This window comes from Shewanella abyssi (genome assembly GCF_023284025.1).
GTDB classification, from domain to species: Bacteria; Pseudomonadota; Gammaproteobacteria; order Enterobacterales; family Shewanellaceae; genus Shewanella; species Shewanella abyssi.
Genome location: NZ_JAKIKR010000010.1, coordinates 57,672 through 107,408, shown reverse-complemented (window position 1 = coordinate 107,408; position 49,737 = coordinate 57,672). Strand labels below are relative to the sequence as shown.

The following is a 49,737-nucleotide window of genomic DNA, read 5'->3' as shown; positions in this document are numbered from 1 at the left end:
CTGCCCGTCGCCGTAGACTTAATCGAAATAATATAGTCACCACGACTCAAATCGAAGTTACATAAGTAATTGTAAAAATTGGTAATATAGTATCAGTAGTCATATTGTCTCTATATTTGAGACAATAAAACTCACAGTCGGCACTTAATGAGTCAATCAGTTACATCTTAAAATAGCCGCTCTATTTTCATGATGGTGTAATGGGTTTGAGTCATTATTTAGCGAGCGCAGGTGTTTTCCTCATGACGGCAGTAGCGCTGAATTCTGCGGCTGTGTCTGCTCGTGAGCAAGAACTGCTGCTGCACGCCGATATTAGAGAGTCAAAGCCAGTTCACGGCAAAATTGGTCTAGCGCTGAGTGGTGGTGGCGCGAAAGGGGCTGCGCATGTGGGCGTGCTGCGTTATCTAGAGTCGCAGCATATACGGGTCGATTATATTGCGGGTACCAGTATTGGTGCCTATGTTGGTGGGCTATACGCGCTGGGGTACAGTGTCGATGATATCGAGCGCATCATGCTTGAACTTGACTGGGTCAGTGGCTTCGATGATACGGTGCCGAGAACGGCGTTGAATTATCATGATAAACAAGATTTCGACCGCTTTAACTTACCCTTTGAGTTTGGCTCGCTAGACGGTGAAATTCTATTGCCGCAAGGTGTCTTACGCGGCCAGTCGATGGCAAACCTCTATATTTTCTCTGCCGGCATGGTGCCGCGGCAAGCTTCATTTGATGATTTAGCCATTCCCTTTAAGGCGATCAGTACTGACATTGCCACAGGGCAGGCTGTGGTGTTAGATTCAGGCAACCTGCTGGCGGCGATGCAGGCGTCGGCGTCCGTGCCGGGTATTTTGCAGCCGATAGAGATTGATGGCAAATACCTAACCGATGGCGGCATGGTAAGCAATATGCCAGCGGATACGGTACGCGAAATGGGCGCTGATATTGTTATTGCAATTGATATTGGTGCCGAGCTAGCACCGAAAGAGGAGTTGCAAGATAGTTTTGCGATACTGTCGCAACTATCCACCATGATGACACGGGCCAATGCGGTAGAACAGGTAGAGAATCTACAGCCGCAGGATATTCTCATTCGCCCTGATATCAGCTTGTTAGGCACCACCGATTTTAGCAGTATGCCACTGGGTTTTGAAAAAGGAGAACAGGCGGCACTCGCTCATGCTGATAGGCTTATTCCATTGCAAAGCAGCGCCGAGGAGTTTGCGCAATATCAAGCAAATCGACAGCGCTATAAGCAAGCGTTACTGACTTTTCAGCAGCGGCCTATCGATAGAGTTATTGTGGTTAATAATAGCCATGAGACGCCAGAGAAAATCAGTGCCGCGCTAGCCGTTAATGCCGGTGACAGCGTCAATACCCCCGAATTAGTCGATGCGATTGATCGTGTCTATGCGCTCAATAGCTTTGAGCGAGTCGAAGCTGAAATTGTGATGGACGAACAAGATCAAAAAACACTGCTGATCACCGCCAATGAAAAAAGTTGGGGGCCTAACTTTTTTGATATTGGTTTTTCATTGGAAGAGGACTTTACCGAAATATCCGATGTTAAGCTCGACCTTGCTTATACGATGAATAACGTTGGAGATAGCCAAGGACAGCTGCGTTTTGAGTTTACGTCTGGCAAAGAGAAGCGCCTGGCGACCGAGTACCGTTTGCAGCTCGACCCATTAGAGCACTATTATTGGAAAAATCGGTATCAATACTCACAAGATGAGCTGCTGTATTTTTGGGATAACCAGCGCAGTTTAAAAACGCTGACTAAATCGCATAATATTAGCTCATCAATAGGCATTAATCTGAGTAACGATATGATTATTGAACTAGGTATAGCCGCTGAATCGGGCAATATAGAAGGCCCATCAATGATTGACCTTGATATTGATTATAAGAGCTATTCTGGTTTCGTCATTGTTAGTTACGATAGCTTAGACAGTTATAGTTTTCCGAGCCGCGGCAGTCAGATCTATTTTAAGGGTGCCTATAACGACGATAAGCTGGACTCTTTTGTCTTGCCTATTGTCGGTGATGTATTTGGTGATACTGCACTTTTCAATTATGAGTTTTCCCTCAAACATGCCCGTAGCCTCAAGCAGCATACGCTGATCAGTAAGCTCAAAATTAGCGGTACCGATAGTGATGAGGTGAGCTTAATACACACTCATAAACTAGGGGGCTTTTTAAACCTGTCAGGCATGCATAAAAATGCGCTGGTGGGCTCACAGCTCGCGTATGGATCACTGGTGTATCAGTATCGTATTAACTGGCAAGGATTCGGTGGCATGAACAAACCACTTTACTTGGGCGTTTCTGCCGAAGCGGGTAATGTTTGGCAATATAAAGATCAGCGTGGGCTTGATGATTTGATTTACGCCAGCAGCATATTTATCGGCACTGAAACCGAGTTTGGTCCAGCCGTTCTCGGTTTTGGTATTGATGACTTGCAACATAAAACCCTTTACCTGACATTAGGTAGAACCTTTTAGCCGCTTAGTCTCAATGGCTAAACGAGTTTTTCTCCTAAAAAGTCGAGCAGCATGCGCACTTTAGGTGATAGGTGTCTATCGTGAGGAGTGGGGTAGAGCATCAAAATACCCAGCATCATCACCCTGGGCAAAACCTTTGAGCAGCTTAGTATCAATGGCTAAACGAGTTTTTCTCCTAAAAAGTCGAGCAGCATGCGCACTTTAGGAGATAGATGTCTATTGTGAAGAGTGGGGAGAGTGCCCAATCGCCTTGCTGCATAACAATAGCAAAACTCTTTTAATTGAAGAGTATTAGGCGCTAAGCTAGTCCTTCACTCAGAAAGTCGAGCAGCATGCGCACTTTAGGTGATAGGTGTCTATCGTGAAGAGTGGGGTAGAGTGTCCAATCACCTTGCTGCATAACAATAGCAAAACTCTTTTAATTGAAGAGTATTAGGCGCTAAGCTAGTCCTTCACTCAGAAAGTCGAGCAGTATGCGCACTTTAGGTGATAGATGTCTTTGTTGATGAGTGAGGTAGAGCATTAAAATATCCTGCAGCACCACTCTGGGCAAAACCTTTTAGCTGCTTAGTCTCAATGGCTAAACGAGTTTTTCTCCTAAAAAGTCGAGCAGCATGCGCACTTTAGGTGATAGATGTCTATTGTGCGGGTAGAGCGCCCAAATTCCTTCAACCGCTTGGCGGTTGTTTTCCAGTAGTGGCACTAGTTTTCCTGACTCAATAAATTCGCTAACGTAATAATCGGGTAGCTGGATGATGCCTAGCCCTTTTATAGCAGCATCGACCAAGGCGTGACCGCTATTACAGCTTAAGTTACCTTTGATGCGTACATTACGGGCTTTACCTTTTTCTTGAAAGCGCCAGTAGTCCATGGTGCCCACTAAACAGTTGTGTTGTTCAAGTTCAGACAATGAATGTGGTAAGCCGTAGGTGGACAGATAGCTGGGTGAGGCGCAGACATATTGCGTACGAGACCCTAAGCGTTTTGCCATCATGCTTGAGTCTTCTAGCTGACCTAAACGGATGGCGAGATCGTAGCCTTCATCAATCAGGTCTACTTTCAAATTGGTGAGGTTTATCTGTACTTCAAGCTCTGGGTATTGAGTTATAAAATCATTAATGAGTGGCGCAATCATGCCCTCGCCATAGGTTACCGGCGCGGTGATCTTGAGTAAGCCTCTAGGGGTGGTCTGTAAATTGGTGATGGCCCTTTCTGCTTCATCTAAACCATCTAAGACTTGGCGGCAGTGCTGATAATAGATGCGGCCAACTTCAGTTACCGATACCTTGCGGGTAGTACGGTGAAACAACTTAGCAGCAAGTCGTGTTTCCAGAGCACTCACTTGACGACTGACTTGAGCCGTCGATATGCCTAGGCGCGCGGCAGCCTTAGTAAAACTTTCGGCTTCTGCTACTGCAACAAACTCACTCACGCCTTCCCAATTGAACATATACGCTCTCTACTATTGTCACTCTTTAATGGCGTCAATTATTACCAACTCTAGCTGAAATGCAAAGTTATCTTACCTGTCCGTGGCAAATTATTACTGTGTGGTAAAAGAAATTTTCGCTTTAGTGGGATTATCATTCCCACCCCGCTGGGTATAATTCAACCAATCAAAGGGACGTGGTAATTCGCCCATGTTCTTCTAAACTTTAACTCTGCCACGTAACCAGCGTGCTAGATAAAGGAGCCCTTATGGCTGGTGGATGGGCCCGTGATGGCGCGGTGCAAGATCAGATTGATAATAGTGTCGCCGATGGCGTCGCTCAAATTCGTAGCGGATTATCACAGCAAGCCAGCTTACTATTTTGTGAGGAGTGCGGCAGCCCGATCCCTGAAGCGCGTCGAAAGGCGATTCAAGGGGTGCGCTATTGTGTTACTTGCCAAAGTGAGCTGGATGAACAAAGTAAAAAAGTCCCCCTGTTTAACAGGCGAGGCAGTAAAGACAGCCAGTTGCGCTAACGACAATAAGTGCACTGGCTAATCAGGTAATGGTAAAAGAGACCAAAGGATCACCATTATTACCATATGGTAAAAGTTAATTGCATAATGGTGGGATTATCATTTTATGAGTCCTCGCTATAATGCTCGCATAAACATTGCGGCACTCGTGTAGATAAGACCGTTTTTTAACGCTATATAAAGTAGGAATTACACATGACAGCACAGACTATTAAATCTAAAGCCGCAGTTGCTTGGGCAGTTGGCCAGCCACTGACAATGGAAATTGTCGACGTTATGCCGCCGCAAAAAGGCGAAGTTCGAGTCAAGATGATTGCTACGGGTGTTTGCCATACTGATGCATTCACACTCTCTGGCGATGATCCAGAAGGGATCTTCCCTTGTATTTTAGGTCACGAAGGTGGCGGTATCGTTGAGTCTATAGGCGAAGGCGTAACCAGTGTTCAAGTCGGCGACCATGTTATTCCTCTATACACGCCAGAGTGTGGCGAGTGTAAGTTCTGTAAGTCAGGTAAGACTAACTTATGCCAGAAAATCCGTGAAACTCAAGGTAAAGGCCTAATGCCAGACGGCACGACGCGTTTCTCTAAAGATGGTGTCGATATTTTCCACTACATGGGATGTTCAACCTTTTCTGAGTACACAGTATTACCTGAAATCTCACTTGCAAAAGTAAACCCTGAAGCGCCACTTGAAGAGGTGTGTCTATTGGGTTGTGGTGTTACAACCGGTATGGGCGCAGTAATGAATACTGCCAAGGTTGAAGAGGGCGCTACTGTTGCTATATTTGGTATGGGTGGTATTGGTCTATCAGCGGTTATTGGCGCACAAATGGCTAAAGCATCACGTATCATCGCTATCGATATTAACGAAAGCAAGTTTGACCTAGCCCGTCAACTGGGTGCGACTGATTGCATCAACCCAAAAGATTACGACAAGCCAATTCAAGATGTGATTGTAGAGCTGACTGATGGCGGCGTTGATTACTCATTTGAGTGTATCGGTAACGTCAACGTCATGCGCAGTGCACTTGAGTGTTGTCATAAAGGTTGGGGCGAATCAGTGGTTATTGGTGTGGCAGGTGCTGGTCAAGAGATCTCAACTCGTCCATTCCAGCTAGTGACTGGCCGTGTATGGAGAGGCAGCGCATTTGGTGGTGTTAAAGGCCGCTCTGAGCTACCTGAATACGTTGAGCGTTATATGGCGGGTGAGTTTAAGTTAAGTGACTTTATTACCCACACTATGGCACTTGAGCAAGTTAACGATGCATTTGACCTAATGCACGAAGGTAAGAGTATTCGTACTGTTATCCATTTCGATAAGTAAGTTAACACTGCCATTCGAAAGATAATTTAAACCAATTCAGTCGTTTTGCTATCACTTCCGCCCATGGCGGAAGTGATAATAAAGCGCGACAAGAGATGTAAGTATGACAATTGAAAATATTAGTGTGAATAAGAGTTTTGGTGGTTGGCACAAGCAATATACTCACCAATCAGAATCGTTAAACTGTGCCATGCGATTTGCTATTTATTTACCGCCTCAAGCGTCAAACGGCCAAAAAGTTCCCGTGCTGTATTGGTTGTCAGGTTTGACTTGTACTGACGAAAATTTCATGCAAAAAGCGGGTGTGCAAGCGTTAGCGGCTGAATTGGGAATTGCCATTGTGGCGCCAGACACTAGCCCACGTGGTGAAGGTGTGGCGGATGATGCTGGATATGACTTAGGTCAAGGTGCGGGATTCTATGTCAACGCGACTCAAGCACCTTGGAGTCGTCATTATCAAATGTATGACTATGTGGTCAGTGAACTGCCAAAGCTAATCGAGTCAATGTTCCCAGTGTCAGACAAGCGTTCAATCGCCGGTCACTCAATGGGTGGACATGGTGCCTTGGTTATCGCCATGCGTAATAGCGACGCTTATCAGTCTGTTTCTGCCTTTAGCCCGATCAGTAATCCGGTTAATTGTCCCTGGGGCAAAAAAGCACTGACCGCCTATCTTGGCCGCGACACTAATGCCTGGGCTGACTACGATGCGAGTCTACTCATGCGTAAAGCGACTAACTTTGTGCCGGCGTTAGTTGATCAAGGTGAAGGCGATAACTTTTTAGTTGAGCAACTTAAACCTGAAATGTTGCAGGCTGCGGCTAAAGTGAGCGGCTATCCGTTAACGCTTAATATGCATGAAGGTTATGATCATAGTTACTACTTTATCGCCAGCTTTATTGAGCAGCATATGCGTTTTCATGCCGCGCATTTAAGCGATTAGTTTAACGCTGCCATATTATGAAAATGCCGCTCTATAGCGGCATTTTTTATGGGCGGGAATCGCCTCTGCTGCTTCGGCCTCTGCATTGATGGGGTTCAGCTATTGTTGTTACCTGGGGTGGTGAAGAGCGCTAGTGCTATTGGGTCATTTTGTGGTTAACTCATCGACGAGACGAGTATTGGCACTCTGCTGTTTTCACGCTAGAGTTAAGCTAGCTCATATAATTGATAACAATGCTTAGGGAGATAACAATGAAGCTATGGAATATCCTAGTGCTCGGTTTTGCAATATTTTTAGCGGGTTGCGCATCATCAGAGGCCTCGAAGGAACGAGCTGCAATGTATACCTTTCCTGAATTAGAGCAGGTTAATTCTATCGATAACTTTAGAATGGATGGCTGGGAAAATGTCGATAAATATACGGTCATCGTTAACTCTAGACCGCGACAGAGTTACTTATTGGTATTGAGCGGTGGCTTGAATACTTTGAAGTTTGCCCAAGGGTTGTTGATTACTTCAACCTTGGGAAAGGTGGAGGTCGGCTTCGATTCAGTATCGACTCCGCAAGAGCCAATGCAGAAATCGCAGATAAAGCGTATCTACCGTTTAAAAGATAAGGCCGAGAAAGAGGCGATAAAACAGAAAATCATCGGCTTTGCTGACGTTGATGAAAAAGAAGCCGATAAGAGCAGCCCCGAATAAAACAGTTTGCTAACTCACCAAAAAAGCCCGCTCACTTATAAATAGTAAGCGGGCTTTTTTGTTACTGAATCTAGCCTTTAATCAGGTAAGCCCCTTTAGTGGTTAACGTGACAGTAATGGGCTCACTGGTTTTGTTTTTCCAGTACCAGCCGTGAGAGCCAGCAAAAGGCGTAGTAAGCGTGCCCTTTACTTGATCGGATGTGGTGATGGTAAAGCTTTCAAAAAAGCCGGTGGTATCACCTTGAGGTTCACCGTGAAAGTCAAAATACAATGGAGCACCATCGGTGCGCCATTCATACTCTAAATGCTGGTTTTCATTTATCAGCAGTTTGTATTCTAAGCCCTTGCCTGCTGCAATCACTATGTCGACCGTATCTTGGCGCAGTCCAGGTACCTCTACTCTAGCTTGCTTTATCTCTGCCACTGACGGCGCATCGGTTATCACAATGGAGTCAGTACTTTTCATGACATTGGTCGCGGCTTTAGCACTTGGAATAATCGCAGCTGTCGCTGCAGTGGCTATCTCTGTTAGCCCGAGTGATTTACCGATCCCTGTCGGGTCAATATTGTACTCGGCGGGTAAAATTGCCATGACCAATACCACAGCTGCTATGACGGTGGCGACGATGCTTGCTTTCAGTAAAGTGGCATTAGAGTGGACGGGTACGCTAATGGTGTTGCTTACGGTGTCAGTTGCTTGATTGTTAGTTTGGTTTTTCATTGTAGTTCCTAAAAGAGTAATTACGCATGCGTATTGAGCTGTATTTTGCCGTTGAACGCGGCTATCTCGTTAAGCGTTAACTGGTAAAGTAACCCGTGAGTTGGTAGCCAACTAACATCAAGCCACCACTCATTAACAGCGTGTTGGCAGTGGTTGCAAACTTAAGATAGCTCTGGTGTCTACGCCAAAAACTCATGACAATAAGTACCACGCCTAAGGCTAAGAACTGCCCAATTTCGACACCGACATTAAAGCCAATAATATTGGCTAATAACCCCTCTTGTGGCAGATTAAATTCTTGAATTTTAGTGGCAAGGCCAAAACCATGGAATAGGCCAAAGATCATCACTGCGACCTTGGTATTGGGCTGAAAACCAAACACCCGCTTAAATCCGCCTAAGTTATCAAAGCCTTTATAAACAATTGAAAACCCAATGATGGCATCGATAAGATAAGCATTGACCTGGATGTCAGAAAACACGCCGTACAACAAGGTAATGCTGTGGCCGATAGTGAAAAGGCTGACATATAGCAATACATCTTTGGTGCGGTATAGAAAGAAAATCACCCCAACTAAAAACAGCAGATGATCATATCCGGTGACCATGTGTTTAGCGCCGATATAGATAAAGGGCAGAATAGAAACCCCTTGGTTAGCGGCTAAAAACTGCCGAGTCCCCTCATCTACGCCGTGTGCAAACAGAGAGAAAGAGGCAAATAGCCCCAAAAAAATCACCACTAGCTTCGTGGTGGTAGCCATGGCTTTCGCCAAAGGTTGGCTCATTACAGATACTCCAATTATTTATTTTTGTTATACGCGGCGAGCACAGTCATTAATTAATGACTGATGCGCTATAACGTTTTAATGTGCGAACGGATCGCGTTATTGAAAAGTAATTAGCTGTGTGGCGGTGGGTTTGGTGGTGCGTATCTATGGTTGCTGAACAGTACATCTGCATCGCTTAGGGTGCCTGCTTGATAGAAGTCGCTATTAAAGCGCGATTCGAGTGGCAGGTGCGATGGTGTGTGTGAATGATTATTATGATCGTGCTCGCCATTGTCAGCCGTTAAGCTGCTATTGCGATCAACAATATCGGTAATCGATTCAGTAGTATTGAAAGCGGAAACATTATCGCTGCCATGATGGTGCGCCTTTGAGGCAAGGAGGCTTTCATGACTATGATGATGGCTCACACTGCTGCCCATAGGGTGCTTACCATTGGGATACTGCACTGAATAGGCTGAACTCATCACAAAAAACTGGCACACCATCAGCACTAGCATTACGACTAGTGTGGTTCTGGATTGGTGGTTAGCGGCTAGGGCTAACCTTACCTTGATGGTTTTGCTGCTCAGTTTGTTTAGTCTCAAAGATAATATAGCAAGCAAGATTAAATCAGATTGGAGCTCAAACCGCTAGTATTACCGGCGACAAAACAAATTAAGTGTGTCCATGCACTGATAGGACTAGTTAGGTTAGTGCAGCCATTATGGCTATAGACAGAGACTTGCAGAGGCAATAATACAATGTGAAAAAGGAGGGGTAACCTCCTTTTCACGTTCCATGGGTTAGTCGGCGCCATTGCTTTTCAGTGTGGCGAGCCTCTACCTCCTGCGGAGTAAGCCGTGTTAAGCGGGCTTAAATATACACTTTAAGCGTTTGATAATGATCAGTCGTGACATGGTAAATAGGCCGCTAACGGTTTTTTGATGTAGACGGAAAATCGTATCGTACAGGCGGCGTACTAGTCGGCCTTTTAACACTAATCTGTCGTTCAGCATGGTGCTGATGGCAAAGTTATGCCCAATGGCAACCACCATTCCGCCATCCTTGTAGACGAAAGGTTTTAGCGGTTTCCCCTCTAAATGCGCCACTAAGTTCTTTGCTAGGTGCACCGCTGCGCGGTTAGCGGCCTGGGCTTTTGGCGGTACTTGAGTGCCATCAGCTTGTGGGATCGCAGCGCAATCACCTAAGGAGAATATTGACGAGTCCGCAGTGGTTGCCAGTGTTTGCTCAACCATCAGCTGGTTAGCATTATTGCTCTGTAGACCACCGATGTTTTTAAGCCAGTCTGGTGCTTTAATTCCAGCAGCCCAAAACTGAACATCAGCAGCTAATACTTTGCCATCGCTGGTGGTCATGCGTGCAGCTTCGACGCTGGCGATACGGGTATTGAGTATGATGTTGACCTGATACTCTTCGAGTCGCTTTTGCGCTTGCTGTGACATTTTAAGCGGGCTGTTCGGTAACACTCTATCAGCAGCTTCAATTAGATTAATGTTGAGCTTTGCCGCATAAGGGTTTTTGGCTAATTTAGCGCTTACTTTCGCTAATTCAGCTGCGAGTTCAAGCCCGGTAGCACCAGCACCGACGATATTAATGCTGCGCTCTTGTCCTGAGCGTAGCAAGGTACTTATTTGGTGCCAGCTATCTCGCGCTTGTTCTGGTGTATCGAGGAACAAGCAGTGCTCTTGCACGCCTAAGGTGGCAAAGTCGTTGCTAATGGCACCGATAGCAATCACTAGGTAATCATATTCGATAGCATCTGTTTCACCGTTAGGTTTACGGACCACTAACTGCTTATCTTCGCGCTTTATATCGGTCATCCACGCTTGGTAATGCATGTAGCCATTCTTGGCGCCATGACTGAAATAGCACAGGCTGTCGAGGTCACTATCAAAGGTACCGGCGGCTATCTCATGGAAGCGAGGTTTCCAGTAGTGATGAGTTTCACCTTCGACGAGTATGACTTCATCTTGACGATTGACTGAACGTCCTAAAAGGCTAGCAATTTCTAGGCCGGCAGCGCCGCCGCCAACAATAACAATACGAGACATAATAGTTCCTCTGTGCACCGTAATAGGTGCTGTAATACTTTTGACAATTGCCTTAGGAGTTGAGCGCTCCGACAGGGGTGCACTCGTCCTCAGGACTTAAGATGGGGCTCATTATAGTTATCATCGTATTTGGAACAATCAGCCTAAAAGGTAAATTACTTTTACCAAACAGTAATAATAGAGGTGGAGGTAATAGTAAGTGTATGAATATACGTTTCATTGTCTATAAGAGACGAGGTGTGAATCTGTTGCAGAGCAGTGCGGGGAGATTAAATACTCATTTGAGGGCTGTGTTGAGGTAGTCGAGTAACATACTCACCTTGGGTGATAAGTGACGGTTTTGTGGATAGATAGACCAAATACCCTCCTCGGGTTGGCGATTGAGTTCGTGTACTTAACTTCTTGGCCATCATGCTTGAGTCTGCTAATTGTCCAATCCTCTCTAATGCACCCTCCGATTTTATTTGAGCCTTTGCTCGCGCTTTTCTATCACTAAAATAGCTCTTCTGCTTAGATTTATTGTTACTCACGGTAAAAAGTTATTTGCTAAAAATAGGGATTATCAACTTTTAAGCAAGGAATATAATCACTGCCATCGAATGACCCTGGTGTCATCCAGTCTCAAGTTTTAGTCGTTAAATATGACCGCTGCCGATGCAGCAGAAGCGGGCATTGTCAAAATTGAGTGACTTTCAGCCTCCGGTGGTACTGCACGAAAACTAGCCGATCTTGGCGTCACAGAGGACAAACTTGAGTTTATGGCGATTAATGCCTTAAACGACGCGTGTTCTTTAACCAACCCAAGAAAAGGCACCACTGAAGAGATTATCAATATTTTTAAACAAGCTATGTAAGTAGCAGGCTAAGCCTTGTTGAACAGAGCTTAGCCACATTTTTGGAGTAAACATTATGACAACATTAATTCACCCACAGGTCGATAACGGCATCCCAGCAGCAGCGGAAGGTTTTACTGGAGGTTCATTACAATGCCAGTGTTCACATAACCCGGTAGAAGTTACCGTCGCGGCGCAAACGGCACATAACCATGTCTGTGGTTGCAGCAAATGCTGGAAGCCTGAAGGCGCGCTGTTTGCTCAGATAGCTGTGGTTGCAAAAGAGATGGTTAGTGTGACTGCTAACGCTGATAAATTACAGATCATTGATGAGTCAGCGGCAATTCAGCGTCATGCTTGCAAAGAGTGTGGTACTCATATGTATGGCCGTATCGAAAACACTGGCCACCCCTTCTATGGTTTAGACTTTGTCCATACAGAGCTATCTAAGCAACAAGGTTGGTCTGCACCTGAATTCGCTGCATTTGTCTCTTCAATCATCGAGTCAGGTACTGCACCTGAAGCTATGGCTGATGTTCGCAATACATTAACCGATTTAGGATTGGCGCCATATGATTGCCTATCCCCTGTTTTGATGGATGCTATCGCAGCCCATGTTGCCAATAACGGCTAAAACAGATTGATATATGGATGTCAGTATTATTGGACATGATAGAAAGCGCTTCGGCGCTTTTTTTATGACTAATATTCGCGCAACCCTCTCTCGGAAAATTGTACTTTTGGCTGCCATTATCTATAGGAAAGCTATAACCATTTGAGTGGATGGGGCCTTTTATGGGATCACGTCGCTACTAATTGTTTCTATCTGGTAAAAGATAATTGTATTTCAGGTGGATTATCATCTCGGCATAAACAAATATAATACTCCCATCAAAGCGGAGTTGGTCTAATAGTATGAATAACTACTTAAAACGCTTTATCTGATTAAAACCGGAGCGCTAGATGGAAAAAATAGACAAAGAGCCACTGATTAATATGTTGGGCCAAGTTGTGCACTATGCGGTGCGGATATTAGCCGTGTTGATGACCTTGGTCATTCTATGGAGTGTGATTGATGTGGGACGGGTGTTGTTTATTGAAATCATGACGCCGCCATACGGCTTGATTGATATGAAGGACATACTGGTTATCTTTGGCTCTTTCCTCGCGGTGCTCATCGCGATTGAAATTTTCCAAAATATTACCATCTACCTTAAAGAGGAGGTGATCCATGTGCAGATTGTGATTGCGACTGCATTAATGGCGATCTCCCGAAAAATTATCGTCTTAGACTTTAAAGAGGTGGAGCCAGAATATGTATGGGCCTCTGCGGCGGTCATTATCGCACTTGGGGTAACTTATTGGCTGGTATCACCCAAACAACGTCATTGACGCTGCGATCAGTTGGCTTATTTTTCAGTTCGATCACATTCCTTTATTACTCTCCAGTAAAAGTGATTTGCCATTTCAGCAGATTATCATCTGATTGATTATCAATATAATAGCTGCAGTAAAATCACTATCCCAATCTATGTTGCAGGCTTTGCCTGCCGATCACTTTTAAATTTAAGGCTTACATTATGAGTTGGATCTTTCTATTACTGGGTGTCATGGCTGAAGCTTTATCTCATGTGGCGCTTAAGGCGACTGATGGCTTTAGCAAGCCGTTGCCAGCTGCAATGGTCATACTGGGACATTTGACGGCATTTATCTTTCTAGGCCAAGCGATGAAGGGCATGCCGGTCGGTGTGGTACATGCGCTATGGGCGGGTCTTGCTATCGTCACTGTCACCTTGTTGTCCGCGCTATTTTACCGTCAACATCTGGATTTAACCACTTGGGTGGGTATGGGTCTTGTGGCTGCTGGCGTGATAATGATCAATTTGTCCCAAGGGCATAGTCATTAATAGCCAATAGAGTAGGTTCAATTTAGCTTAGTTTACTTGTTAAAGGATTAAAAACAGCACATCAATGGATGTTGATAGCTTTATTGACTGTCACGCTATTCAATACAAACTGGCTGGCGATAGGCACTTTTTCATTGTTAATCTTAGGGTTAATCTGTTCTCAACGTCGATTACGACAAGAAACAGATAAGTCATTAGTGAGGTTTGTTATGAAAATTAAAACAATGCTAGCAGGTGTTCTATGTTCAGGGTTACTGGTCGGTAGCGTTAATGCAGCTGAAGTTGAATTCTTTGTCGGTGCCGCTGCGGGTTATCAAACAGACAAGGTTGATGGCAAGATACAGCATGATACTGAAGACATGTCGTGGCAAGGGCGAGTGGGGGTGTTGATTGAACAGCAGCACCGGATCACAGGTACCTTTGGCTATATGGAAGATGAGTTTTCTCAAGCGGGCAGCGATTATAAGCAGGAGCAATACAGCTGGTTGATCTCATATGACTATCTCATCCCAGTGCATAAGAACGTTAACTTGTTCGCCGGCGTTACTGTAGGCGTTAACGATAATAAAATTGCTGGACGTGCCGATACTGCTCCTGTCTGGGGTGGCCAAGTGGGTATGCAATATCAATGGAGCGAGCACTTTTCGTCCGATCTCGGTTATCGCTATCTAGAGCAAGATTACGAACGTCATGGGATCACTATTGATAACAGCCAGCAAGTGTACTTAACGCTCGATTATAAGTTCTAACACGACTTGTAACAGACAGAAAAAAGCCGACGGCAATGCATTGGCGAAAGCAGCTGACAATACCATTGTGGTGAGTATGTTGGGGATTAATGATGCTGATATTTACAGTGTTTCGTTAGCAGCTCGTCACTAGAATCTCAGCACTTAGAATCGATTCTTCACTAAGAAGCGCCATTCCCAGCTGTTCACTTCGACACCCGTGGTAAAAGGGACACTGAAATCAATATGGGCGACGTTGCCATAGCTTGATTTAGAGGAGTAGATCCTAGCGCCAATCCCGACACTGCCAATAACGCCAGCAACTTCGTTGTTGGCATCGTTTCCGCCTGTTGCTTGACCCACATCGCTATAGACTGCCCAACCAAGCTCTGCTAATTGATAAAGGTTAATATTAGGGTAATTACGCACTTCTGCGGTAAATGCCCATTGATTGTCACCATATTGATAGTTGTTTGGGTAACCACGGATCCCGGTGTCATCGCCAAGCGCGAAAGGCCTATCAATATAATTGTTCTGAGAACTACTTAATCTTAGCTTGGAATAAGCGGTCCATTTAGGGGTGATGTGGTAGAAGTATTCTGCGGCAACATTGACCTTATAGTAATCTTTTTGAGTCGTGGCAAATACGCCCTCGCCATCCATCTCCAGCAGCAGCAAATGATCTTCAGCCTGGAAACCACGGCTAGATCGCCAATTGACGTGATAGCCAACGGGTGAGTCGTCATCGGTATCACGAGTTTCAAGCCCTAGTTTAACGTAGTGTTGCCAACCCAGATTAAAGTCCTCGTTATCGTTAATGAGGTGAATGTTATTAAGGACCTTAAAGTCATCTTGCAGGTATTGATAGGCTAGCCAAGGGTAGAGAAAATCACGATCTTGAGGCAGTTCTGATGTTGGGTACTCTGCAATATTATCAAACTCATGCTTATCTTGTGTCAGTCCCGTTATGATGCGAGAAAGTTCATCACTGCTGCGATTCAATAACCAGCCGTATCGGGCGCTGTTGTACGTGACCCCATGTTCAAATTCATTAAACTCTTGGCCATTTTGCTTTAAGGTATCGACGCGCAGATCATCTAAATACTCGGCAGAATACATGTAGCTGCCATCGAGTGTATAGAAAGGTTTCTCAAAATAGAGATGGGTTGCTTGGCCGTCACTGTTATCGTAAAAATCAGCCGCTATGGTGGCATGCTCAATAAAGTTTATCGGGGCTTCAATCGCAAATTTGTAGCCGGTACGGTCGGCATTTGATTGGTACTTGAAACGAGTTCGGATCCCTAACCCGAGCAAGTTATCCTCTTTAATGCCGATAGAGTACTTACTTTCGCCACCGCTGCGGCTGACACTGACTGTGGGGAGTAATGACCAATTATCCCATGTCTCTACTAAAATGTTTTCGCTATCGTCACTGGCTAGATCGGCATCTGGTGCAGGCGTAGCAAACTCAATATTAGCGTCACGAATATAGGGTTCTGCCCGTAATATTCGTTGTACTTCATCGAGATCTTTCTGGCTTACAGTTTCATTTTCTTTAAAGCTGAGCTTGTCACGAATGACTGAATCACGAGTATTGATATGTAGGTAATTAGCCCAGCGATGAATGAAAAAGGTCTCGGGATCAGACAGATCAAAGATGTCATTACTTTTGATTACAATGTTTTTTATCTGCTTTTTTTGCTGGTAATCTTCGGTTTTAGCTGCTGTTTTTGGTGTCGTTATCTCTTCAGCACTAACGGCACTGGTTAGTGCGCAAGTTAACAAGGCTAACGTCGAACAGCTAAATCGAGTCATAGGCAGGATGGCATCCTAATAAGTAACAATACTTACAATTGGGTTACATAACCATAGCACACGGAACGTGGGGGTTAGTCAAGGATAAGATGATGATTTTACTTGAGGAGAATTGAATATAACGCAGAGGATGCGAGCGCGCTGAGGCGCCCGCATGTTTAATTTGTAACTCGTAAACGGTTATAAGGTGCGGCGTGGAGGCACGGCCACATTGGCAAAGATCAACCCTGCAACAATGGACATAAAAATAAGAAATACCTGCGTGCCAAGGTGTGACTGGTTAAAAATGGTTTCACCTAAAATTAAGGTATTGAGGCCAATATAAGTTTTGCTGCCGGGCACTAAGATGACGATGCCTTGTAACAGCGCAATAGTTGCTGGTGCTTTCATCCAGCGAGCATATAGGTTTGAATATACACCTACCGCTAATGCGCCAAAGAAAATACCAATAGACTCACCAAAGTAAATGCCGCCGATCATAGCGGAGAAAAACGCCACAATACCCGCAAGGACCCCCCAAGGAGAGTCTTTCATTCGTGCTTTAAAGATAATCACTAGCGCCATAGAGAGAATCGGTACTGCAGCCCAAATGGCCCATTCAGGCAGTGATTCAGGTGGTACATAGGTGGTTTCACCAAACAGTGTTTTACCTATTGTCAGACCTAGGATAACCCCGAAATAGAGCTTAAACAGCAGCATGAATGCATCCATCACCCTTGCTGTGCCAGAGATTAGATCTCTTGCGGCTAGCTCTGCTAAACCGAGTGTTAACGCTAAACCTGGAATAAAAATGATGATACCAGAGAGTATCACCACCGGAATATTCATACTGGGGTCAAATTGTGCAATACCGCTCGCGGCAATTGCGCACAAAATCGCGGCTAGGGGTTCGAGCATCTCGGCCATACGCTTAGAGCGCTCAGCACGATAGACCAAGCCATAAACCATTAAGCCCAACATCGCCGACCAAAATACATCGTTCCAACTGGTGCCCATTAACATGGCAAAGGCACCTGCTGAGCTGCCAAAAGCCAATAGCGTTAGGCCTGTGCCGTAAGGGTTAGGCTTATTGGAAATTTCCTCTAACCGTTCAAGAGCTTCGGTTAATGTGCGTTTGCCGGACATTAGCTCTTCAACGAGTTCGTCGGTTCGCGCTAAGGAGCCTAAATCGAGTTCACCAGGGTTGACCCGTGCCACGTGGTTATACTCTTGATCTTCATCGTGTTGCAGTACGAAAGTCATTGCCGTTGGCGATACCAAGAAATAACCCTCTATGCCGAGCAGTTTTGATACCGCCTGTAGATGTGCTTCAAGCCGATAGGCTGGCGTACCAAATTTATGCAGTGCTTTACCGAGTCGAATGATAAAACGTCGCTTTTCTAAAAACTCTTGATTGTTCACAATAGTTGTTCGCTATTTATATCTTAGTTGTAAGGCTTAATTATTATCAATAAACGGATGTTAATTTAGCTTGCTTGTCACTGCTATTCGGCACTGTTTATTGGCATATTATTGACGAGCGCATCTTACCTGATTTGTTCAAAAAAAGTTGTGATTTATTTACTTCATGTTCGTAAATTGTAATGCTGTGCACTTATATAGCAATCACAAATAGGATGTTCCATGCCACTCGCGATATCAGGTCTGTATATTAGCCTAACTGCACTGCTTATTATTACGTTAGCTTATAGAGTGATAAAACTCAGAAGAGTGCATAAAATTGGCATTGGTTCTGCTGGCAACGAAACATTAAGCTTAGCGCGTCGAGTACATGAAAATTTACTCGAGAACGCAGCGATGGCGATGTTGTTATTTGTGGTTGCAGAGAGCAACGGTACCAGCGCTGCGGTACTGCATAGCTTTGGTACGCTTTGGCTGGTATCACGCTTGATGCATGCCATAGGTTTAACCCAAGGCAAAGGCGGTTATCATTTTGGCCGTTTCTGGGGGGTATTGATGACATGGGCGGTTATTGTGGGTTTAGTGGTGGTTAATCTTGCTGCATTTGCGAGTAGCCTGTAATCACAGCAATAGACATCATCCTGTTTTAGATATTAGCGTGCTAAAAGCTAACAAGTCCCGCCTAGCAATACCCACAGCCAATTAAAGGGCTTAGCAGCTATACTAAAAAAAGCATCAATTCGATGCTTTTTTAGTCACACCTGCGGAGCGGAGCCTGTTATACTCCGCGTCCCCGATGTGAGCTGGCACTGGGGCGTGTAACCCGTATTTTTTGTTTCTAAGTTAGGCTGTCTAATCAATGCAAGTAGAATCCACATTATTTACTCATTCCAAGTATCGCTCTGAGCTTACTCGTCCAGCGCCGTTTTTACCTATGTCTCGTAAAGAGATGAATAAGCTAGGTTGGGATAGTTGTGACATCATCATAGTCACAGGTGATGCTTATGTGGATCATCCAAGTTTTGGCATGGCCATCATTGGCCGCATGCTCGAAGCTCAGGGCTTTAGAGTGGGGATCATCTCACAGCCTGACTGGTCTAATAAAGATGACTTTATGAAGCTAGGCAAGCCAAACCTCTACTTTGGGGTTACTGCTGGCAATATGGATTCGATGATCAACCGTTATACCGCAGAGCGACGAATGCGCCATGATGATGCCTATACGCCGGGCAATATTGGTGGCAAGCGCCCCGATCGCGCGGTGACCGTTTATACTCAGCGCTGTAAAGAGGCCTTCAAACAAGTGCCGGTGGTGATTGGTGGTATTGAGGCCAGTCTGCGCCGTACGGCACATTATGATTATTGGTCAGATAAGGTTCGCCGTTCAGTCATTTTAGATGCTAAGGCCGATATTTTAGTCTACGGTAACGCTGAACGACCCCTGGTTGAGATCTCCCATCGGCTGGGCGCCGGTGAGTTGATGGCAGATATGCATGATATCCGTGGTACCACGGTGATCCGTAAGGAGCCGCTACCGGAGTGGAGCGGAATCGATTCACGTAAAATCGATCAGCAACATAAGATTGATGCTATTCCCAACCCTTATGGCGCCGATGATGTCGGCTGTAAAAATCTTTCCGGCCCAACCGATGAGAAAATATTCGATAACGACGCCCCTAAGGTTATCACTGTTCAACCGCCCAAGCCTAAGCCTTGGGAGAAGAGTTATATTCAGCTGCCTAGCTATGAAAAGGTCGCAAGCGATAAGTATCTCTATGCCCATGCTTCGCGTATTTTGCATCAGGAGCAAAACCCGGGTTGTGCTAGAGCACTATTTCAAGTTCATGCAGAGCGCGCTATCTGGGTCAATCCTCCCGCTTTGCCACTTAATACCGATGAGATGGATGGTGTGTTTGATCTGGCTTATCAGCGTGTCGCTCACCCTTCGTATGGTAGCGAGAAGATCCCGGCCTATGACATGATCAAGACCTCGATCAATATCATGCGTGGTTGTTTCGGTGGTTGCTCATTTTGTTCGATCACCGAACATGAAGGCCGCATTATTCAAAGCCGTTCACAAGACTCTATTGTGAAAGAGATTAAAGATATTCAAGGGAAGGTCCCTGGTTTTACTGGGGTGATTTCAGATCTTGGTGGCCCCACGGCCAACATGTATCACTTAGGCTGTAAGAGTGAAAAGGCGGAGCAAACCTGCCGTCGACTCTCCTGTATCTTCCCCGATATTTGTGGCCATATGGATACTGATCATCAGCCAACGATAGATCTATATCGCGCCGCAAGAGAAATTCCAGGTATTAAAAAGATCTTGATTGCGTCAGGGGTTCGTTATGATTTAGCGATCGAAGATCCTCGCTATGTCAAAGAATTAGCGACCCATCATGTGGGTGGCTACCTGAAGATTGCACCAGAACATACCGAGAAAGGTCCTCTCGATATGATGATGAAGCCCGGTATGGGCAGCTATGACAAATTCAAAGAGTTATTCGACAAATATTCGCAGCAAGCGGGTAAGAAGCAGTATCTGATCCCCTATTTTATCTCGGCGCATCCAGGAACAACCAATGAAGATATGGTTAACCTCGCGCTATGGTTAAAGGCGGAAAAGTTTAAACTCGATCAGGTGCAGAACTTCTATCCATCACCGATGGCCAATGCGACCACGGTCTACCATACAGAACTTAACTCGCTGAAAAATGTGAAACACACTAGTGAGCATATCTCTGTTCCCAAGAAGGGACGACAGCGAAAACTGCATAAAGCTCTGCTGCGATATCACGATGAAGCTGGCTGGCCAATGATCCGTGAAGCGCTAATTGAGATGGGTAAAGAGAAACTGATTGGAAACAGCCCTTCATGCCTAGTGCCCGCTGAATCGCGTCAAGAGCGAGAAGCATTGCGCAGTAAAAAGAAGCTAGTCACTAAAGATGATGGTAAAGGTAAGAAGGCTTTCACCCGTTTCTCAGCCGATCAGTTTGATGACCGTAAGCAAGCAGATGGCAACAAGGGCGGTACAGCTAAGAAAGCCGGTGGTGCAAATAAGTCAGGGCAAGCTAAACCAGCCCAGTCAAAAGGTGCTCAATCGAAATCTGGTGGCCAGCGTCCTGTAAAGAAAAATGCCTGGGGCACTACACCGAAACATCAAAGATAATTATTCACAGATGAGATGATTGTTTGAGTTTGTTGAGAATAAAATGATGATGGGTGTAAGTCATTTGAGTTACACCCATCGACTCTTTATCTAATTAGCACCCAAATGGCTTTCCTGGACCATCCCAATCACCGGCTAGACATTGTTGTAAATCACCGGCGTACGCCGCTTCACATTCGGCGCGAGTGTTATATCTATCGTAACGCACCCCATCGATCACTACTGGATTTGTGGCTCGCGTGCAATTACTAACATCACGATCGTTTTGATAGTAACATCTTGCGGCCATATCACATGTTGGTGCCGAGATAGCATAGAATGAGCTTAAGCCTAGGCCTATGCTTGCCGCTAATACTGCTAGTTTTTTATTAATCATGATACTTCCCTTTAATTAAATGATGAATTGTTATGGTTTGCTTTAAATAAGCCATTGTTTAGTTTTATTAAACATAAATGGATGCTTTTTACTAAACAGAGCCGATTATTAGTTTGTTTATAGTGAGGATAAAGATTTTTTCTAAAGTAAATTTTGCGACTTGAGTTCTTTTGATAATAATGATTCATTAAACCCATTTATTATTATGCTGCCGATGACTATCTTTGGAACTCCTGGGTAGCCCATAGACTCATATAGTTCTATGGTTTCTCTATTGCCTGATTCAATATCTCTTTCAATATAATCAATGTTATGCTCTGTTAAGTACTGCTTAGCTTTTTTACAGAAAGGGCACCACTGGGTGGTGTAGATAATCACCTTACTATCAATGCCTTGATAATGATGACTAGTGTTTGTTGCAATTAGATTTGGTTGCTGATTGTATAGGTCAAAACCATACTTAGTCCCAATGCCAATGCTAAATCCAGCAGTAATAATAAAGATATAACCAATAATGTTTCTTGTCTTATTTAGTATTTTTGATTTCACTCTACTGTCTCGATAGGTTTTATAATATTAAATATTATCGAACGTTGAATTTCACTAATTATGGAAGCTAACAGTTGAGATAATCGATAGCAATGTGGATTTTGTATATTGTCTTCATATCAGTCGAAAGTATGCTGGTGACTAGTTCATTTTAACTAGACGTTTCCCCTGCTTATTGGCGTGGATTATGTCTTTACTCTGCTTAAGTTAAAATTTATCTCTTTATGATAGAGTTAGTCACAAATCATTGGAGATAATAATGAAAATAACAAAATACTCACAGATTGGCCTGTTAACGGCTGCGACTTTTGCCTTGCCTGCTACGGCTGTAACCACCGAACAAACAACCTTTTTTGATAGTATTGCAGCCCATTGTGGCAAAGCATTTGAAGGTACAGTGACGGCGGGTAATAGCGCTGATTCGGCGTTTAGCGGTAAGAAACTGATTATGCATGTACGCGAATGCAGTGACACCGTGCTTAAGGTGCCATTTCACGTCGGTGACGATCACTCTCGCACCTGGGTGATCACTAAAACGCAATACGGTTTGCATCTAGCGCACGACCATCGCCATCAAGATGGCAGTGAAGATAAGGTCACCATGTACGGCGGCATGACGGCGAGTATGGGCAGCACTACCGAGCAATCCTTTCCAGTTGATGCCTATTCAATTAACAATTTTAGAGACAACGGTTTAGATGTTTCGATTACTAACGTGTGGCATATGTACAGTCACCCTGGAGAGTTTACTTATCGCTTAACTCGTGAAAATCGTGATTTCAGAGTCGATTTTGATCTGACTAAACCGGTTGCACTGCCGCCTGCACCTTGGGGGCATAAGTAAGGCATCCTGTTTAAGTGAAGGGGTGTGATGCGTCTAGGTTTTAGCTTTCAATATCATTGCTAGAACCTAGAACCTAGAACCTAGAACCTAGAACCTAGAACCTAGAACCTAGAACCTAGAACCTAGAACCTAGAACCTAGAACCTAGAACCTAGAACCTAGAACCTCTAATACTCGAGCCTAGAACGATTGTCCGAATTTTGCCGTCTTAGCTTATCTCGCACGCCCTCGTCGCTGCATTTCCTTAAGCCACAACCAGCCTATTTCTCTTCAAAGGTGAAGGATTGGCCTGCCAATGCGGCTTCAAACATTAAGCCACCCTTGGCCACGGTAAACACGGCCATGCCGTTAATATAAGACGCTGTAGCGGCTTTCTTACCAGCTCCAGCTGAATTACCTGTAGTACCAGCTTGTGCGTTGGCGCCGATGGTAATCGCCACTGCAGAAGCCTGTGCACCGAACTCAAAGCTGCCGCTGGTGAAATCTTTATAAGCGGCTTTATCTTTAAAGAAGATGACTTCACTATAGGCTTGGCCGCCGAACTGAAAACCAAAAGAGACTTGAGTCAGGCTGGTGTCACCTTGGTAATTGCCACCTTGATAGACGCGCCCCTTGCCATAAGCTGCACCGATACCAATTCCGCCTTTACCTATGGTCGGAAATAGTGCGTAACCGTATGCGGTATCGAAGAACTTTTGGGTTTGGTTCGCTTGCTGGAAAGTACTTTTGGCTTGGCTATAGCCGTCTTCAGCTAAAGCTTGTGGCATGATCATCATGCTGGCGAGTAAACATAAACTGGCGGTGATCCGTTTGATGAAGCTTGTCATTGAGTTATCCTTATCGAGCAAACTGGACTTATACTGATTGGTATCAACCTTAGCATAGCCATCCTGAACGGAAAGTGAATGCCTTTTATACTGATGTTTGTATCTCATTAAAAAAGCGCCTAATGAGGCGCTTCTATTAATGGCTACTGGTTAACTTATTCGACTGGCTTGCCTAAAACATAGTGCTCGAACCATTGCTGATCCCACTCCATCTTGGCTTTTCGATGTTGATATTTACTTAATCCATGGCCTTCGCCAGGATAAACAATGAGCTCAACAGGCACGTTTAGGTAGTGCTTTAGGGCGCGATACAGACCTTGTGCATGCCCTGCGGGCACTCGTTGATCGTTTTCGCCGATATGGATAAGCGTAGGTGTTTTGATTTTGTCTGCATAACTAAGTGATGAGCCATGGGTGTAGGCCTCTGGCTTTTCCCAAGGTAGGCCTTCCATAAAGTTAACCACGTGACCCGGTGTGTCTTCGAGCATCCACTGCAGACGTTGATCAAATACACCCGCGCCAGAGCTTGCCGCTTTAAAGCGTTCAGTGGTGCTGATCAAAGCATTAGTCAGGTAACCACCGTTACTCCAGCCCATCACTGCCATTTTGTCACCATCAACAATACCGTCGCTAATAAGTTGATCGACACCAGCGATAATGTCTTTAACTTCGATGTCGTGCTCTTTACCAACTAAATCAGTTAAGAACTTATCACCATAACCGGTAGAACCACGATAGTTAGGCGACAGCAATGCCCAGCCTTTGGCAGTAAATGTTGAGCGTCCATAAGAGCGATGCTGTAAAGCGTAAGGCGTTGCTGATGTCGGTCCGCCGTGAATTTGCACCACTAATGGTAACGGACCATCAGACTTTTTATAGTCTGCGGGTAGATCCAATATACCTTCAACAACACTACCGTCAGGCGCCTTCCAGCTAACGATAGACACTTGAGGGAGTTTCCAGCTATCGACTTGTGGATTGATGTTGCTCAGGCGTTTCGCTTTAGCGCGGCTGCTATTAGCATCGGCAATAAACATATCTGAAAAGTGATCTAAACCGTTGTGGCTAAAGGCGACGCGTTTACCATTTTGGCTAAAGCTGTAGCTACCAATGACCATATCGCCATTAATTACAGTACGAGTATCTCCCTGTTCGCCATCATCAATTTCGGTACAAAATAGCTTTACTCGAGCATGATCAGCGCCGCGATAGCAGATCTCGTCGCTATCTGGTCGCCACTTTATGTCGCCGGAGTTTAAGGTGACATCTCCGCTGCGCGTCACTTCAAGCGATGGTGCATCAGTTGCTTGTGCATTGGCGATGAAGAGCTTACCTGGGTGACCGTCAAAATCGATTCTAAAGGCGAGTTGGTTGTTATTTTCCTGCCAACTTAGCCCTAATAACCAACCATATGGCGAAGGAGCTTGGTCGCGCCATTGCTTATCTGCGAGGATGCTATTGGTTTTTGTTTTAGTATCGAAGACTTCAACGTCAGACCAACCTTCCAGTCTAACCAGCTCGTTATCGTCAGTCGTGATCCGCGCTATTTTGCTGCCATCGTCATTGACCTTGAACTCCCAAACTACTTTATCGTCATCGAGTAATAGCTGTTGCTTAAAGTGTTGAAGATTGAGCTGGTATAACGGGTTTGTTTTACGTTCGCCATGGCCATATTTAGGCGCTGAGTGACCGGCTCGCATCGAGGCCCAATCATCTTTGTCTTTTACTGTTTTAGTGGCTAAGAAATAAACGCTGTTGCCGTCATTGCTGAGCTGAAACCCGTTAACACCTTCAACCTCTTTAGTCATCGGTTGCATGTCACCGCCTGCGACTGCAATGCGGAAAACCTGTGTCTTACCGTTGTATGGTGCCTTGGCTGATTCTTGTTTTACCTTACCCAGAAAGTAGATATGTTGCCCGTCAGGACTCCATTGTGGGCTGGATTCACTTTCATTAGTGAATGTAAGGCGTTTACTGTCACCACTTTTGGTGTCGAGCAGCCACAGATCTCGTTGGCTTTTATCCAGTTCTTTGTCCCAGCGGGCTTCTAGCCAAAGTGCCTTCTTACCATTGGGGCTTAATGTCACTGAGCTCATGCCGCCAATATCAAAGAAATCATCGATAATAATGTCGTGAGTTCTTTCTGCTGCTGAGGTGACCATACTGGTACCGAGCAATGTTGCCATTGCAGTAGCAAGCAGGGTTAGCTTGTTGAAGTTTTTCATGTTGTTGTTCCTACCCTTCAAATATTTCTGTAATTTTTATAATGAGATAAGCGCTAATACACTAGCGCAAGTGGTGTTATAAAAGCCATGAAATATGTCAGCTATTAAGGTTATTTCTTTTCGTCTAGCATTAACTTTTGCAGGTAAGCAAGCTCTTCTGAACTGAGCAGTCGCTGGCGGTGATCGTGGCGATCACCGAAGCGGGCGACTTGTATATGTGGAAGTTTTAGCTGGCAAGTTTAGAGACTAACTTTAGTTTGTCGAGTAACACCTCTTTTTTAAAGGGTTTCGCCAAGTAGTCATCCATACCTGACTCAAAGCATTTTTCGATATCTTGATCTAAGACACTGGCGGTGAGTGCAATGATAGGTAAGCGCTGTTGAGAGTTTAGCTTTTCCCATTCTCTGATTTTTTCTGTTGCGGTGAAGCCATCCATAATGGGCATCATGCAATCCATTAAAATAGCGTTAATGACTTCACCTTTGGTAATGAACTCGAATGCTTCGAGTCCATTATTGGCAATAATAAAGTCAAACCCAGCTTGTTTCACCAGTAAAGATGCCACCTTCTGGTTTACCAGATTGTCTTCGACAATCAGAATAACGACTTTTACTTTTTCTTCAGCGATGTTGCTGTCCGCTACCAGATCCGTTTCAGATACTACTTTTGTGCGTAGTTCTCTATTTTCTAAACCGTGGCGAATGGCGTTGTTAAAGCGTCTACCCAGTAATGGCAGGGTAATAGTGGCGTCTATATTCTCAAGGACACGTTGCTCTGAGGGCGTGTTGATGGCAATGGTAAAGATATCTTGTTGAGACAATAACTCAGGTAAAGTCGCTAAAGCCTCTCTAGTGATAGAGGAGTTATCAACAAAAAGCACATCGAATGATTGTTTATCTTGTAGAAGATCAAAGCAGGATGGATAACGATAATTGAGCTTGAACCCCTGTCTGATGCAGGCGTCATCAAGGGTTTCTATAGTGTCATCATTGCTGGAAATAAGCGCTGAGGTAAGGTGTTTAAACTCATCCTGTATAGGCGCTTCTTGCGCAATAATACGCGCTTTAAATTCAACAGAAAAACAACTGCCTTTACCTTTTTCTGAACTGATCTTGATGTCACCACCCATTAATTCGACTAGTTGTTTACATATAGCAAGACCTAAGCCTGTGCCGCCAAATTCACGGGTAATAGAGCCATCTTCTTGAATAAACGGAGAGAAGATCTGTTGTTGCTTGTCTTTATCGATACCAATGCCGCTATCATAAATTTTGATCTGCATATTGGCGTAGGGCTTTTCATCAAACTGACAGCTAACAGTAACCTTGATAAAACCTTCAGGGGTAAATTTGACCGCATTTGACAGTAAGTTCATTAGTACTTGACGCATGCGATGTTCGTCAAGTGAAACGAGGTAAGGCGTATTTGTCGGGATATCAATTTGCAGATCGAGATTTTTCTCAACCACCTTAGCGAGCACCATTGTTAACGTGTCGTAGACGACTTCAGTAATATTAGTGTCGGTGTTGGCAATGGTAAGGTTACCAGACTCAATTTTCGACAGATCCAATATATCGTTAATCAGTAATAGTAAGGTGTGCGACGATGTTTCTATGGTTTCCAAATACTCATTTTGTACTGGCGTCAGTTTGGTGCCTGCAAGAATTTCAGACATACCAATAATGCCATTCAATGGCGTTCTGATTTCATGAGACATATTAGCAAGAAATGAGCTTTTGGCTTTATTGGCATTTTCTGCATCAGATTTAGCGCGCAAAATTTTCTCATCATTTAAGTAGCGCTCATGGATCAGGTTGTTGAGCTTTTTAGAAAACAAGCTAAATTCGTCGTTGCCACTTTCATTTATTTTATTCGAGTAGTCATGTGTTTCCTCAATTTTTGACATGGTTTTAATCACGTGGTTTAGATAATTGAGAATTCGGCGGTAAAGGTTGGCACCTATTGTTCCTATGATGAGTAGTGATGCAAATAAGGCGCTACAGAAAATGATGATCAGATTTTTTGATTGTGCTATTTCACTGTGAATTTTACGGGTCAACTGTTCTGAAAATGTGGTTACAACAAACTGAATTAGACTTAGGCGTTGACTAAAAGCCTCCAAATTGGATTCGGGACTATCGACTAACATATTGCCCCGTAAAATATCGCTGCGCAATTGATAACTATGCTCAAATGCTTTGTCTGAAAATGTCGCCAACAGTAGATCGACTTGCTCTGGTTTGGCATTAATATTGATAAAGCGTTCAACGTAAAGCTGCTGTCTTTCAGCGCTCATGTTTAATTGAGTGAGTAGCTCAGCGTCACTCCTATTTGTGAGCAACTGATTAATAAGCCACTTCTCTTCTGCTGACCAAAGTGACAACCATTGCAACTGAAATAGTATGGTGAGATTTTGGTTAATCTGTGCTGGCACATCTAGCTTATCTTTTTCTAAAACAATTAGCGCTTGCGCTTGCAGTTCACTCATCCAAGTTGACCAATCAGCAACACTCTCTTTTGTTAGCTCAGGCGATTCGGTTAAAGCATCTTTAGTGCTATCAAACCATGCTTGGATATCATCGCTGTTTTTGACCGTGAACGCTTTGGAAAGTAGCGGTGGAAATTCAGCGACCATAGGGGTGAAGTCTGCTAATAAGAAAGGGTTACCTTGCGCGTAGAGTTGTTCTCTAGCTTGATTTATTTTTATATTCAGTGCAGAAAAAGATTCTAAAAAGATAATTTGGTGGTTGAGAGTATTGAGTGCTTGCACATTATTGGCTTGCTTTTTTATCTCCAGTGCGGATAAAAATGCAGTGAACAATAACGGGAGTAACACTAATGCTAACATCCTTGTTTTTATTGAAATACGATTCAATAAGTTCATTTCTGCTCCTTGAATTGAACGGTTCAATCATAAAGTTGTGAATTTCCCGACTCTTGACTATATTCAGCTTAGTACAAAAAACTATCTAGGATTGAAGGTTTTTATATGTTTAATGGATTAAACCTCAGCGCATTTTTTTTAAATACAAGGTTAGTCGTTTTAACGGCGGCTCTCTCCCTATCATGTCCACTCTGGGCATTAGAATCTGACACAGATGAAGGCACCGACATCGAATTTGCGATTTTTAGTCTTAATGACGACTTACCTCCCTTAAGTAAGAGTAAGGCGAGAATGCTATATCGCGGCAAGTCTAAAAAAATCAATGGTAGCCTTAAAATCGTTTTGGTCGATCTACCTGAAACGTCCATGCATCGCGAAGAATTTTACAGCATGCTGCTGGGAAAATCGGTGTCACAGATGAATGGTTATTGGGCGGGGTTAGCTTTCTCTGGCAAAGGCTCTCCACCAGAAGAGCTCGATGGTGATGATATAAAACAGATCCTAAAGTGGCTAAATGACAACCCAAATGGTATTGCATATGCTCCGATCGAGTCGGTGCCTGAAGAAGTAAATATCTTAATTACAGTGCCACAAGGAGAGTAGCCATGTTATTAAGTCGTCAATATACAATTTTGATATTAAGCTTAGGTATCACTGCAAACGTTGAAGCTGGAGTCGAACTCACAGATAACATTATGCTGAGTGGTTTCGGTACAACATCTATTAGTAAAACTGACAATAAAACACCGCTATTTGTTAACCGAGAGATTTTTGATGAAACCTGTTATGACTGCGATACCTTATTTGGATTGCAGCTTGATATCGATGTTTTTGAAGGGTTCAATGCCTCTGCGCAGGTTGTTAAACGTACCCAGGATGATTGGAGCGATCCCGAACTGGAGTGGGCCTATTTGGGCTACGAGTTTGCTGATTTCGAAGTGCGGGCGGGGCGATTGCGCTTGCCGCTATTTCTAGTGTCTGAATTTTACTATGTTGGCCAAGCCTATACATGGGCAAGGCCACCTGAAGAGGTTTACGATGCCATTTTAGGTTTTACCTCCTACGACGGTATTTCTCTGGCTTGGGATTATGATATTTCTGACGAAATATCGCTAACTATCTCACCATATTACGGGTTTGACCGACTTAATGAGGTGCAGTTTGGAGCCAATTTACTTAAATTTGACACCGAGTATATGGCAGGAATATACGTTGATGTAGTCGGCTTTAATTATCGGATCCATAGCGGTTTTATGCAGGCTAAATATAGTCAGCGTCCATTCCCTGCGACACAAAAACTGGATATTTATACTTTGGGGGCTGAGTACAGTTTGGATGCTTGGCAGTGGATGGCTGAAGTCGAGTACGATAAGTTTCAAACCAACTGGTACGCCAGTGCTGCCTATGCGCTTGATGACTTCACACCTTACCTTGTCTATGCTGAGAGCCATGAGTTAAGGAAGACCAAAGGCGTTACTGTGGGGGTTCGCTATGATGTGACGTCGACAATATCGCTTAATGCTGAGTTCCAATCTATATTCTCACAGGAAAAGGGTAATCGTGCTCAGTTTGTCACCTCGCCACTCTTATACGGCGAGAAAGATGATGTCGACATACTCAGCCTTACTTTAAACTTTGTCTTTTGATTATGGATAATATTGTATTTTGGCTTGGCTTTTATCTGCTGATGTTATTGGCCTCTACCCTCATTGGTTATCGTAAAGGCAACATCGTTGCAGGAGCATTGTTGGGTTATGTATTAGGGCCCATTGGCGTGTTAATTTTACTGTTTAGCAAGGATAGAAAAATGCTGCCATGCCCCGAGTGTGGCAGTAAAATCCATCGACACTCTTATAAGTGTCCTAAGTGCCATCAGAAAGTGCTTAATCGCTTAGAGTCGTAGCAATAATTGCTCACAGCTTAAAAGTAAAATGTTAGAAGTTGAATGAATAGCTGATACTCAAGGAGCCATCCTTAAATCGACCTGTATCGGGCCCTCTATCGGCACTATTCCAGCGGTTGCCAGAGTAGTTGTTATATTGAATGGTTATTGTTCCTGGATGCCAATCAAAGTAACCAAATCCGTAAGTGAAATCAGGGTTCCACGGCTGCTTCTGGCTACTGTCTAAATAGTAAAAGGCAGTTGCGTTGACATACCAATTGCCGATGATCGAGTATTTGCATCCTAAGCTTATTGTTTGGTGACTGCTCTTATATTCGATACTCGCTAAATCGAAGTATTCAGGTGTGTAGTTATAATCAAATTGACAACCAACTGCACCTTCATCAGTAAAAGAAAACCAATCGACAAAAGGTTTGTTTATTGGGAATTTCCACCCTAATGCCCATGTTCCCTGTGAAAACTCTGTATGTTTACCACTAGGCTCGGGAGAGAAACGGTTACCGCCGTAATTGGAGTAGAGCAGGCTAAATGTATACGGATGCCAATCACTGTAACCAAATACATAGGTAAAATCGGGGTTCCACGCTTGCTGAAGCTCTTTATCAAAATAGTGATATGCGGTTGCCGAGATAAACCAATTTCCGATAATCGAATACTTAAGTGACAAGCTTGCTGTTAGGTTTTGATTACTTGGGCCTGTGGTGGCATTTGCGGGTAGAACGGCAGCTGTATCGACCAAAGGGTAGCCAATACTGACACTGGCGCTCCAGCGTTTGTACCAAGGAGTATCGGAGTCCCAGCTTTCAAATGGCAGCATAAATGAGCTGGTAGCACCCTTCCAGATGAGATCCACTGCTGTTTTTGACTCTGTTTCTTTGGCGGCAGCTTGATTGATTAGGGTTGCCTCTGCTGTTCTGGGCGCGTGTTTTGCCATCTCGGTTTGGTGCTCATTTGCCTGGCAATCTGCCACTGCACTGCTTAGGGTTATTACCCATAAGGTGGTGTTGATTGTCCATCCGTGGTGCTTTCTCAAATGAGTCATCCCTAACAAAACTATCTATTATTATGCGTGAGTATTACTAATTTTTCACTCTTCAAAAATGGCCCGTCTATTGCGAGTTTTATACCAGAGACTGACCAAGATCAGTGAGTTAGTGTTTATGTTATAGGCGGTGTTTGCTTTTCCATTGCGGTAAAGTCCTGTGGGGATCTCTGTATGCCGAGCACTATTCGTTATCACCTGTGTCGCTAAGCTTTGGCTGTACTCGCTGTGATAGATAACACTCAGAGCAAAAGCGGCTTTATTGCTGAAGGTTTGCGATTCGCCAAGAGGCTTACCTGAATGAGAAACGCTATGCCAAGCTTTGCCCTGGTAATAGATGTTGTTATATAAAAACCAAGGGGACTTACTCAGCGAATCTTCAGCGTAGGCGGTTAACCTGTTATTGAGGTTGTATTGGGCTTCATGCAGTTGGTAGAGTTTATTTAGCTGATTCCAGCAAGAGGCGTCATTGCTGATCTCAATGGTGTAGAGCAGAAAAGGATCTAGGGTTAGAAAAGGTAGATTACGAGGGTCAATTTGTAGGGAAACGTTATCAAGCGTCACTTTATCTAGCTGATTACACATAAATGCATTATCCACATCTAGGTTCATCAGGCGGTAACCCGTTGCTGCATATTGCAGGTAACCCAGTCGCCCTTCCTGGCGAAAGTACTCTTTTTTAGACGTTAGCTTAGTGCCATATAATGTTTTTTTATGAACCGCAGTACTAAGCTGCCACTTTTTCTTGATGAGCTCAATATTGGCTGCGAGGTGAGGCTTTTTTTTTGCGACAATCGCTAACCAAATATAGAGCCTACCCAGATCTAAAGCTGACCATCCATTACCGTGGGACGAGGTTTGACTAAACCGACCAGAGGGCTGTCCTGTTACGGTATTGTACTGTCTATTGGGGAGCTTGCCTTTGTAAAGTGGCAATTCATATAGGGTTGAAAGTAATTTCCCTAGTCTTAGATCGGTGACTTGTTGGTTACTGACTTCCAACGCCTCCAAAGCCATAATGGCAGCGATACCACTGGCAATGTCCCACATGGTGGCGTGCGTATACCCTTGAACGGAATCGATGAGCCCAGTGCTTTCGTTCCAGTTCTTATCGATGTATCGCTGTGCTTTGCTTATCAGTAACTTCTCGTAGCGAGTTAGAGCAACCGGTATTGCTGTGGCAACTTTTTTCATTACTTCATCGGCAAGCACCCTAGGTGTATCTGAATATTGAGGAGCAGTCTCTTGTGCTACGGGGAGACTCATACTTTGCGGGATCACCGCTCTACGTTGAAATTTGATAGCAGTTTGAGTCGAGGTATCAGAGCCCAATATCACTCTTGACACCCTTTGTGGTTCGGGGGGATTTAACTGCGATTGTGACTGCTGTTGCTCGGGCTGTATTTGTATTGCAGCGTCATTCTGGGTGCTATTTCCCCACGCAAATTGACTCGCTACCGTAGCGAAAGAGCACAGCGCGATATAGAGTGTGCTCTTATCTAACATGGTTTTTTGCAATAGGCGGCCTATTGCAAAATCCCTTCTATTTGCTGATTAATCTCTTTTATTTTGCCGCAAAGATCATTGATAGCCGTTTGATTTGGTAAAGAGCCGGCTTGGGAGCTAGCTTCTACCGCTTGGGCTAATGTCATAGCTTCTTTGGCGCATAAATTACCGAACATGCCTTTAAGCTCATGGGATATCTGAAACAAGCCATTGACATCGTCACTGGAAAAGCGATGTTGGATGATGCTATCACTTTCGCCATACTCTTCTAAGTAAATGGTGAGCAACATTTTCACCATGGAGTCATCATCGCCACACAGTGCCCTTAATTCGTTAACTTCTATCATTTTTACATCCTTTGCTCTTTATCTGTTTGCTGACGCCAGGTACTCAATGTGGGGCGACAGCGGTGCAAATATTGGCGTGTATACGGTATGTGTTTATTGAATTAGCTTATTAGGCGGTTGCAGTGAGTTGCTCTGCTTTAACCTTGGTTAACCAAGTTGCCAGTGCTTTAGGGCTCATAAGTTGTATATCACCGAGCTCAGCGTCTTTTGCATGCACAAGTTCATCTGGGAGCAAATTAATAATGCGCTCTAAATCTTCAGCGGTTTGTATTTCTTTATCAATTAACTGCGCCATCTCTTTGTTGTAATCAGCTTCTCTGGCTCGTAGCGCTTTAACTAGGCCTTGTAATAATGTTAACCAAGTACTCATTGGCCCTTGGGTTATTGAGGCTGATTCGGCAGCGGAATCAATAAAGGCGAAAGGCACGCTGGCAATGCTCTGTTGATGTTGCATGGCAGCTAAGATCCAATCGGTATCGAATGAAAAGTCAAATACGCTCGGTTTAGCGAGAATATGCTGTAGTGCATCGCGACTGAAGAGTTTGTAAGCGGCCTGAGTATCGTGAATTCCCTTTGAAAAAACAGCTGAACCGACCATTCTTTGCATGTGTCTGAGGGTCTTAATACCGATCCCCCAGCGCTGCTCTTGTTTGACTAAAATAGAGAGTGGATCTTTACGATTTCCCAGCACGACTTGAGCATGGTTTGCCACAAAGGGGGCCAATATGAGCCCCAGTTGCCCCATATGAACAGAGTTATCAGCGTCGGTATAAATAACGGCATCAACACCGTCAGAGAGGGCTTGCATACAACCATGAATGATAGCGCCGCCTTTTCTGGAGTCATCAACATCATTGAGCTTGGCTAAAGGCCCCTGTTTTGCACTGATCCCATCTTTTAGGTCGAGCACAGATATTTTTTCGGGCTGTGAGCTTCTATCGGCAATGCGGTTGGCAATATCGAAACTGCTGTGGGGGCAGCCATCGTCAACGGGATACAAATGCCAGTCCACTTTAGTCCCCTTGCATGCCCATTGAAGTTGAGTCACCTTGGTTAGCAGTGAGTTTTCGCCATTGATATTGGCGGCGCTCTTTTCTAGCAAGCGATGATGTTCTCCCCACATAGCAAAGACAACGCCAATGGAGATAGGTGTGGTTATTTGTCGCAAGTATTTGCGTGATTGCACCAGCTTAACGGCTAATTTAAAGGCAAGAGGGCAATCCTCTCTTTGTGCCAATGAGGCAAGTTGCGCTGGAGAGGTGTGTTTTAGATCCAATAAAGAGTCTGCGAGCTCAAGTAGGCTGATTTGATGCGAAGATTCAGTTAAATCAAATTGGTTGCTAGCCGCGCGATAAATTTGTTGGAGATCTTCTTGGTGCATTTTCATAATGAATCCTTTCATTGATTAGCTCATCCTGAGCGCCAGTAATATTGACACTGCATCAACATTGGGCATGTCTAAAATGTAGTAATAAATGTGCAAAACAGCAAGGTGATATTCCTCTCAGTTTACGGCTATTTAGGTATGACTAAGTTGGTGGCCTCTGTCGCTCAGTTATCTATCTATTTTTAAAAGCTTAATACGGTGGTTCTATGTCATTTTCTTTGGGATCAATCTTGTCTGCATTCTTAGGTTTTTCGGTGACTGAAATAGGTTCTATTTGCCGTTTTTGCAGCGACTCTACTTTTATCTCTTGGGCTTGATTAATACCCCCCTTGCCCAGTAGATTGGTCGCTTGTGGCGCTTCAGTCGGCAGGTTTACATCGGTACTTTTGCTCTCCTTTGCCTGAGACTGAGCTGCAGAAGCAAGCGCCGCGTCAGAAGCATTAATGACTTTATTTTCAGCTTCCTTTTCTAATTGCACTTTAGCGGGTGCCGTAGATTGTGCTGTTGGGGCAAAAGAGGGTGAGTGGGAGAAATTAGCGTCGTAGCCGGAGAGCTTCTTACCCGAAGTTGGTTGCTGTGATTGCACTGTGCTGGGAGTGTAGGTCTGGGTAGGTTGGTCTACCCTGTAATCGATGTTTGCGTCATAGCGGTTGAGGCCTAGTTTGGGGGTGGTGAAGGAGAAAAAGTTTAGTTTCTCTTGCCACAATTGCAGTGCCGTCAGTTCAATATCGAGGTTCTCGTCTATAGCACTGGTAACATCACTAACCTGCATTGCCACCGATAGCTGAGTGTTCGCAGTTTCCAAACGTTGATGTAGTTGTTGCTGTATTTGCGACCAATTAGTCCCCCCAGTTAAGAGGTAACGAGTGCTGTCAGACCAATATTGGTACGCTATCGGGTCCTCTGCCTTATCTGCTGCAATAGCCGCCAGTGATGCAGCCAGTCCAGCCGACTGCCACATCTCTTGTCGAGACACTTTGTTGGGATTACTGAGCAGTACAGCACTTAACTTATGCCAATGGGTAGCTGCTTGTGGATAGCGACCTTTTGCAAGTAGGTAGTTGCCTTTGCTAAAGGGTCGCAATTCAAGGTTCAGCGCTTCTGCAAATGCAGGCTTGCCTGCTGATAACAGCATAAGAGATAAGGCTAGTATAAATCGATATTTATGACTCATCGAACGTCTCCACTAAACATTTACCGGGATGATTGAAACGTGAGTTAAAGCGTACATCACGATATTCCTTGTTTTCTTTGGCTTGATAAAGTTTGCCGTTGACCTTGTAGAGCAAAGCTTCTAGCACACCCGCATTCGTTTTTAAAGTGATGCTTTTTTCATAGGCACTTGATACTTCATAGCGCCCTTCATACCAACCTCGTTGTGGATGATATAGCTCTTGCACCAGTGTTATTAGGCGTTCGGTGTAGTCGGTTTTCCATAGCGCCCACATTTGAAAAGCGACTCGGGTAGAGATAAGAGCAAGCTGGTCGTGGCTACTGCCATCTTCTGCGACGGTGATCCAAGGGGTGCCTAAAGCATAGATAGCGTCATAAACGAAATAGGGTTCGCCGGAGACCACATGTTCCGCTCTCGCGGTGTAGATCCGTTCAATATCCCAGCGACTCTGCTGTACTTGATAGATGGAATCTGCCATTGCTGCTAACGGCACATTGGTATGTTGTGCGTCCAGCGAATGTAGATCGTCGATATCATCCCAGTTAAATTCAAGCCCCAACCATAGATAAGGGGTGCTAAAAACCGGCCTTAGTACATCAAAATAGCGCGGATCTCGGCCATCAAAAAGCAGGTCGATTCCATTAATGGTCGCCACTTCATAAGGCTCGAGTGTCATGGATTTTTTAGGGATTATCTGCCAATCTAAATAACCATATGCAGCATATTCCTCGATACCTAAGCGTCCCTCTTTATAGCTATTAACCTGTCCATTACTGATATTGCCGCCATACAGCTCGCCTTTCTCTGAGACTAGGGCGCAAAAATTCCAACGGAGAACTGCTTTATCGATATATTCAGAAAACTCAGGGTTGTGTTGTTTTGTAATGGCTAATGCAATCAGTAGTCTACCAATATCAATTGCAGACCAACCTAATTCCGCAGCTTGATTGGCGTAGTTAACCATGCTGCCAGAGTGGGTGGAGTAGACTTTATTTGGCACTCCTTGACGTGTTAAAGGCATTTTGACCAGAAAATCTATCACCATAGTGAGTCGTTCGTCATGGGCTTTGGTTGAGATTAACTCGAACTGCAGCGCCGCTTGCAGAGCGATAAGGTAATCGGCCAGTGAGGTCATATCCATCGTTGGATAATTGTCTATGGAGTTAACTAGGCCTGAGGATAGCTGAGTATTATTGGCGAAATACTGCCATGCGGTGTTTGCCCAGCTAAGCTCTTTTTCGGTTAACTCACCGTGTCTACCTTGCCTTATGAACTGAGATCCATTAACGCCAGATACGCCAGACTGCACTCCCTGGTAGACAAGACCACAAGCTTGAAGGCAAAACAGCAATAACAGCAGAACACATTGTCGTAGCATATGACTCCAGTCAGAAAGCTGAATTAGTTTGCTGCAGTCTTTCTCGGTAAGCATTGCCCTTCATATCCAAATGGGCTTTGTAGTGCTTTCTCCCAAAGGCTAGGTGCGGTAGTCGCTTGATACTGTAGTAACTTACCCTGTTTTTTATACAGTAAGATTTCGAGCAAAATACCGTTGTTGTTTGAGGTGAATGTATTAATCAGTCCGGTACCATTCTCAAATATGCCCTCATAAAAGCCTTTTTCTCGGTCGTAAATATGGCTCACGTGGTCAAAAAGAAGATCGGTATATTCGGTGTCCCACAGTACCCACATCCCCATCGCCCCCTTGATCGCCACGGCGGAGTATTGCGGTAAAAAAGCGCCGACCTCAGAAATTGTATTCCAAGCAAAACCATCGGTGTAAATGGTGTCGTAGACGAAGTAGGGTGCCCCGTCGAGTTGATGCTCGGTTCTGGCGGTGATGATGCCAGTTTCTTGATAGCGTTTTTCTTGCACTCGATAGATCTGCAGTGCAAATTCAGCCACCCAAGCATGGCTGTAATTGTTGTCGTGTGCACTATGGTCCGCAGTGACGTCCCAACCGAACTCAATACCATCGAGCACATAACTTTCGGTGACGACGTAGCTATGAGCTTTGAGCCTGCGCGGATCGCGAGTGTCATAGGGAATGTCGTAACCATACATATTAATGGTGGCGTAGGGCTCAGGCATTAGTGCTTGTTTAGTATTAAATCCCCAAAGTTCAAATCCTTTGGCGGCATACTCTTCATAACCCAATCGGCCCTCTTGTAGGTATTGAACTGGCTTACCGGGTTCCAGAAGGGCGCCAAACATGGTGCCGGTTTCATCGACAACGTTACAGAAATTCCACCGCAGTACGGCAGAGTCAATGGCGCTGCCAAATTGAGGGAATCGATGTTTAATAATATGCAGCCAAATGAGCAATCGGCCCAAATCCAATGCGGAATAGCCAATTTCACCGGGTTGGTTTGCATAATCCACCTTGGCCGCATTTTGGGTGTTATATGCCTTGTTGGGTAGCTCACCCATAAACAGGTCAATGGTGTTTAATGTGGCGATAAAACGAATAAAACGGCGATCAAACTCCTCTTTTTCGATAATGCCAAACTCTAGCGCGCTGACCATGCCGGCTAAATAGGATGAGGCGTCCCACCAAGTAACAGAGGGGTAATCATTTACGGCATTAACGAGTCCGGTTGACTCTTGATAGTTATTGACGAAGTACTGCCAAGCGATCGTCGCCATTTCCATCTCTTGCTCAGTAAGGTCTCCTGAGCGTGGTTTGGGAACCTCCCAATGTGTATGACGTTCGACAATATCGTTCGAAAAGCCTTGATAGCTATTACCACACGCAACAAGCAGTAGAGCTAAGCATATGACTAAAGTAAGTTGCATACGCATCCCTCTATAGTTGTTCTTCTACACCGACATTAAGTAAGGCGCCATTTTGAATGTAAGCCAGCGACTCTAAAACAATACCGTTGGTATTGGCGGTAGTGGCTTTATTGGCTTTGCCGGTTGTCTCATATACACCTGAGTACCAGCCTTTACTGTCGGAATACAGTTCATCGACACCCGCTATCAGTACGTCGGCATAAGCGGTGTCATATAGGGCGTACCAGCCGAAGGCGGCTTTGGTTGAAAGGGTTTTAAACTCAGAGGCATCTGCGCCAGTATCTGTGATGGTGTTCCATTCTTTACCATCAGAGAACACAGTGTTGTAAACAAAGTAGGGGGCTTGGTCGATATGATCCTCGCTGACGGCGGTGATAATGCCAGAGCGTTTATAGCGCTGTTCCTGAGCCTTATAAACACGAAAAGCAAAAATTTTGGACACACTATCAGCGCCAAATTCGATGCTATCGAGAATGTATGATTCACTGACCACGTAATTATGCGCGTGATACTTGGCTGGGTCGCGGCTATCGGTTGGCACCTCAATACCGTCAATCGTAATCAGTTTCAAATAGTCAGCGTACTTTAACGCATTGAACACATCCCGCCCCATCAAGCTGAGTGCTTTTGCTGCATACTCTTCGTAACCAATACGCCCCTCTTGTACTAGCTCAAGACCGGTACCTGATTTCGCGGGTCTGGAGCCAAATAAATAACCATCTTTAGTCATTACGCCCACCTGCCAGTGCTGCAGAACGCTGTTGACCTGTTTGTTAAACTTGGGATATTGCCAAACTAAAATGTTCATCGGCACCAGAATTCGACCGATATCGATAGCTGACCAACCAATGCCGTTTTCATCTTTGACAGGTTTATTGGTGTAGTCCACCATCTGTAAAGTTTGAGTGTTGTAGGCTTTATTGGGTAATTGGTCTTTAACTAGCGGTAAGCGGGATAGGGTCACTAATGCCTTTTCTATCTTGAGGTTGAACTCATCAAAACTAATCACATTGAGCCTATGGGCAGAAATGAGCGCCATAAGATAGGAGGCGGTATCCCACATCGTCGTTGAGGGATAACCATCTACAGAGTTCACCAAACCGGTGTTATCTTGATAGTTGTTTTCAAAGTACTGCCAAGCAGTTTTTGCCCACTGAAACTCTTGGTCGGTTAAGACTCGAGTCTTTCGAAAGGGAATAGGCTCTGCTGGAGCAAATGAAAGATTGCCCATTACCTGATTGTATTCACGAGTTTCGATGCTGAAAGCAACGGCTAAAGCAGTAAACAGCCCCGCTAAGAATACAATGTGGTGACGGGCTTTAACGAATGAACTACTCGATTCCATAATCCAACTCCTTGGTTGTTTCTATCGTGGTGGATACATCGTCTGTTGGGGGGGACCAGCATGCTGCGGCGATCATGCCCCACATGGCCATCATGTTATTAATGGTCCAAAAACTATTGAGAATTAAACCGCCAAGTGAATAATTACCAAATGAGTGGCTGCTGTAGGCGTACCAAGCAAAAATCATACTAGCGAAACTCAATAAAAAAACAGCGATTTGCGGAGCAACTAGGTGGAGGAAAAAGCCTTGTTGTCGATTTTTTGGGGTGGTCGGGAAGCTAATTTTCTTACCGCGCAGTACGGTCCATAAGGCCCGTAAGTTGACCGGAAAGAAAGAGAGGAAATTGGTTTTGCCTGCGTAGCCAGCGACCCCCCAAGTACCGACCATCATGGCTAGTTCGGCAGTGATCACAAAGGGTAAGAAGTGCATATAAAACGTGGTGTCATAGGCGCTAACGGGAGCAATACTGGTAAGAAAATACACAATAGGGCAAGCAAGGAAGATAATATTCCAAATAGCCGATAGATTTGACCAAAAACTGGCGCCATACATGAGCTTTTGCTTCAGGTTCATGCCTTTTTTTAACAGTGGATTGTCATTCATAAAGATGTCAATTGCACCACCTGAGTACTTAAAGCGTTGTACCGTCCAGCTCTGCAGATCTTGTGGTGACAGCATTTTACTTTCTACTTGCGTATGCTGAATTGAGCGCCACTCGCGCTCGGTATCACCGTGCAGAATGAGTGAGGTATAGATATCTTCTGAAACGTGGAATTTGTAGGGGGTAAACTCAGTATCGAAGATGATCTCTTGGCGTAAGTTAGTGGATATATCGTTATCGACCCTCTTCTCTTTTGTGAGTTTGCGGATCTGCTTTTCTACTGCTTCATGCTCTTGGCTGATCTGCTTGCTATAGCTGCGTAACGCCGCTTCCATTACCGCTTCTCGGCGGTGTATCGAGCCTGCTCCGCAGCAAAATGACGCATTGGCCCAATTACGACGGCGCTGAATGACGTCATAGAACATTTGTGGATCATTTGCATAGGGGTCGCGGCCTAACGTCACTGGGCCGTAGATTTTTTCAAACGCGCTACCAAGCCAGCCTACTGGTGTGCCTAAGCGTTTCTTTAGCCACGCAGGGAGCCGTTCACCGGCGGGCAGGTCAAAAAACCACTGTGGTGTTTGTACCCAAGCCACATCTGGATCTTTAAAGTAACCTAAGGTATTTTCTAAGATACTAGGGAAGGGGCGAGTATCTGCATCACAAATAACGATAAAGTCGCCATAGGTCTGCTCTAACGCATTACGTAAATTCCCCGCTTTGTAGCCGACGTTATTATCGCGAGTGATATATTCAACTCCCATGTCGGCGGCTAGTTGCGCCATTTCGGGGCGTCTGCCGTCATCGAGTATAAAGATCCTCATCTCTATCTCATGAGGATAACGAACCTTTAGCGCATCTCTAATACTCAGAGCGACGAGTTCCGGCTCCTCGTCATAAGTGGGAAACATGATGTCGACCCCGATAGGCCTATCGTCCAGCGGATCATTTATGCACTCATTAATGGTGGCTGGTGGGCTTTTGATAGGCTCATCTGCCGTTTTCCATAAATTGAAGGCAAATAGGACGGAACCAACAAAGGCGCAAGATTCGGCAAAGGCCAAAGGCAGTGAAAACCACATTGCATCGTAGTTGAGCGCAAAGCCCCAACGCCAAACCAAGTACCATACTCCTAGTGCAATGTTACACGTCGCCAAATATTGATATAGCAACTCCCGCGAAGGACTGTAGCTTGCAGGTTGAGGTGGAGTGCGTTTCTCAAACTCATTGAAGTAAAAATCCATTTTCTTATCTCCGTGCACTTATTGGTAAGGCACATATCCATCTTCCTAGCAGCATTGAGTCGGGCTCTGTCGACTAAACGGTTATTGTTTACTTGGTTAGCTGGCGCTACGCTCTAGCCTTAATGTATTGCGATTTTGGTGCGAAAAATATTCCAATTTGTCGGATAACTGTTGAATGATCTTCAATCCCCTTCGGCTTTGTAGCCAGGTTTCTGGATCATCCGCTACCGGTTCAACAAAATCAGTGCTGAGTAAGTCTTCAAGCACATCATTAGACATGGATTGACCAAAATCCGATATCTCGACGATAAGAACGTTGGCGCTACTCAGGTACGATGTTGCTTCGAACTTGTCACCGTCCCTGTTGCCATAGGCATGCTCAAAAACATTGTTAACGACTTCAACTAAGCAAAGCTCCATCTGCCCGACTATCGACTCATCAAGTCCTAGGCTATTCCAGTAGGGCACAATATCTTCAGCGACCTCTCTGGATGCCTCTAAGCTACTAAGGTATTGTTTGTGAAACGTCCCTGTGCTCACATCCATAAGTTAGCCCTATTTAATTTGCTGTAGCGGCGTTGGGTCTGCCTTTGGTGACTGCAGAGTGCTGTAAATTTCGTTAATGCTCGCTCTACCCGTCAAGGGTCTAGAAACGTTACGATTTTTAAGAATGTGTACGTATTGGCAATCGGCCAGCAGTTGGGTATAGCCGTCGTGGCCTAGCAGGTAATCACCAAACATGGTTTTATTGGCAATGTAGGCGTCATCAGCCAAATGAATGTAATCACAAATTAGGGTGTTGCTGACTAAGCTTTTGGCATCAACTCTACAGTTAGCACCGACAACAGCTGGGCCGATAATGGTTGCACCGTTTTGGATCTCGCAGCCACTGCTTATAATTACCGGAGGGGTAATTTTACATTTAGAGATATCGATTTGAGTATTAATGCCCACCCAAACACCCGGTGAGAGCTGTGTGCCAGGAATCGGGTAACCCTTCACTTTCCCGTTTAAAATATCGCTAGTCACCTCCCAAACATCTTTGACTTTACCGACATCTAGCCACTGAAAGTCCATGTTCACCGCATAAAAATGTGCTTTTCTTTCCACAAGAAGAGGGAACAGGTCGCTGCCGATATCGAACTCGACATCTTTAGGGATAAAATCAAAAATAGCAGGCTCGAAGATATAGATCCCAGTATTGATCTTGTTAGATAGTGCCTCTGACTCCAGTGGCTTTTCTTGGAAGCTAACCACCTGTTCATATTTGTCGGTAACAACCACACCGTATTTACAGACCTCTGATGAGGGCACTTCACGGGTGATAATCGTTGCCAGACCACCGTGGCTTTTATGCTGAGCGACGGCTTGCTTAAGATCGAGATCAATCCATGCATCGCCACATACAACGACAAATGTTTCATCAAAAAAACCTGAGAAATCTTGTACTTTTCGCATGCCGCCAGCAGATCCGAGCGCTTGACTGACAAATTTTCCAGCGACCTCTTTTGCTTCATATGAATAGGACAACTGCACATTGAAATGGTGACCATCGCCAAAGTAATTTTCGATGATTTCGGCTAGGTGACTGGTATTGATCACTATTTTATCTATGCCATTTTTAGCGAATAATTGGATCATTGACTCCATTACCGGTTTACCCAATATTGGTACCATCGGCTTTGGGATCGCGTAAGATATCGGCTTAATACGAGTGCCTTTCCCTGCGGCTAGAATCATTCCTTTCATAACATCTACCTCTTTAAGCGGTTGGAGCCAGAGCATCTTCAATTGTTGGGTGGCTCAAAATGAGCTTGTCCATACGCGTTAGCTTGAGAAGATCGGTGACTGGTTTTTGCGGGTTAACAATGCTAATTTTGGTGTTGCGCAGCATCTTGTAGGCGCCCATTACAGCCCCTAGACCACTGCTATCCATAAAGCGAACTTCACCCAAATCAAGCACTAAGTGCGTGCGAACATTGCCTTTGATTTGCTCTAGCTGCTCTCTAAATGCCGGAGCCAGCTTTGCGTCAAATCTGCCTTCGTTAACTTGAACTATGGTGTATTGGCCTTTCTCAATAATATCAAATTGCATAATATTTCCTCTTTATTCACCTTGCCATTCAAGGACAAGGAGGCTTATGTCATCATCAAATTGCGCCGCGCCACACCATGCGCTAACTGTTGAAACTATGGTGTCGGTCTGCGTATCGCCGGGCTGATTACTCAGCGCTAGAACGAGTTGTTTTAGTCCAACCTCTGAGTACTGGTTTTTTTGTTGGTCTTCCGCTTCTGTTATGCCATCTGAATAGAGGAAAACCCTATCATTAGGCTTAAGCTGTACTTGCTCTGTTTGGTATTCAGCAAAGTCGAACATGCCAGCAACAAAGCTGTCCTGTGCGATAAATTCACAGTGACTTTCTGATTTTTGTAGCCAGATCATTGGTGGATGTCCTGCAAATGAGTAGGTGAGTAAGCCGCTTTTGGTATTTAAAACGGCATACACCATAGTGAAGTAAAGGTTATTTTGGTCTTGGCTTATGTAGCTTTGATTGAGGTGCGCAATCACTTCGCTGGGTTCGATAAGGCTATAAAAAGGGTCGGTATCTTTTTTACGTTTTACATTCGAGGCGGTACCGGAATTTGAACTGATGCTTTGTTGAATAGAGAACGACATTAAGGCTGAGGCGACGCCGTGACCCGCCACGTCAAACAGGTAAATTGCAATATGCTCTTCGTCTAACTGCATACAGCCAAGCATATCGCCGCCAATCTGTGCGCTAGGAATATGGGTATAGTTAATTTCAACGCCCTTAAAACGGGTTTGGTTAGGTAGCATGCGTTGAATGAGCTCACTGGCGGATTCTAAATCTTGTTTAATGGTCGCATAAGCACAATCGAGTTCGATGTTCTTGGCAACGAGTTGATTGTGCAGCTCTAATGTTCTAAACCCAGCTTTGATCCTTGCATCCAGTTCATTGATATTAGTATCTTTTGCAACGAAGTCGTCGGCGCCGGCGTTAATACCTTCAACAATGGATTCTTTATCATCACGACCCGAGAGCAATACGAAAAATATGTAGCGGTTATATTCGGCGGATTTTAGTTGATAGCAGAGTTCGATACCGTTTAATTCTGGCATCATCCAATCACTGAGCACGAATTGAATATCAGGGTGCGAGTCTAGTTGGGTTAACGCGTCTAAACCATGTTTAGCGGTCACGACTCGGTATCCACGGGAAGATAACATCTGTGACATCATCATCAACATGACTTTGTTGTCTTCTACGAGTAGGATCTCTTTAGTCAAAGCGGCAGCCTCCATGCTGATAGTTCCCAACGAGCGACATCTTTAAATGCGCTGCTGTTCAAATAAATCCATTTACTTCCCAAAAGTCTAGACGTGAAATTCAGATACAACAAGAAAGCGCACGATACTATTTAAAGTAATCGTGCGAGCTATTGTTTTTTCTATTTAAAATTAGGCGAGTATAGCGCTGTAGTTATACTGAATCGTTAACTTGGATGTTCGAATAAACCTTAATCTTTAATGCTTGCTTTGATCCTTAGGTGCCGATTTGAACATCCCGCTGGTGGTTTTCCTGGGGTGTCTTTACGTTCTGATAGAAGATGTCTTATTGCCATAATGGGATGAGGCAGCATCATTCTCGGGCCTGCATAGATCATTATTTCTCTAGTTTTGGCTTTCATATGGGGTTTATAACAATGCACCGGGCATTTATTGCAAGTGGGCTTATCTTGTCCGTAAGGGCATCTATCTAATCGGATATGAGCATACTCAGTGAAATCTTGGCAATCTTGGCACAAGCCATCAGTAGCGCTTTCATGGTGTGCTTTGCAGTATATTTCCACCATAGCAAAGAGGGTTCTAAACTCCCTAAGCAATTTGCCCTTTAAAAGTTGTTCGAAAGCCATGGTATACCTTAGTGAGCTACTGGGTTATTGACATCATAAAAGTCTACAGCGTGACAAACAAAATTCATGTTTGAAAATTTGAAGGTGCGCACAAAATAGTGCTTTTAAATGCAGTTTAGTTCTCGGTTAGCCATTTTAATCAAAATAGACTGAATGTTCGCTAATAAGGTGCATTTTGGCTAAATTTAGCCGATATAGTGCACTATTTTTGATACCCGGTTAAAAATGAGATATAAATACTTGATTTTATGAGAGAGAATGCATTAATAATAACGTTCTATTTTCGCGCGTTTTTTTAATGCATAAAAAGACTCACATTTTGAGTCTCTGGCTAACCACTGGTGGAACATAATGAAAGTAATTGCCATTATTTTGCTCGTTATCATAGGCGTTTATCTCTATAAGCGTACTCAGCGACTAGCAAATGAAGAAAATGATAAAAGAGCTCAAGATGAACAAGCCGCGAGTGAAGCGGTTGAGGCAGAAGTAAAAGACGTGACTCCAGATACGATGGGTGAGATATCGAGCCCGTCAGATGAAGGGGTGAGCTTTGATAAAAAGCTTGATATTGAAGGTGAGGTTGTTGAAATCATGCCAGAGCCAGAGCCAGAGCCAGAGCCAGAGCCAGAGCCAGAGCCAGAGCCAGAGCCAGAGCCAGAGCCAGAGCCAGAGCCAGAGCCAGAGCCAGAGCCAGAGCCAGAGCCAGAGCCAGAGGTTGATTTAGCTTGGGCGAATGCCAAGTTAACCCAGGCCATTGCTGACACCACTGCAGCAACAGATACCGCGGCGCAATATACGGCCATGTCTGTGGCAGTTGCTGAGTGTTATAAGCAGCGTAAACAAGCTGATTATGTAACGTATGGTGCGAGCTTGTCTAAGCGTTATACGGCATTTTTTACCGTTTATGCCGCTGAAACTAAAGCCGATAGCCCTGAGACTGAAGTCAAAGGGGTTGGCCTAATGCATATGTCGACTTTACTTAACGATAATGCTGAGTTTGATGCTGCTATCGAGATATGCAAAACAGCCATTAAACACGGTGTAAGTGATGGTACCGTGACAGGCTTTGAAGGTCGTATTACCCGCATAGAAAAGGCTAAAGCAAAAGCAAATAAATAAAGTGATAGCAGTAAAGTTCATACTCCGCTGTTGAAGCGGTGTAGAATAAGCTGAGTAGCTTACTAAAAGGCGAACATTTGTTCGCCTTTTTTATTTAGAGGACCCTTAGCATGAAACTCCGTCTAGTCTGTTTCATTTCATTATTATCTCTTGGTTTAACAGCGTGCACAGATTCACCCGAGTGGACACTACTCTATTATCCCAACGCGGCAGCAAAGCCGAGTGTCGAGCAATCTGGTGAGTTTATCAGTGGTTACTATGCATCGGTTGAACAATGCCATGCTAAAGGCAAAGGCTTATTGCGCTTGAGTGGCGATAACAATGCAGAATATGTCTGCGGCCATCTATGTGTTGCCGATGAAACAGCACTGGTTTGTCAAAACCTAGTATCATCTGCCCAATAACTGGCTGTCGATGACTGTCACAGGTCGTTCCAATATAACAGAGTCGTGAGCGTCAGCTAGATGAAACTAAATGCTATTAAGTTAGAGCGTGAAACCTTGAGCTTGTCGGTGCAAGCTGATATTGATTTTGAACTGTTTGCCGACTTTGCAGAAGCATTTGCACAAGCGATAGATTGCACAGTGGTAGAAAGACAATGGGGAGCCGATAGGCATCAATGGTTATTGGAGTTTGAAGGCGCCCACTTGCAACTGCATTATGAGTTTTATGGCGACATATGTTGGCTTTCCACTGAGAAAGAAGACGAGTTCGATGTGCTGGTCTATTTAGCCGAGCTGATGAAGCCCTACTTAGCATCACAAATATAGCATCAGCATGAGTTACACCTAGTCACCTTTAGCTAGAGCATGAATAAATGAATAGAATAGAGCCCATTAAGACCGCGATAGTCACCGCAGATGAAGATTCAGCATTTCATTATCAAGCGTTGACACCGGATCTTATATTGACCGCCATTGAAACGTTAGGCATCTACCCTGAAACGGGCTTGCTGGCACTCAATAGTTACGAAAACCGAGTCTATCAATTCCGTTGTGATAGCGGTCAGCGTTATGTGGTGAAGTTTTACCGGCCTGAGCGCTGGTCAGATCAACAGATCCAAGAGGAGCATGACTTTTCTGCGGCGCTGGTGGAGGAAGAGGTACCAATTGCCACCCCTGTTATTGTTGATGGGCGATCCCTGCACGAATATAAAGGCTTTAGGTTTGCGCTATTTCCCTCTATTGGCGGTCGAGCATTTGAAGTTGATAACCTCGAGCAGTTAGAGTCAGTTGGTCGTTTTATTGGTCGTATTCACCAGTTCTCGAAACAGGCAGATTTTGCCTATCGCGATACGATGTCACCGCAGTTACTGGGTGATGACTCACTTAAGTGGCTAAAAGAGTCCGGTCACATCCCAAGAAGCCTAGCATTACCCTATTTTACCGTGGTTGAGCAAATCCTAGAGAAATCTAGCGCGATGTGGCAGCCAAAGAAATACGCTAACATTCGGCTCCATGGTGATCTGCACCCAAGCAATATATTGTGGACACCTGACGGCCCAGGCTTTGTCGATTTAGATGACGCGAAAATGGGGCCCGCGGTACAAGATATTTGGATGATGCTAGCAGGTGATAGGCAGCAGCAGACTTTGCAACTCGAAGTGCTACTGGAGTCTTACGAAGAGTTTTGTGAGTTCGATACCCGAGAGTTACAGCTCATAGAGCCTTTAAGAGCGATGCGGATGTTACATTACAATGCATGGTTAAGCCGTCGCTGGGCTGACCCGGCGTTTCCTATGAATTTCCCATGGTTTGCGGAAGATAAATACTGGGAACAGCAAATCTTAGCTTTCAAAGAGCAGTTGGCCGCACTAGATGAGCCACCCTTAAGTCTGATGCCACAATATTAAGTTTGTGATAACTCTCATCTTGTAACAAAAAAATGAACTTATGCACTTGAGCTCGACTCAAAATGGCATTAAATTATCCTGAAAATAATTCAAGATGCATTAAGCATCACCAAGGAATTCACATGAAAAAAACATTATTGGTCGCATTAGCATTTTTAGTCGCGCCTATGGCTGCAATGGCAGCAGATTACAAAGAGGGTGTTCATTACACCGTTGTTAATGAAGGCCCTGCAACTGCAAAGCCTGAAATTACCGAGTTTTTCTCTTTCTATTGTCCACATTGCTACACCTTTGCAAAATCAGAAGTGCCTAAAATTAAGGCTAGCTTACCTGAAGGGGTTGTTTTCAAACAAAACCACGTTGATTTCATCAATGGCAACATGGGCGTGGAAATGTCTCGTGCTTTTGCCGTGGCACATCAGCTAAAAGTGGATGGGAAAATGGAAACTGCCATTTTCTCAGCCATTCACGACAAGAAGCAGCATTTTACTAATCGTGATGATGTAAAAGCTATTTTTGTGGCCAATGGCGTAGATGGGAAAGCATTCGATGCAGCGGCAAACTCATTCATGGTGAACGCGCAAATGTCGAAAATGAAGCGTGCTACTCAGAATGCCAAGATTTCTGGCGTACCAGCACTAGTCGTTAATGGTAAGTACCGTGTAGAAACCGGTGCAATCAAGTCATACGACGAACTACTTGATATCGCATATTACCTCACCACAATGAAGTAAATGCGTCCTCGCGAGTATTGAGGAGCCTGAGGGCTCCTTTTTTGTGCCTGCGGCAAATCGCAGCCATAAAAAAACCGTGCTTCTTGGTCGCAAGAAACACGGCTACGGAGCTAAAAAGCTCAACGTTACCCTGAGTAACCCCTAAACGGTAACAGGGTGTCAAAAAATTGGCAAGCGACATTTTTATGCTGGTCGGTA

At 44.6% G+C, this 49,737-nt stretch carries 46 protein-coding genes and 3 pseudogenes; 21 read left to right on the top strand and 28 right to left on the bottom strand.

The genetic code is table 11. The annotated features are described in order from the left end of the window. Positions 1-242: 242 nt before the first annotated feature. Positions 243-2,501, top strand: coding sequence for a patatin-like phospholipase family protein (locus L2755_RS06940; RefSeq protein ID WP_248979914.1), 2,259 nt, complete (start codon positions 243-245; stop codon positions 2,499-2,501). Positions 2,502-2,799: 298 nt separating this feature from the next. Here the strand turns inward: L2755_RS06940 and L2755_RS22370 are convergent. Continuing rightward, positions 2,800-2,898: pseudogene (locus L2755_RS22370) on the bottom strand (LysR family transcriptional regulator); the annotation flags it as partial. Between the two features lie 183 nt (positions 2,899-3,081). Next, positions 3,082-3,951: a LysR family transcriptional regulator gene (locus L2755_RS06935; RefSeq protein WP_248979915.1), complete on the bottom strand. Its 870-nt coding sequence runs from the start codon at positions 3,949-3,951 to the stop codon at positions 3,082-3,084. A gap of 248 nt (positions 3,952-4,199) precedes the next feature. Here L2755_RS06935 and L2755_RS06930 point away from each other — a divergent pair, with 248 nt between their 5' ends. The 4 genes from L2755_RS06930 (at position 4,200) to L2755_RS06915 (ending at position 7,436) form a co-directional block, all read left to right on the top strand. Next, positions 4,200-4,466 (top strand): DksA/TraR family C4-type zinc finger protein, encoded by a 267-nt coding sequence (locus tag L2755_RS06930; protein WP_248979916.1) that lies wholly within the window; start codon positions 4,200-4,202, stop codon positions 4,464-4,466. 195 nt (positions 4,467-4,661) lie between these two features. After that, a complete protein-coding gene (locus L2755_RS06925; protein WP_248979917.1) occupies positions 4,662-5,792 on the top strand; it encodes an S-(hydroxymethyl)glutathione dehydrogenase/class III alcohol dehydrogenase in 1,131 nt (376 codons plus the stop codon). A gap of 103 nt (positions 5,793-5,895) precedes the next feature. After that, positions 5,896-6,735 (top strand): S-formylglutathione hydrolase, encoded by an 840-nt coding sequence (gene fghA, locus L2755_RS06920; protein ID WP_248979918.1) that lies wholly within the window; start codon positions 5,896-5,898, stop codon positions 6,733-6,735. Between the two features lie 251 nt (positions 6,736-6,986). Further along, positions 6,987-7,436: a DUF6491 family protein gene (locus L2755_RS06915; RefSeq protein ID WP_248979919.1), complete on the top strand. Its 450-nt coding sequence runs from the start codon at positions 6,987-6,989 to the stop codon at positions 7,434-7,436. Positions 7,437-7,506: 70 nt separating this feature from the next. On the opposite strand, the gene L2755_RS06910 is transcribed toward L2755_RS06915, so the two are convergent. The 5 genes and pseudogenes from L2755_RS06910 to L2755_RS06890 all read right to left on the bottom strand — a co-directional run. Beyond that, positions 7,507-8,157: a hypothetical protein gene (locus tag L2755_RS06910; protein ID WP_248979920.1), complete on the bottom strand. Its 651-nt coding sequence runs from the start codon at positions 8,155-8,157 to the stop codon at positions 7,507-7,509. 76 nt (positions 8,158-8,233) lie between these two features. Beyond that, complete coding sequence (locus L2755_RS06905) at positions 8,234-8,941, bottom strand: HupE/UreJ family protein (protein WP_248979921.1); 708 nt, start codon at positions 8,939-8,941, stop codon at positions 8,234-8,236. 113 nt (positions 8,942-9,054) lie between these two features. After that, a complete protein-coding gene (locus tag L2755_RS06900) occupies positions 9,055-9,528 on the bottom strand; it encodes a hypothetical protein (RefSeq protein ID WP_248979922.1) in 474 nt (157 codons plus the stop codon). A 258-nt stretch (positions 9,529-9,786) separates the two neighbouring features. Then, a complete protein-coding gene (locus L2755_RS06895) occupies positions 9,787-10,995 on the bottom strand; it encodes an NAD(P)/FAD-dependent oxidoreductase (RefSeq protein ID WP_248979923.1) in 1,209 nt (402 codons plus the stop codon). 277 nt (positions 10,996-11,272) lie between these two features. After that, positions 11,273-11,383 (bottom strand): annotated as a pseudogene (locus tag L2755_RS06890) (LysR family transcriptional regulator); the annotation flags it as partial. A 322-nt stretch (positions 11,384-11,705) separates the two neighbouring features. On the opposite strand from L2755_RS06890, the pseudogene L2755_RS22460 reads away from it, so the two are divergent. From L2755_RS22460 to L2755_RS06870, 5 genes and pseudogenes are all read left to right on the top strand, one after another. After that, positions 11,706-11,849 (top strand): annotated as a pseudogene (locus L2755_RS22460) (L-threonine dehydrogenase); the annotation flags it as partial. A gap of 55 nt (positions 11,850-11,904) precedes the next feature. Beyond that, entirely contained in the window at positions 11,905-12,462 is a 558-nt protein-coding gene (gfa, locus tag L2755_RS06885; protein WP_248979924.1) for an S-(hydroxymethyl)glutathione synthase, read from the top strand. Between the two features lie 329 nt (positions 12,463-12,791). Beyond that, positions 12,792-13,220 (top strand): phosphate-starvation-inducible PsiE family protein, encoded by a 429-nt coding sequence (locus L2755_RS06880; protein ID WP_248979925.1) that lies wholly within the window; start codon positions 12,792-12,794, stop codon positions 13,218-13,220. 188 nt (positions 13,221-13,408) lie between these two features. Next, positions 13,409-13,735, top strand: coding sequence for a DMT family transporter (locus L2755_RS06875; RefSeq protein WP_202286953.1), 327 nt, complete (start codon positions 13,409-13,411; stop codon positions 13,733-13,735). Between the two features lie 209 nt (positions 13,736-13,944). Beyond that, entirely contained in the window at positions 13,945-14,484 is a 540-nt protein-coding gene (locus L2755_RS06870) for an outer membrane beta-barrel protein (RefSeq protein WP_248979926.1), read from the top strand. A 144-nt stretch (positions 14,485-14,628) separates the two neighbouring features. Here L2755_RS06870 and L2755_RS06865 read toward each other — a convergent pair whose 3' ends face one another. Both L2755_RS06865 and L2755_RS06860 read right to left on the bottom strand, forming a co-directional pair. Continuing rightward, a complete protein-coding gene (locus tag L2755_RS06865; protein WP_248979927.1) occupies positions 14,629-16,278 on the bottom strand; it encodes a BamA/TamA family outer membrane protein in 1,650 nt (549 codons plus the stop codon). Between the two features lie 180 nt (positions 16,279-16,458). Further along, the gene (locus L2755_RS06860; RefSeq protein WP_248979928.1) at positions 16,459-17,679 is read right to left on the bottom strand and encodes a threonine/serine exporter family protein; all 1,221 of its coding nucleotides are present in this window, start codon (positions 17,677-17,679) and stop codon (positions 16,459-16,461) included. Between the two features lie 222 nt (positions 17,680-17,901). Here L2755_RS06860 and L2755_RS06855 point away from each other — a divergent pair, with 222 nt between their 5' ends. Both L2755_RS06855 and L2755_RS06850 read left to right on the top strand, forming a co-directional pair. Then, on the top strand, positions 17,902-18,300 hold the full coding sequence (locus tag L2755_RS06855; protein WP_248979929.1) for an MAPEG family protein: 399 nt from the start codon (positions 17,902-17,904) through the stop codon (positions 18,298-18,300). Between the two features lie 238 nt (positions 18,301-18,538). After that, a complete protein-coding gene (locus L2755_RS06850; protein ID WP_248979930.1) occupies positions 18,539-20,848 on the top strand; it encodes a YgiQ family radical SAM protein in 2,310 nt (769 codons plus the stop codon). A 94-nt stretch (positions 20,849-20,942) separates the two neighbouring features. On the opposite strand, the gene L2755_RS06845 is transcribed toward L2755_RS06850, so the two are convergent. Together L2755_RS06845 and L2755_RS22275 are read right to left on the bottom strand one after the other, a co-directional pair. Further along, the gene (locus L2755_RS06845; protein ID WP_248979931.1) at positions 20,943-21,224 is read right to left on the bottom strand and encodes a hypothetical protein; all 282 of its coding nucleotides are present in this window, start codon (positions 21,222-21,224) and stop codon (positions 20,943-20,945) included. A gap of 141 nt (positions 21,225-21,365) precedes the next feature. Beyond that, a complete protein-coding gene (locus L2755_RS22275) occupies positions 21,366-21,773 on the bottom strand; it encodes a glutaredoxin family protein (RefSeq protein ID WP_248979932.1) in 408 nt (135 codons plus the stop codon). Between the two features lie 259 nt (positions 21,774-22,032). Here L2755_RS22275 and L2755_RS06835 point away from each other — a divergent pair, with 259 nt between their 5' ends. Then, positions 22,033-22,617: a hypothetical protein gene (locus tag L2755_RS06835; protein ID WP_248979933.1), complete on the top strand. Its 585-nt coding sequence runs from the start codon at positions 22,033-22,035 to the stop codon at positions 22,615-22,617. 259 nt (positions 22,618-22,876) lie between these two features. On the opposite strand, the gene L2755_RS06830 is transcribed toward L2755_RS06835, so the two are convergent. From L2755_RS06830 to L2755_RS06820, 3 genes are all read right to left on the bottom strand, one after another. After that, positions 22,877-23,443, bottom strand: a complete 567-nt coding sequence (locus L2755_RS06830; protein WP_248979934.1) for a lipid-binding SYLF domain-containing protein — start codon at positions 23,441-23,443, stop codon at positions 22,877-22,879. A 155-nt stretch (positions 23,444-23,598) separates the two neighbouring features. After that, positions 23,599-25,668 carry a S9 family peptidase gene (locus L2755_RS06825; RefSeq protein ID WP_248979935.1) on the bottom strand — a complete coding sequence of 690 codons (2,070 nt, stop codon included), beginning with the start codon at positions 25,666-25,668 and terminating at the stop codon, positions 23,599-23,601. A 226-nt stretch (positions 25,669-25,894) separates the two neighbouring features. Next, the gene (locus tag L2755_RS06820) at positions 25,895-28,552 is read right to left on the bottom strand and encodes an ATP-binding protein (RefSeq protein WP_248979936.1); all 2,658 of its coding nucleotides are present in this window, start codon (positions 28,550-28,552) and stop codon (positions 25,895-25,897) included. Between the two features lie 105 nt (positions 28,553-28,657). Between L2755_RS06820 and L2755_RS06815 the strand changes: the two genes are divergently transcribed. Genes L2755_RS06815 through L2755_RS06805 form a run of 3 tightly spaced genes read left to right on the top strand, consistent with a single transcriptional unit; the run spans position 28,658 to position 30,455 of the window. Continuing rightward, on the top strand, positions 28,658-29,155 hold the full coding sequence (locus tag L2755_RS06815) for a hypothetical protein (protein ID WP_248979937.1): 498 nt from the start codon (positions 28,658-28,660) through the stop codon (positions 29,153-29,155). Between the two features lie 2 nt (positions 29,156-29,157). Further along, entirely contained in the window at positions 29,158-30,198 is a 1,041-nt protein-coding gene (locus L2755_RS06810; protein ID WP_248979938.1) for a hypothetical protein, read from the top strand. A 2-nt stretch (positions 30,199-30,200) separates the two neighbouring features. Further along, a complete protein-coding gene (locus L2755_RS06805) occupies positions 30,201-30,455 on the top strand; it encodes a hypothetical protein (RefSeq protein ID WP_248979939.1) in 255 nt (84 codons plus the stop codon). A gap of 31 nt (positions 30,456-30,486) precedes the next feature. Here the strand turns inward: L2755_RS06805 and L2755_RS06800 are convergent, their stop codons facing one another. The 14 genes from L2755_RS06800 to L2755_RS06735 all read right to left on the bottom strand — a co-directional run bounded on the left by L2755_RS06800 (position 30,487) and on the right by L2755_RS06735 (position 45,834). After that, complete coding sequence (locus tag L2755_RS06800; RefSeq protein ID WP_248979940.1) at positions 30,487-31,488, bottom strand: hypothetical protein; 1,002 nt, start codon at positions 31,486-31,488, stop codon at positions 30,487-30,489. A gap of 54 nt (positions 31,489-31,542) precedes the next feature. Next, positions 31,543-33,003 carry a DUF3131 domain-containing protein gene (locus L2755_RS06795; protein WP_248979941.1) on the bottom strand — a complete coding sequence of 487 codons (1,461 nt, stop codon included), beginning with the start codon at positions 33,001-33,003 and terminating at the stop codon, positions 31,543-31,545. A gap of 20 nt (positions 33,004-33,023) precedes the next feature. Continuing rightward, positions 33,024-33,350, bottom strand: a complete 327-nt coding sequence (locus L2755_RS06790) for an Hpt domain-containing protein (protein ID WP_248979942.1) — start codon at positions 33,348-33,350, stop codon at positions 33,024-33,026. Positions 33,351-33,459: 109 nt separating this feature from the next. Continuing rightward, the gene (locus L2755_RS06785; RefSeq protein ID WP_248979943.1) at positions 33,460-34,737 is read right to left on the bottom strand and encodes a glycosyltransferase; all 1,278 of its coding nucleotides are present in this window, start codon (positions 34,735-34,737) and stop codon (positions 33,460-33,462) included. A gap of 190 nt (positions 34,738-34,927) precedes the next feature. Continuing rightward, entirely contained in the window at positions 34,928-35,911 is a 984-nt protein-coding gene (locus tag L2755_RS06780; protein ID WP_248979944.1) for a hypothetical protein, read from the bottom strand. Continuing rightward, complete coding sequence (locus L2755_RS06775; protein WP_248979945.1) at positions 35,901-37,343, bottom strand: DUF3131 domain-containing protein; 1,443 nt, start codon at positions 37,341-37,343, stop codon at positions 35,901-35,903. Before L2755_RS06775 ends, L2755_RS06780 begins: the two co-directional genes overlap by 11 nt. Beyond that, positions 37,313-38,707: a DUF3131 domain-containing protein gene (locus L2755_RS06770; RefSeq protein ID WP_248979946.1), complete on the bottom strand. Its 1,395-nt coding sequence runs from the start codon at positions 38,705-38,707 to the stop codon at positions 37,313-37,315. Before L2755_RS06770 ends, L2755_RS06775 begins: the two co-directional genes overlap by 31 nt. Before the next feature lie 10 nt (positions 38,708-38,717). Further along, entirely contained in the window at positions 38,718-40,052 is a 1,335-nt protein-coding gene (locus tag L2755_RS06765) for a DUF3131 domain-containing protein (protein ID WP_248979947.1), read from the bottom strand. Further along, on the bottom strand, positions 40,039-41,898 hold the full coding sequence (locus L2755_RS06760) for a glycosyltransferase family 2 protein (RefSeq protein WP_248979948.1): 1,860 nt from the start codon (positions 41,896-41,898) through the stop codon (positions 40,039-40,041). The genes L2755_RS06765 and L2755_RS06760 overlap by 14 nt, the downstream gene beginning before the upstream one ends. A gap of 96 nt (positions 41,899-41,994) precedes the next feature. Beyond that, a complete protein-coding gene (locus L2755_RS06755; RefSeq protein ID WP_248979949.1) occupies positions 41,995-42,444 on the bottom strand; it encodes an ATP-binding protein in 450 nt (149 codons plus the stop codon). Positions 42,445-42,453: 9 nt separating this feature from the next. Continuing rightward, positions 42,454-43,647, bottom strand: coding sequence for a nucleotidyltransferase family protein (locus tag L2755_RS06750; protein WP_248979950.1), 1,194 nt, complete (start codon positions 43,645-43,647; stop codon positions 42,454-42,456). Between the two features lie 13 nt (positions 43,648-43,660). Then, the gene (locus L2755_RS06745; protein WP_248979951.1) at positions 43,661-43,993 is read right to left on the bottom strand and encodes an STAS domain-containing protein; all 333 of its coding nucleotides are present in this window, start codon (positions 43,991-43,993) and stop codon (positions 43,661-43,663) included. A gap of 12 nt (positions 43,994-44,005) precedes the next feature. Further along, positions 44,006-45,223, bottom strand: coding sequence for a PP2C family protein-serine/threonine phosphatase (locus tag L2755_RS06740; protein WP_248979952.1), 1,218 nt, complete (start codon positions 45,221-45,223; stop codon positions 44,006-44,008). Between the two features lie 215 nt (positions 45,224-45,438). Next, positions 45,439-45,834: a nitrous oxide-stimulated promoter family protein gene (locus tag L2755_RS06735; protein ID WP_248979953.1), complete on the bottom strand. Its 396-nt coding sequence runs from the start codon at positions 45,832-45,834 to the stop codon at positions 45,439-45,441. A 351-nt stretch (positions 45,835-46,185) separates the two neighbouring features. Here L2755_RS06735 and L2755_RS06730 point away from each other — a divergent pair, with 351 nt between their 5' ends. The 5 genes from L2755_RS06730 to L2755_RS06710 all read left to right on the top strand — a co-directional run bounded on the left by L2755_RS06730 (position 46,186) and on the right by L2755_RS06710 (position 49,539). Then, complete coding sequence (locus L2755_RS06730; RefSeq protein WP_248979954.1) at positions 46,186-46,953, top strand: hypothetical protein; 768 nt, start codon at positions 46,186-46,188, stop codon at positions 46,951-46,953. Between the two features lie 110 nt (positions 46,954-47,063). Beyond that, entirely contained in the window at positions 47,064-47,357 is a 294-nt protein-coding gene (locus L2755_RS06725) for a hypothetical protein (RefSeq protein WP_248979955.1), read from the top strand. Between the two features lie 60 nt (positions 47,358-47,417). Beyond that, complete coding sequence (locus L2755_RS06720) at positions 47,418-47,723, top strand: DUF3630 family protein (RefSeq protein ID WP_248979956.1); 306 nt, start codon at positions 47,418-47,420, stop codon at positions 47,721-47,723. Positions 47,724-47,770: 47 nt separating this feature from the next. Further along, a complete protein-coding gene (locus L2755_RS06715; protein ID WP_248979957.1) occupies positions 47,771-48,805 on the top strand; it encodes a serine/threonine protein kinase in 1,035 nt (344 codons plus the stop codon). A 122-nt stretch (positions 48,806-48,927) separates the two neighbouring features. Beyond that, positions 48,928-49,539: a thiol:disulfide interchange protein DsbA/DsbL gene (locus tag L2755_RS06710; RefSeq protein WP_248979958.1), complete on the top strand. Its 612-nt coding sequence runs from the start codon at positions 48,928-48,930 to the stop codon at positions 49,537-49,539. Positions 49,540-49,737: the final 198 nt, after the last annotated feature.

Excerpts from the sequence above, each read along its gene's own strand:
- L2755_RS06940 (WP_248979914.1), top strand. The coding sequence starts at position 243 with ATGACGGCAGTAGCGCTGAATTCTGCGGCTGTGTCTGCTCGTGAGCAA.
- L2755_RS06935 (WP_248979915.1), bottom strand. The coding sequence starts at position 3,951 with ATGTTCAATTGGGAAGGCGTGAGTGAGTTTGTTGCAGTAGCAGAAGCC.
- L2755_RS06930 (WP_248979916.1), top strand. The coding sequence starts at position 4,200 with ATGGCTGGTGGATGGGCCCGTGATGGCGCGGTGCAAGATCAGATTGAT.
- L2755_RS06925 (WP_248979917.1), top strand. The coding sequence starts at position 4,662 with ATGACAGCACAGACTATTAAATCTAAAGCCGCAGTTGCTTGGGCAGTT.
- fghA (WP_248979918.1), top strand. The coding sequence starts at position 5,896 with ATGACAATTGAAAATATTAGTGTGAATAAGAGTTTTGGTGGTTGGCAC.
- L2755_RS06915 (WP_248979919.1), top strand. The coding sequence starts at position 6,987 with ATGAAGCTATGGAATATCCTAGTGCTCGGTTTTGCAATATTTTTAGCG.
- L2755_RS06910 (WP_248979920.1), bottom strand. The coding sequence starts at position 8,157 with ATGAAAAACCAAACTAACAATCAAGCAACTGACACCGTAAGCAACACC.
- L2755_RS06905 (WP_248979921.1), bottom strand. The coding sequence starts at position 8,941 with ATGAGCCAACCTTTGGCGAAAGCCATGGCTACCACCACGAAGCTAGTG.
- L2755_RS06895 (WP_248979923.1), bottom strand. The coding sequence starts at position 10,995 with ATGTCTCGTATTGTTATTGTTGGCGGCGGCGCTGCCGGCCTAGAAATT.
- gfa (WP_248979924.1), top strand. The coding sequence starts at position 11,905 with ATGACAACATTAATTCACCCACAGGTCGATAACGGCATCCCAGCAGCA.
- L2755_RS06880 (WP_248979925.1), top strand. The coding sequence starts at position 12,792 with ATGGAAAAAATAGACAAAGAGCCACTGATTAATATGTTGGGCCAAGTT.
- L2755_RS06875 (WP_202286953.1), top strand. The coding sequence starts at position 13,409 with ATGAGTTGGATCTTTCTATTACTGGGTGTCATGGCTGAAGCTTTATCT.
- L2755_RS06870 (WP_248979926.1), top strand. The coding sequence starts at position 13,945 with ATGAAAATTAAAACAATGCTAGCAGGTGTTCTATGTTCAGGGTTACTG.
- L2755_RS06865 (WP_248979927.1), bottom strand. The coding sequence starts at position 16,278 with ATGACTCGATTTAGCTGTTCGACGTTAGCCTTGTTAACTTGCGCACTA.
- L2755_RS06855 (WP_248979929.1), top strand. The coding sequence starts at position 17,902 with ATGCCACTCGCGATATCAGGTCTGTATATTAGCCTAACTGCACTGCTT.
- L2755_RS06850 (WP_248979930.1), top strand. The coding sequence starts at position 18,539 with ATGCAAGTAGAATCCACATTATTTACTCATTCCAAGTATCGCTCTGAG.
- L2755_RS06845 (WP_248979931.1), bottom strand. The coding sequence starts at position 21,224 with ATGATTAATAAAAAACTAGCAGTATTAGCGGCAAGCATAGGCCTAGGC.
- L2755_RS06835 (WP_248979933.1), top strand. The coding sequence starts at position 22,033 with ATGAAAATAACAAAATACTCACAGATTGGCCTGTTAACGGCTGCGACT.
- L2755_RS06830 (WP_248979934.1), bottom strand. The coding sequence starts at position 23,443 with ATGACAAGCTTCATCAAACGGATCACCGCCAGTTTATGTTTACTCGCC.
- L2755_RS06825 (WP_248979935.1), bottom strand. The coding sequence starts at position 25,668 with ATGAAAAACTTCAACAAGCTAACCCTGCTTGCTACTGCAATGGCAACA.
- L2755_RS06820 (WP_248979936.1), bottom strand. The coding sequence starts at position 28,552 with ATGAACTTATTGAATCGTATTTCAATAAAAACAAGGATGTTAGCATTA.
- L2755_RS06815 (WP_248979937.1), top strand. The coding sequence starts at position 28,658 with ATGTTTAATGGATTAAACCTCAGCGCATTTTTTTTAAATACAAGGTTA.
- L2755_RS06810 (WP_248979938.1), top strand. The coding sequence starts at position 29,158 with ATGTTATTAAGTCGTCAATATACAATTTTGATATTAAGCTTAGGTATC.
- L2755_RS06805 (WP_248979939.1), top strand. The coding sequence starts at position 30,201 with ATGGATAATATTGTATTTTGGCTTGGCTTTTATCTGCTGATGTTATTG.
- L2755_RS06795 (WP_248979941.1), bottom strand. The coding sequence starts at position 33,003 with ATGTTAGATAAGAGCACACTCTATATCGCGCTGTGCTCTTTCGCTACG.
- L2755_RS06790 (WP_248979942.1), bottom strand. The coding sequence starts at position 33,350 with ATGATAGAAGTTAACGAATTAAGGGCACTGTGTGGCGATGATGACTCC.
- L2755_RS06785 (WP_248979943.1), bottom strand. The coding sequence starts at position 34,737 with ATGAAAATGCACCAAGAAGATCTCCAACAAATTTATCGCGCGGCTAGC.
- L2755_RS06780 (WP_248979944.1), bottom strand. The coding sequence starts at position 35,911 with ATGAGTCATAAATATCGATTTATACTAGCCTTATCTCTTATGCTGTTA.
- L2755_RS06775 (WP_248979945.1), bottom strand. The coding sequence starts at position 37,343 with ATGCTTACCGAGAAAGACTGCAGCAAACTAATTCAGCTTTCTGACTGG.
- L2755_RS06770 (WP_248979946.1), bottom strand. The coding sequence starts at position 38,707 with ATGCAACTTACTTTAGTCATATGCTTAGCTCTACTGCTTGTTGCGTGT.
- L2755_RS06765 (WP_248979947.1), bottom strand. The coding sequence starts at position 40,052 with ATGGAATCGAGTAGTTCATTCGTTAAAGCCCGTCACCACATTGTATTC.
- L2755_RS06760 (WP_248979948.1), bottom strand. The coding sequence starts at position 41,898 with ATGGATTTTTACTTCAATGAGTTTGAGAAACGCACTCCACCTCAACCT.
- L2755_RS06755 (WP_248979949.1), bottom strand. The coding sequence starts at position 42,444 with ATGGATGTGAGCACAGGGACGTTTCACAAACAATACCTTAGTAGCTTA.
- L2755_RS06750 (WP_248979950.1), bottom strand. The coding sequence starts at position 43,647 with ATGAAAGGAATGATTCTAGCCGCAGGGAAAGGCACTCGTATTAAGCCG.
- L2755_RS06745 (WP_248979951.1), bottom strand. The coding sequence starts at position 43,993 with ATGCAATTTGATATTATTGAGAAAGGCCAATACACCATAGTTCAAGTT.
- L2755_RS06740 (WP_248979952.1), bottom strand. The coding sequence starts at position 45,223 with ATGGAGGCTGCCGCTTTGACTAAAGAGATCCTACTCGTAGAAGACAAC.
- L2755_RS06735 (WP_248979953.1), bottom strand. The coding sequence starts at position 45,834 with ATGGCTTTCGAACAACTTTTAAAGGGCAAATTGCTTAGGGAGTTTAGA.
- L2755_RS06730 (WP_248979954.1), top strand. The coding sequence starts at position 46,186 with ATGAAAGTAATTGCCATTATTTTGCTCGTTATCATAGGCGTTTATCTC.
- L2755_RS06725 (WP_248979955.1), top strand. The coding sequence starts at position 47,064 with ATGAAACTCCGTCTAGTCTGTTTCATTTCATTATTATCTCTTGGTTTA.
- L2755_RS06720 (WP_248979956.1), top strand. The coding sequence starts at position 47,418 with ATGAAACTAAATGCTATTAAGTTAGAGCGTGAAACCTTGAGCTTGTCG.
- L2755_RS06715 (WP_248979957.1), top strand. The coding sequence starts at position 47,771 with ATGAATAGAATAGAGCCCATTAAGACCGCGATAGTCACCGCAGATGAA.
- L2755_RS06710 (WP_248979958.1), top strand. The coding sequence starts at position 48,928 with ATGAAAAAAACATTATTGGTCGCATTAGCATTTTTAGTCGCGCCTATG.